Genomic DNA, 57671 nt, shown 5'->3' on the forward strand with positions numbered 1-57671 from the left:
GCAAGGAAGATGCCCATCGACGTCATGGCGAAGAGCTGCAAGGCGGTGCCGAGCAGGAAGAGCAAGAGCGAGCCTTCGATTGGAATGGCGAGCAGGCCCCTGACGACGACGAACAGGGAAAATGCCGAGGCCACCAGCACGACAAGGCCCATGGACCAGACCTTGCTGAGCATGATTTCCAGCGGCGTGACCGGCATGACCAGCAGATGCTCCACTGTGCCATGCTCGCGCTCGCGAATGAGCGCCGCCCCCGTCAGCACGATCGACAGCATGGTGATGGCGGTGATGATGTTGTTGATCGACCCGAACCACGACTTGTCCAGCTCCGGGTTGAAACGGGAGCGTAGCGTCAGGTCTACCGGCACCGAAGTCGCACCGCGATAACGGTTGATATATTCCTGAACTTCGCTCGTTACGATGCTCTGCACATAACCGCCGCCACTGAAAGCCTGGCTCATGCGGGTGGCGTCGATATTGAGCTGGATAGCGGGTTGCTGCCCGGCCATCAGCCGGCGCTGGAAATCCGGCGGGATATTGAGCGCGAAGGTATCGAGGCCCGCATCCATGCGCTTGTCCATTTCCGCAATGGAAATCTGCTTCGGCGGAGAGAAGTAAGGCGGATAAAAAGCCGTGCTGATGCGCCCGGAAAGCGGCGACTGATCCTCGTCGACAATGGCGATGGCGGCATTGTTCAGCGTCTCCGGCAGCGCGCTGGAGCCGGTGTAGATTTGCAGCGTGAAGGCGTAGACGATGAGCAGCAGCAACATGCCGTCACGCGCAAGGCCGCGCAGTTCCTTGATCCCGAGCTGGAAGATGTTGGACGAAAACAGCTTCATGACGCCTGTTTCCTCAAAAGTGCGGCGCCGGCAATGAGAAGCAGCGGAATGGCGATGAGAAGCGGCAGGAACGAGCCGGAGAGCCCGGCAAAATCCAGCCCCTTGGAGAAGGTGCCGCGCGAAATGGTCATGAAATAGGTGGCGGGATAGATGTTGCCGATAAAGGCGCCCGCCCCCTGCAGCGACGAAACGGGATCGATCATGCCCGAATATTGCGTTGCCGGAATGAGCGTCAGCAGGGCCGTGCCGAAGATCGCCGCGATCTGGCTCTTCATGAAGGACGACATGAGAAGGCCGATGGAGGTGGCGATGATGACATAGAGCAGCGCTCCCGTCGCATAGGCGAGATAACTTCCGGTGAAGGGCACCTGGAAGATGAAGATGGCGAAGGCCGTCAGAAGCAGGAAATTGAGCATGCCAAGAGCGACATAGGGAAGCTGCTTGCCGATCAGGAATTCCAGCCGCGTGGTCGGCGTCACGTAAAGATTGACGATGGAGCCGAGTTCCTTTTCCCTGACGACGCTGAGCGCCGCCAGCATGGCGGGAATAAGCATGAGCAGCAGCGGAATAACCGCCGGCACCATGGCGACGAGGCTCTTGACGTCCGGATTGTAACGATAGCGCGTCTCGATGCTGAAACTGCTTTGCGTGGCGGCGCTGCCGTAAATCTCGGCGGCCTTGCGCGCCAGCCATGTCTGGTGCATGCCCTGCACGTAACCGCGAACGGTCTCGGCCCGCTGCGGCATGGCGCCGTCGATCCAGGCGCCCACCTCCACCGTCTTGCCGCGCAACACGTCGCGGCCGAAACCGGGAGGAATTTCGATGGCGAGGCTGAGTTCCCCGTCACGCATCCGCCGGTCCATATCGGCATAATCGCGGATCGGTTCCTTCTCGATGAAATAACGGGAGCCGGCAATGTCGAGCACGTAATCGCGGCTGATGGTGGAATCGTCACGGTCCAGCACCGCGAAGGTCAGGTCCTCGACATCGAGATTGATACCGTAACCGATGACGAACATCAGGATGACGCTACCGAGCACCGCCAGCGTGCCGCGAATGGGGTCCCGCTGCAGTTCCAGCGCCTCGCGGCGCGTATAGCTGAACATGCGCCTGAAATCGAAAAATCTCTTACGATTGGGTGCAGCATGTTGCGTCGCCGGCACCTGCGCTGTCGCGACGGGTGCTGCCGCGGGCTCCGCCTTTTTCACGCCGGAAGCATCTTCGAGGTAGGCGACGAAAGCCTCTTCGAGAGTTGCCGCATTGCGGCTTTTGGTAATCGCATTGGGCGTATCGCTGATCAGCACCTTGCCGGCATGCATCAGCGAAATCCGGTCGCAGCGCTCCGCCTCGTTCATGAAATGGGTGGAGATGAAAATGGTGACATTGTCGTTGCGCGAGAGATCGGCGAGGATTTGCCAGAACCCGTCCCGCGCCACCGGGTCGACGCCGGAGGTCGGCTCGTCGAGGATGAGAATATCAGGCGAATGGATCATCGCCACCGCCAGCGACAGCCTCTGCCGGATGCCGAGCGGCAGGTCGTCCGGCAGCGTCTCCATGACAGCGCCGAGATCGAAACGCTCGGCCATTTCGGCGATGCGCGGCTGAATTTTCTCTTCCGGCAGCTTGAACAGGCGGGCGTGAAGATCGAGGTTCTGGCGCACCGTCAGCTCGGAATAGAGCGAGAAGGCCTGACTCATATAGCCGACGCGGTGGCGGATCGCCATGTCGCTGGCATCCACCTTGTGCCCGAAAAGCTTGGCCTCGCCTTCGCTGGCGGCCAGAAGCCCCGTCAACATCTTCATGGTGGTGGATTTTCCGCAGCCGTTCGAGCCGAGAAAGCCGAAAATTTCGCCGCGCGGAATCTTGAAGCTGACATTGTCGACGGCGGTAAAATCGCCGAAGCGCATGCTGAGATGCGACGCCTCGATGGCATAATCGCCCTCACCCGCCACCCTGCGCGGCGCGATATGCACCTCGTGGTAACCCTTGCGCTTTTCTTCGGGCAGGAGCGCGATAAAGGCGGCATCGAGATTGGGTGCGGAGGTGCGCTCGAGAAGTTCGGCAGGCGAGCCGGTAGCTAAAATCTTGCCGCCATCCATGGCGACCAGCCAGTCGAAACCGGCCGCCTCTTCCATATAGGCCGTGGCGACGATAACGCTCATGCCCGGACGCCCGGCCCGGATGGAATCGATCAGCTCCCAGAACTGCCGCCGCGACAGCGGATCGACGCCCGTGGTCGGCTCATCGAGAATGAGCAGGTCGGGATCGTGGATCAGCGCGCAGCAGAGCCCCAGCTTCTGCTTCATGCCCCCGGAAAGTTTCATCGCGGGGCGGTCGGCGAAGGGCTCGAGGCCGGTACTCTTCAGCAATTCGGCAATGCGCGCCTGCCGCTCCCTGCCGCCCTGCCCGAACAGCCTGCCGAAAAAATCGATATTTTCGAAGACGGACAGGGTGGGATAAAGGTTCTTGCCAAGACCCTGCGGCATATAGGCGATACGCGGGCAGGTATCCTCGCGGTGGCGCGGATCGGACATGTCCCCGCCCAGAACCTCCACCTTGCCTTTCTGGATGGCGCGCGCGCCGGAGACGAGCGACAACAGGCTCGATTTGCCGACACCGTCCGGCCCGATAAGCCCGATCATCCGCCCGGCGGGGATCTCGACCGAAATGTCGGCCAGCGCAATGGTGCTTCCGAAGGTCAACCGCACATCGGCCAATCGCGCGACCGGTGCATGCCTGTCATTCGTTGCGGGAGACGCGACCATGGTGGCCACCGTCACTTGACGAGATTGCGTTCGAGGTTTTCCGGCCAGGCGGCCTGCGGATCAAGCCGGACATAGGCCATGCCGGGCAGCCCGGTTTTGACATATTGGATATATTTCTGCAGCAGCTCCTGCGGGATTTGCGCCCTCACCCGGAATGTCAGCTTCTGGCGTTCCTCTTCGGTCTCGACCGTTTTCGGCGTGAACTGCGCGACATCGGCGACAAAGGAAACCTTGGCAGGGATGGTATATTGCGGGGCGGCATCCAGTATCAGGCGAACGTCCGAGCCCATGGACGTGCGACCGGCCTCGGCCGTCGGCAGGAAGAACGTCATATAGACATCGCCGAGATCGACGAGGTTCAGAACCCGTCCGCCGGCGGACAGCACCTCACCGGGCTGGGCGATCCGATATTGCACGCGGCCGTCGCGGGGCGATTTCAGCGTCGCATCGGCGATATCCGTCTCGATGCTTTCAATATCGGCCTGCGCGGCATCCACCGCCGCCTCGGCATCGACGATCTGCGCCTTGGCGGCGTTAATTGCGGCATCGGAGGCGGCAAGCGAGGCCTCAGCGGAAGCGAGCGTGGCGCGGGCGGACTGCTCGGCGGCTTCACTGTCATCGACGATCTGCTGCGAGACGGCGTTGCCGGTCAGCAGCTGTTTCGAGCGCGCATAGGTCTTGGAGGCGGAATCGAGCTGGGCCTTGCGCTGTTCCACCACCGCCAGCGCCGAGGTCTTCTCCGCCTCCCGTTGGGCGACGAGGCTGTGGGCCGTATCGATCGCTATTTTCGCCCGGCGAAACTGCGCTTCCGCCTGACGCCTCCTCGCCTCCAGTTGCGCCGTGTCCATCTGGGCAAGCACCTGCCCGGCCTTCACGAAATCGCCTTCACGCACCATGATGTCCTGAAGACGACCGGCGGTTTTCGTGGAAATGTCGATCTCGACGGCCTCGATCCGGCCGTTGCTGGCCACAAATCCGGCGGGAAGTCCCTCACCCTTCAGCTTTGACCAGGAGAAATAGGCGACACCGGCAATAACCAAAATCACCAGACCAACGAGCAAGCCTTTTTTAGACATCCGTCTTCCCCATGAACCCTTCGAATTTCAACCCTAATACGATGAAACCGAAGAAGCCAGCCACCATTGCGTTTAGTATTCGCACCCGACATTTCTCCTGTTGAGGGAGTGGGCCGGGGTATTGGCTGTTTAGGTGAGGGTCAGTTTTGCGGCTTTGACACAAGTCAAGTGCATGAGAGGTTTCGGGCAAAGGCTGGAAACGCCATGGGAACCATGCGCCGAAAGTGATGGGCAGCATGACATTCCCTCCGTCATGCTCGGGCCTGTCCCGAGCATCTGCTACCTATCAATTTTCGCTACGTGTTTGGATCCTCGGGACAGGCCCGAGGATGACGTCGAATATGGAGAGAGGCGCGTGTCGGTGAACTCGGCCGCAGACGAAACTCCCGCGACTTCCAATTACCGCACCCCCCGCATTCACACCGCCCGCGCCCGCTTCACCTCCACCTGCGTCCATTCCGGCAACCAGTCGCGATGGGCCAGCAGCAGATCGTCCACCAGCGACCAGATCTGGTCGAGATCCAGTTCCGCCGCCGTGTGCGGATCCATCATCGTCGCATGGAAGATATGCTCGCGGTTTTCGCTCATCAGCGCCCGCACCGTCAGTTCCTGCACATTGATGTTGGTGCGCATCAGGGCGGTGAGCTGCGGCGGCAAGTCGCCGATATAGGTGGGCTGCACGCCGTTATGATCGACAAGGCAGGGCACCTCCGCCGCACAATAGGCCGGCAGCGAGGTGATGCAGCCATTGTTGCGCTGGTTACCGTAAATCACCGAGGGTTCGCCGGTCCAGACCGAGTTGATGATGGAGGAGGCATATTCCTTTGACTGCTTGACCTCGATCTTCTCGGCCGAACGATAGGCTGCAGCCTGCCCCTTCCAGCGCTCGATCTGCTCGATGCAGCGCTTGGGATATTCATCGAGCGGGATGCCGAATTTCTCGATCAGGTCCTCGCGCCCTTCCTTGATGAAATAGGGCGTATATTCGGCGAAATGTTCGGAACTTTCGGTGACGAAATAACCGAGCCGCGTCAGCATCTCGTAACGCACCTTGTTGGGGCAGCGCGGGTTCCAGCCGGGCTTCGGAGCCCGGCCTTCGCGGTAGCCGCGGACGAGGTCGGGATAAAGGTTCTTGTAGCTGCCATCCGGCTGGCGGTGCTCGAACTCCAGGAAGAACGCCATATGGTTGATGCCGGCCGAACGGTAGCGGATTTCCTCATAGGGAATATCGAGATCGTGGGCGAGTTCCATGGCCGTGCCCTGCACGGAATGGCAAAGGCCGACCTGCCGGATCGTCGGATATTTCTCCGCAATCGCCCAGGTATTGATCGCCATGGGGTTCACATATTGCAGCATGATGGCGTTGGGGCAGACGGCCAGCATGTCCTCGCAGATCTTCCACAGATGCGGCACCGTGCGAAGACCGCGCATGATGCCACCGACGCCGAGCGTATCGGCAATAGTCTGGCGCAGGCCATATTTGCGCGGCACCTCGAAATCGGTGACCGTGCAGGGCTCATAGCCGCCGATCTGGAAGGCCACGACGACGAAATCAGCGCCGGCGAGCGCCTTTTTCTGGTCCGTATAGGTTTCGGCTTTCGCCTTTGCGCCAAGCGTCGAAATCAGCTTGTTGACGACGATGGCGCTTTCTTCCAGCCTCTCGCGATTGATATCCATCAGCGCGATGGTGACCCCCGAAAGGGCCGGACGCTGCAGCACGTCGCCGATGATGTTCTTCATGAACACCGTGGAGCCTGCGCCGATGAATGTGATCTTGGGATCTCTTGCCATATCTACCTCCAGCATTGGGAATTCAAGCGATTTCGAAGGCGGCCCGTACAAGCCGCTGGGTATATTCAGTTTTCGGATTGGTCAGCACATCCTCGACAGGCCCTTGCTCGACGATCTGCCCGCGCTGCATGACGATGACGCGGTGGCAGAGCGCGCGGACCACTTTCAGGTCGTGCGAGATGAACAGGTAGCTCAGGCCCCGCTCATCCTGCAGCTTGCGCAGGAGATCGATGATCTGCGCCTGCACGGAAAGATCGAGCGCCGAGGTCGGCTCATCGAGCAGGATGAATTCCGGCTCCAGCGCCACCGCACGGGCAATGGCGATGCGCTGCCGCTGGCCGCCGGAGAATTCATGCGGAAAACGTGAGAGGATGTTGCCGGGCATGCCCGCCGCCTCCAGCGCATCGCGCACCCGCTCCAGCCTTTCGGCCTTGGTTCTGCCCAGCCCATTGACGACAAGACCTTCCTCGATGATCTGGCCGATGGTCATGCGCGGATTGAGCGAGGCGAAAGGGTCCTGAAAGACGATCTGCATACGCGATCGCAAGGGCCGCATTTCGGCGCGGGAGCGGCCATCGACCCTCTCCCCGTCAAAGACCACCTCCCCGGCCACCGGCTCGTTCAGCCGCAGCAGGGATTGGCCGAAGGTCGTCTTGCCGGAACCGGATTCACCGACAAGACCCAGCGTCTCGTGCCGATTGAGGGTAAGCCCCAGACTGTCGACGGCGATCAGCTCCTTCAGCTCCGGTTTAAACAGGCCGCCGTAACGCATCATGAAAGAGACCCGCACGCCATTCGCCGTCAGCAGCACGCCGGAATTTTCCGGCAGCGGCTTTGCCGTGCCATGCGGTTCGGAAGCAAGCAGCTTTTTCGTATAGGGGTGCTGCGGCGCTTCGAAGAGCTTTTCCGTGGTGTTATGCTCGCGCATCTCGCCATGCTGCATGACATAGACGTAATCGGAAAACTGCTTCACGATCGTCAGGTCATGGGTGATGAGAACCACGGCCATGCCGCGCTTCTTTTGCAGATCGCGGATGAGATTGAGGATTTGCGCCTGCACCGTGACGTCGAGCGCGGTGGTAGGTTCGTCGGCAATCAGCACATCCGGATCGTTGGAGAGCGCCATGGCGATCATCACACGCTGCCGCTGGCCGCCGGAAAGCTGATGCGGATATTGCTTCAGTCGCGCTTCCGGTTCGGGTATCTGCACCTGTCGCAAAAGATCGAGCGCCCTCGCCTCGGCCTCTTTCCGGCTGAGCTTCGAATGAACACGGATTGCCTCGACGATCTGGCTGCCGACCGTATAGATCGGGTTCAGCGAACTCATCGGCTCCTGAAAGATCATCGAGATGCGGTTGCCGCGCAGCGCCCGCCGCTGGCGGGTGGAAAACTTCAGAATGTCGTCGCCGTTGAAACGCACGGTCGCGGATTTCGCAACGGACGCCCGCTTCGTCAACAGCCCCATGATCGTGCGGGCCGTGACGGATTTTCCCGAACCGGATTCGCCGACGATGGCAATCGTCTCGCCCCGGTAAAGCTGAAAAGAAATGTCCTTCACCGCCTCCACCGTGCCGTGCTCCACCCTGAAGGTCACGGCAATGTTGCGGGCATCGATGATGGCGTCGTCGTTTCGGTCATCGGCATCGAGGCGGATGGCGGGGGCGTAAGTGTTGTTCTGTGCAGCAGCAACCATATTACGCTCCTCTCAATAGGGATCGACGGCATCGCGCAGGCCATCGCCCAGCGCGTTGAAGGCGAAGACTGTGACCAGCACGAAACCGACCGGCGCGAGAATCCAGGGATAGGAACCGATGACGGAATAGGTCGCCGTATCCTGCAGCATCAGCCCCCAGGAGATGAGCGGCGGCTTGACTGCAAAGCCGAGGAAACCGAGGAAGGATTCGAGCAGCACGACGCTCGGAATATGCAGCGTCACGGCGACGATCACATGGCTCATCACATTCGGCAGGATGTGCTGGAAGATGATGCGCCGGTCGGTCGCCCCGACGGCAATCGCCGCCCGCACATAATCGATGCGCGCCAGCGCGAGCGTCTTGCCGCGCACCTCGCGCGACATCTGCGCCCAGCCGAGCGCCGACATGACACCGACAACGAAGACGAGGAACACGGTGGTCGGTGCGGTGACGGGAATGAGCGACGTCAGCGCGAGATAGAGCGGCAATTGCGGGAAGGCCAGCACCACCTCCACGAAACGCTGCACCCAGGCATCCAGCGGCCCGCCGAAATAGCCGGAAATCAGACCGACGCTGGTGCCGATGACGGTGACGATGGCGACGACGCTGAGCGCGATGGCAAGCGAGATGCGCGAGCCATAGATGGCGCGCGACAGCACGTCGCGTCCGAACTTGTCGGTGCCGAGAAAATGCACCGGCTGACCATCGGTCGAGCCGAAGAAGTGACGGCTCATCGGGATAAGGCCCAGCAGCCTGTATTCCGCACCTTTGACGAAGAAGCCGAGATAGACGGGATTGTCGTAATCCGGCCCGACGATGGGCTGGAAGGTGACAGGATCAAGCTCTTCCGTTTCGGCAATGGCATAGACGCGCGGTGCGAGGCTGAAATTGCCGTCCTTGTCGCTGAAGCGCACCACCTGCGGCGGCGAGAAGCTGCCATGGGTTTCGAGCGGATTCATCGGCGCGAAGAAATCCGCAAAGATGGCGATTAGGATTAGCAGCGCCACCAGCACCAGCCCGACCATGCCGGTGAAGGAGCGCCGGAGGCGACGCCAGACCAAGGCAAGATAGGTTTCGTTGCCATGGGCGGAGCGGTCGGGTTTTGCGGGGGCGGCGGTTTCGGTCTTCATCTCGTCAAACGCCATCATCTCAGGCCCTCCCGAATTCGCGGACGCGTGGGTCGAGCATGGCGAGCAGCATGTCGGCGATGATGTTGCCGACGATCAGCGTGGCGGCCAGCACCATCATGAAGGTTGCGGTGACATAGACATCGCCCACCGCCATGGAGCCGACAATGGCCGGGCCGACGGTCGGCAGCGCGAAGATGATCGCGGTTTCGATCTCGCCGCTCAGCATGTAAGGCAGCACCACGCCCTGATACATGACGAGCGGGTGCACGGCGTTCGGGACCGCATGGCGCATGATGACGGCGCCTTCCGAAAGACCCTTGGCGCGCGCCGTCTCGACATATTGCGCATTCAGCGTATCGAGCAGATTGCCGCGCATCACCCGCATATTATAGGCCAGCCCGCCGAAGACGGCGATGGCGACCACCGGCCAGACATGGCTGACAAGATCGACGAATTTGCCCCACGACCACGGTGCGCCGCCATATTGCGGCGAGAAGAAGCTGCCGATCTCAGACACGTCGAAATGAAACACCATGAGATAGACGAGGATCAACGCCATCAGGAAACGCGGGATCGTCATGCCGAGGAAGGCAACGGTCGACAGAAGATTGTCGACCCAGGAATATTGCCGTGTAGCCGCCCAGATGCCGAAGGCGATGCCGAGAACGGATGCAAAGATGTGGCAGACCAGCGCCAGCACAATGGTGCGCGGCAGGCGTTCGCCAACCACATCGGCGACCGGCTTGTTGTAATAGAAGCTGTAGCCGAAATCGCCGCGGGTGACGATGCCGCCGATCCAGTTGAAATATTGAATGACGAGCGGCTTATCGAGGCCGTGTTCGATGCGGTAGGCCTGCGCCTGCGCTTCCGCCTGTTCGAAGGACGCGCCGCCCTGGTTCATCAGCTGCGAGCGGATGTAATCGGCATAATCGCCGGGCGGCGCCTGAATGATGGCGAATGTCACCACGCTCAGGATCAACAGCACCGGAATGGCGGAGCCTATGCGTATCGTCAAGAATCTCAGCATCGAACGGTTTTCCTCCGTTTGGGCGGGCCGTGATGGATAACGGTCCGCCGGGTGCCTCCGGCCGCGCTTCACGCGCGACCGGTACCGGGTGTTCTCCGGGAGGAGTTCTTCAAGGTATTCGTATTTCCGGACGGAAAACCGGGGTCCGATTTTCCTTGAAATGCTTTAGTTGATCGGCCCGCCCTCACCCGGCTTGCCGGGCAGCTGCTGCGGGAAGAGTTCGTATTTGCCCTGCTTGTCGGCCGCGACCCAAAGGCGTTCGCGAATGATGGAATCTTCGGCCCAGTTGAACATGAAGATCGGCGTGCCCTGCGGCACATTCGAGAACCGCTTGTTGACGATCAGCGCGCCGGGATATTCGGTGAGACCGATCGTATAGAGGTTCTGCGTATAGACCTTCTGATATTGCTTCATCAGCTCCGCCCGCTCGGCATTATCCTGCGAGGAGATGAACTTGCGAACGATGTCGGCCATCTCCTTCTCGAACGGCATCAGATCCAGCTCCTTGCCTTCGGGCGAGCGGTGGTTCCAGCTGGTGCGTGGGCCGACAGGGGCAAGCTGCTCGGTGTTCTGCACCACGGATGAAAGCTCGGTGGAATTGCGGCGCACCAGCCAGTCGAACTGCCCGCCATAATGGGCGGCATCGCGCTGGTTGGAATCGAGGCTGTTGATGACGACGCGCAGGCCGAGTTTCGCCATCTGGCCAACCAGACCTTCCGCGAGGCTCTTGTCCGTCGCGTAACCGTTATTGACGAGAAGGGTAATTTCGACATTGCGACCGCCAAGTGTTTCCTTCGGGAAATTCAGGAAACCATCGCCATCCGTATCCTTCAGGCCGATCGAGGCGAGTGCGGCCTTGGCGGCCTCGAGGTTGAAGGGGTAATAGACCGTGGAGGCGCGATCATAAAAGCTGGTGCCAGACGAAATGCCGCCCGGATAGATCGCCGTGAACGGCCCCTTCACCAGCGAGTCGCCGACTGCCTTGCGGTCGATGGCCGATGTGACCGCCTGACGGAACACCTCGTTGCGATTCAGCTCGCGAATGGCCTGCCCGCGCTCATCCGGATTGCCCCAGCCATTGGCGGAGAAATTCATCTGCAGATTATAGCCGATGAGCCGCGGCCCGAAGGCAAGGCGGGCCGGTGCATTGGGATCGGCGGCGCGTTTCAGCGAGGCGACGAAATTCTCCGGCTGTTCAAGGTTGGAGAAATCGCCCGACCCAGCCACGGCCTGCACATCGCGGTCGGCCCAGGTGGAAAGCTTATAGTGGACCTCGTTGAGATAAGGCAGTTGCTGGCCCTTCTCATCGACCTTCCAGTAATAGGGATTGCGCCTCAGCACGATGATATCATCGGGCCGATAAGCGACCGGCACCCATGCCCCCATGACCGGCATGTTCATATATTCCGGCGGGAAAGCGTTCTTGAACTGATTGTAGGTGTTCTTGGAATATTTCGGATGTTGCGGCTTCAGGATATGCGACGGCCCGGGGCAGAAGCTCGGATAGGCCATGGTGTAGAGATATTGCTTGGGAAAGGCGCTCTTGAAGGTCCACTCCACCGTATAATCATCAACCTTCCTGAGCGTCGTTCCCTCACCGAAGGCCTCCGGCGATGCGCCGCCGCCAAGCGGTGAAACATTGGGGTCGACGACCGCATCTTCCCAGTAGAACATCACGTCATCGGCATTGAAGGGCTCGCCATCCGACCATTTCGCCCCCTTGACGAGATGCATCGTCAGCTTGTGGCCATCCTCGGACCATTCCCAGCTTTTGGCGAGATTGGGCAGCGGTTCGGTATCCTTGGCATCCACCTGGAAGAGCGGTGCGGTGCGCGTCAGGCATTCGGAAAGGGCGATATCGATGCCGCCCCAGCCCTGGCTCTGGCCGGCAATATAGTTCCAGCCCTCGGGCCTGCCGCCCACCACATGGCGCATCGTATCGCCGTAAACGCCCATGCCGTCGGGCATATTGCCGGTCTTGTAGACCAGCGGCTCTTCCGGCAGGCGCTCTTTCAAGGGCGGCAGCTTGCCGGTCTTTTCGAATTTCTCGCTGACCCAGTCGGGCTCACTGTAATCTGGCAGCGCCTTGAATTCGAGGATCGAGTCGCGCGCGACATAATTGATCTTGCCTTCGGCCGGAAATTGCGGCGGCTCCGGCGGCGTGGCGGTCTCGAAGGCATTTGCACTGAGTGCGATCATCGAAACACTGAGACCCAGTGCCGAGATGATACCGATCCTGCGTTGAAGTAACATCGTCATTCCTCCCAAATGGCAGCTCTTCGACCGCCCACCCTCTGTGATCGTTCTGGCCGTGGCGACGAACTCCCTTCCGCCGCCCGGCCTGTTCCCATGCCTTTTCCTTCAAACAGCCTTTTTCAGCGCCGATTTTTCGGCCCGCAGTTCTTCGATGGAGCGCACATTGCGGCGGGCGGCACCGGCCCAGTCGCGGGTCTTGACGCTGGATTTCGCAAGCCGCTCCTTCGCCGCCGGCACGGCATCCGCATATTGCGGCAGCCAGCGCGCCTGCGCGACGACCATCTCATCCACCATCTGCCAGACCTCCTCCGGCGTGGCGACGGCGCCGACCAGCGGATCATGCAGCACGGCAAGCTTCAAAAGATCGATATCGCCGCTCACCGCCGCATGCACAGACATGCGCTGCACATTGATGGACGCCATGCAGGTGGCCGCGCAGGCTTCCGGCAGGGTCACGCCCGAGACCATGTTGATGCCGAAACGGTCGACAAAACCGGGGGATTCGATGATGGCGTCCGATGGCAGATTGGTGATGACGCCATTGTTCTTGACGTTGAAATGGCCGCGATAGACACGCCCGGTTTCCAGCGCTTCCAGAATGTGGCTCGCATGTTCGTTGGAGCGCTTGGCCGGATCGATGGGCTTGGCGGCGGATGCCAGGAACTGTGGAAACTCGGTTTCGAACCAGTTACGCGTTTCGGTGGAGTGGCGGAGATAACCGCCGGTTTCACCGTGAATCCAGTCGGACATGTCGATCCAGCGGGCGATTTCCTCCGGCCGCTTGCGATACCACGGCAGATATTCGGAGAGATGCCCGTTGCTCTCGGTCGAATAGACGCCGAACCGCTTCAGCACGTCGATGCGCAGCTTCTCCTGCTGCGAGAAGACCGGATGCGCCTCGAAGGCGGCGACCAGCTCTTCCTTGCCGATCTTGCGACCGTTGAGCCTCAGATCGACGAACCATGTCTGGTGGTTGATGCCGGAGCAGATGTAATCCAGCTCGGACACGCTTTTCGCACCGAGGATTTCGGCGATCTGTTCCGCGCCGTGCTGCACGCCGTGGCAGAGACCGACCGTATCCACCTTGCCATATTCGATGGCGGCCCAGGTGTTCATGGCCATGGGATTGGCATAGTTCAGGAATTTCGCACCCGGTGCGGCGACTTCGCGGATATCCTTGCAGAAATCCAGAATGACCGGAATGTTGCGCTGACCGTAGAGAATGCCGCCGGCGCAGATCGTATCGCCCACGCACTGGTCGATGCCGTATTTCAGCGGAATGCGGATATCGTCCGCATAGGCTTCCAGCCCGCCGACCCGCACGCAGCTGATGATATATTTCGCGCCCTCCAGCGCCCGCCTGCGGTCGGTATCGGCCGTCACCTTGACGGGGAAACCATTGGCCTCGACGATCTTTTCGAGGATCGCCCTGATCATATCCAGATTGTGCTGGCTGATATCAGTCAGCGCGACTTCAATATCGCAAAACTCCGGCACACACAGGAGATCGGTGAACAGTTTTTTCGTGAAACCGACGCTGCCTGCGCCAATAATAGCGATTTTGAAACTCATAACGCCACCTCTGTTGCAAATCGAACGGGTGAAACGGGCCAAAGGATCGTAAAATGGCATTGCAGAAAAATACCCGTGAGAATCCCGGAAAACCGGCCTTCATCTCCAATTTTTCAGCAACAATATCCTGCTGGCTGTCTCCTCGGATCGGGATTATGCGTATAATATCGGTGAGGACCAGAGAAGGATTATGCTTTCATGGGTAATTTTGTGCTGCGAGATTTGATCGCTCAGGGACCCGGCATGAGAACAGTCTCGCTGCCGCGCGGCCGCCAGACGCTGCACACCATGCCGACCAGCAGCGGTTATGAAATCCGCAGCGGCGGCAATTACGACTGGGACGGGCGCAAACGCGGCCAGACGCCTTTTACCGTGCTGCAATATTGCATCGCCGGACAGGGCAACCTGCGTTACGAGAACCGCCATTATGTGGTGAGACCGGGCGAAACCCTGCTGCTGCTCATACCGCACAATCACCGCTACTGGCTGGAAGAAGGCAAAGAATGGGAGTTCTTCTGGATTTCCATGAATGGCGAGGAAGCCCTGCGCATTCACCGCAATATCCTCTCCGTCACCGGCCCGATCCTCAAGCTTCAGTCCGAAACCGTGGATCATCTTGCCGAATGCTGCTCGCGCCTCGTCAATGGCGCGGAAACGCCAGGCGCCGCCTCAGCCGTCGCTTATGAGGCGGCGATGACGCTTTATGACGATGTCTTCGGTTCTCATCCTTCTTTCGGCGGCGAATATCGCACCATGCAGCAGGTGCTGAGCTACATCGACAGCCATCTCGGCGAACGGCTTTCGGTCAGCGATCTTGCGGCAGTGGCAGGCCTCAGCCGCGCGCATTTTTCCCGCATCTTCGCCGCAAGCGAAGGCCTGTCGCCAGCGGAATTCGTGCTGCAGCGACGCCTGCGCCGGGCGGCGAAGCTTCTGACCTCGGCTGCCAACCTTCCCATCAAGGAGGTGTCGGTGCTGTGCGGTTTCGAGGATCCGAACTATTTCTCCAAGGTCTTTCGCAGGCTCTACGGCACCAATCCGAGTGAATTCCGCACCACCGGCATGTATGCGAGCGTGCGGCAGGGCTGAATGACAAAACGACTTCGTTTTGACATGTTTCAGGCGATTAAGGATGGGCGTTACGCCCTTTTTGGAGACCCGCCGAGGTGAAGAGCATAATCCGGACGATCCTCGTCTTTCCGCTTCGGGCGATCATCGTTTTCGCCCTGATCCTCGACGGCATTTTTCGCCCGCTCTACCGGCCCGTCGTCAGGGCCATATCCGGGCTGACATTCATCAAGCAACTGGAAAGCCGGATCGCGCGATTGCCGCGTCTTGCCATTCTCCTTTGCCTCGCGGTGCCCTTCGCCATCGCGGAACCGATGAAGATCATCGGCCTCGTCCTCATTGCCCATGGCGCCGTCAAGATGGGGCTGGCTCTGACGGTCTTCGCCCATCTCGCGACATTCCTGATCGTCGAGCGCATTTATCACGCCGGCCGGGAAAAGCTCCTCACCTATCCCTGGCTCGCATGGATCATGCGCTATGTGCGTTTCGCACGGTCGTTTTACGACCGCTTCAAACTTGCAGCACTGAACTGGGTCAGGCTTCGGCTTCTCGCGCAATAGAGGCAGAGCGCCCGTCACCGTTTGCGGCGCAGCTTCTTCAGGAAATATTCCGCAAGGGCAGTTGACTGCAAGGCAATGAGAATAATGACGATACCGACCACCACACGGGCCTCCGGCACCTCGTCAAACAGGAAATATCCAACAGCGGTCACGAACAGGATCGATAGATAGCCAACGGGTGCAAGGACACTGGCATCGGCAATGCGATAGGCCCGCAGGAAGCAATATTGCCCAAGTTGCGCCAGCAGGCCGATGGCGAGCAACGGCCCCCAGTCGAGCGGCGCGACCGGCTTCCATGTCCAGATCGCCGGAACGGCGGTGATGACGGCAAGGCCGACCGTATAGAACACCATCATCACCGTGGTGTTTTCCTGCCGCAGCGCCCGGGTCTGGATGACGGCAAGAGCGCCGAACACCACCGAGACGAGGACAACCAGCACCCCCGCATTGAATGCCGCGCCGCCCGGCCCGATGACGATCAGAACGCCGACAAAGGCCAGACACGCCCCCGCCCAGCGATATCGGCTCACTCTTTCCCCTAAAATGGCAACGGCCATCGCCATCGTCACCAACGGCCGCGAAAAACCGACAGCGTTGACGGTGGCAAGCGGCAGAAGGGTGATGGCGATAAAATTGCTGGTGAGCGCGATGGCGTTGCAGCAGATCCGGAAAATATTGCGCCAGGGATATCGGACGCGCATCATTTCCATTCGGTGTCGCCAAATGAGCGGCAGAATGAAGAGCAGACCGATCATCGCCCTTATGAAGACGAGCTGGAAAGCTGGATAGGTAACGCCCTGCGCCTTGACGAGCGCTGTCATTCCACCCGAGACGAGGGCCATATCCATAAGCAGCCAGCCAATGCCCGCGCGGGCATTGGCGTCGCGCGGATTTTCCAGACTTTCGCTCTTTCCGTCGCCATTCACGCCGGCTGCACAAGGTTGGCCATGAGGAGGAAGGCCCCCGGCACAAGCTTGTCCATCTGGTGATGCAGCACGAGGCTGGTATGGGTGTGACGGCCCTTGCCTATGATACCGGAGACCAGCGCGCCCTTGAGCGGCTGCTCATCGACATCATGCATCGCAAGCAACGGCTCGTAGACATCGTCCCAGCGCGAGGCGAAATAAAGCCCGCGTTCCTTGTCCCAACCCGCCCAGTCGGCGGCATCGATTCTGTTGGGGCCGACGAGCAATGGATGTTCGGGCGTCAGCACCGTCACCTCCGCCTGCGGGTCGGTCACCCGCCAGCGCAAGGAGGGCTTGCCGATCTCAAGCCGCCTCACAGGCGTCGTCTCCGGGTTCCATCCATCGGTCGGCCGATGATAGAGCGTGACGAGATGGCCGCCATCTTCAACGAAACGATGAAGCTTTTCCGTTGCCGCAGCCAGATCCCTGCGGATGCCGAAAGCAAAGATGCCGATAACGATCGTCGTGAAGGACGACAGGTCGCCGGCAAGCGCCGGAGCATCGAGTTCGGTGACATCGAGGCCCATGCGCGAAAGCCAGAGACCCACCCTGTCGGCGCCACCGCCGACATAACCGACGCGCGCGCCCTCGGGCAGTTTGAGGTCCAGCGACAGGATTTTCAAAACGGAAGGCGCCAGAAACCTTGCCCTGCCGATATGCGGATAAGCGATGGGCGTGATCTGGAAAGCGGGTTGCGAGCCGACAAGCGCTTCGATCTGGGCAAGGCCCGCCTTCGCATCCCCAGTGCGTTCGGCAATCCAGTCGCCGCCGCGCTTGCGCAGGTTCCAGCCGCCCGTATTCCTGAACGACAGTGGCACATCGGCACCCTTTATATGCGCCTGAAAGACATGGGCGTCCTGCTCCTGTCCAAGCGGCACCAGAAGGGCATCGGGCGCTATCATCAGCGACTGCGCGGGCGTCACGAAAAACGGCTCTTCCAGATCGAAGGCGGCCGAGACCTTTCTGCCTCCAACCGTTGCGGAAAGTAGCACAGAGGCATGGCCATTGCCGCCTAAGGCTTTCCAGTCGGGCTGGTAAAGCCCCGAAACAGCAGCATCCTGATCGGCGGCGAGCGAAAAAACCAGCGTCTCACCACGCGACTGAACGGACGACGAGACACCCGATGGAAGGACCGGCGTGACCTCGACATCAAATTCAGCCACCTTGTCTGAAAGCTCCACGGAAAGAAACGATGTCCCGCCCGGAACGATCTCCGCCGGCTCGGCATAGGCCCGCTCGAAAACATCGAGCGCCGTCAGGATAGCGGCGTCGACCTGCGCCCGCTTGCGTGCGATCCGATGCCCGTGCAGCTCCCTGAAATCCGTGGCTGCGGCTTCATCGACCGTCTGCAAAAGAGCCGCCGCCGCAAGAAGTGACGCCGTGATCCGCTGCCTGTCGGGAAATGCCGCGATTGCTTCGGTTATTGCCTGTTCGGCCTTGACCAGCGCCTTTGCCAGTCCGGCATCCAGCCCCGGAAAAGTCGCAAGGTCGGTGAGTGAAGACGGCAACCTTTCGAGGATCGAGCTTTCCTCGCCACCGACGGCATCCGAGAGCTCGAGATGCAGCGGCCAGACCTCCTGCGCCCGCTGCGGCCAATGCCCCATTCCCTGCGAGGCGTGATAATAACGCGACCATTCGCCGATGCGGTCATATTGCGCACCGGTGGCCTGCTCCCTGCCCGGAACATTGATCGTCAGCGTCGTTTCCGGCGGCGGCACTTCGTCATCATAGGTGTCCCCACCGCCCGACCAGGCGGGAAGATAGAACTTCGCCACCTTCCACGGTTTCAGCCCCTCGGCGAAATGCTCGGGATAGGCGACAGGATCGGCCGCGAGCGCGATGGCGCTCTTTGCCGCCCGCGTCATGGCGCGGTGGTGTCCGTGCTGTCCCGGCACATCGAGAAAGGTCGGAATGACGATATCTGGATGTTCCTTGCGGTAGGCGCGCACCAGCCGCTCGACGATGCGTTGCTGCCCCCAGCGGTTAAAGGTCTGGTCGCCATCCTTGGAAAAACCGAAGTCGTGGATGATATCCGCCGGGCCATGGCCGAGCCAGCTGATATCAGCATCGATGACGCGAGCGGCCTCCTCCAGCTCGCGCGACCGGATGACGCCAAGCGCGCCGAGCCGCTCCGGCCCCAGCGCATTCTGCCCGCCCTCGCCACGCGTCGAGCAGGCGATGATGATCCGCATACCAAGTTCCATGCGAAAATAGGCCAGAAGTCCGTTCTGCTCGTCGTCCGGGTGCGCGCCGGTATGCATGACCGTGACGGTGGATTTCAGCGCGCTCAGCTTGCGGTGCAGGCGGACGAGCCACGGATCGGCCATCTGCCGTTCGATGCGCTCCCGGGGGTTAAGCATGGGCGGTCTCCTCCAATATTCAGCCGGGTGCCTGCGCTGCGGCTCCCATGGATGTCTCGAGTTTTGGCGTGACGATGTCGAACAGCGGCAAGGCGGCGGCACCGAGTGCGGCGGTCAATTGGCCGGACTTGCCGTGGATGACACGCGGCAGTTCCCGCTGCCGCCGGCTTGCGACCGAGGTTGGCAAAGGCCCCATCCGCGCAATGATTTCGCTGATGACGATCTCAGGCAGCGCACCGCCGAGAATGACCGTCTGCGGATCGAGAATATTCTCGAGCATGGCAACCATGGGCGCCAGATGGGCGGCAGCATCCTCGATCCATTCCATCACCACCGGATTGCCCGCTTTGAACAGGGCTTCCAGATCGTCAAGCTCCGTATCCACGACACTGGCGCAGACAAGTTTTTCCTTCAGCACGTAAACCGAGGCATAGGCTTCGAGGCACCCTCTCTGCCCGCAGGAGGGGCAAGGCCTTCCCTTCGGCGAGACGGTCACATGGCCGATTTCGCCGGCATTTCCGAACGCGCCGCGATAGGGCGATCCGTCCTGAATGATGCCGAGACCGATACCGACGCCGAAATAGATCATGCAGAAATTCGGGATGGCCAGCCCTGCACCGAACAGCCGTTCTCCGACCGCAGCGGCCGTCGCGTCGTTTTCCACCACGACCTGCTGGCCGCAGGCTTCCCCCAGCATCTGCCGGGCATCGATGCCACCCCAGCCGGAAAGCGTCGTCGGCCCCACTGAAGTCATGCCATCGATCTCGAAGGGACCGGGCATGACAACCCCGGTGCCAAGCAGCCTACAGCCGAGATTTTTCGCAACAGCGGCATGTTCGGTGGCAAAGGTCTTGAATATGGCGTCCGGCGTCGTGTCCTTGAGGGGCGTAACACGGTGGGTACGCAACACGCCGGCAAGATCGAGGCCGACCGTGACCATATGGTCGGCGGCGATTTCCACACCGATGGTCGCCCCGCCATCCGGGTTGACGGCGAACTGGATCGGCGGCTGGCCCCTGCCGGTGCGGCGGCGGCCGAGTTCCTTCAGCAATTCCTCGCCCATCAACTCGTCGACGATATTGGCGACCGCCTGCGGTGTCAGATGTGTGATCTTGGCGATCTGGGCGCGGCCGAGCGATCCGTGCCGCCGGACGATGTCGAGCACGACTCGCCTGTTGTGTTCGCGGCTCCGCTCAGGATTTTTTCCGATTGCTACGGGATAAGCGTCCACCGTGTGCACCGTCATCTCTTCAACTTCCCGTCTCTTGGAAAATTCATAGCGTCGAATTGACGATAAGCGCAATATAATAATTCAAGTAAATTATCTTATTGACAAATGCATGCCTTCAGAGAACCGTAGAGGACGACCGGGGGTCAGGCTTGCATGGGGCGGAAGAGGAAACTCCGCTGCCGGCAAATCGATGAGCGCGCGCGAAAGCGCGGATAAAGGGAACGATCGCTCCGCATCCGGAAGACCGGACGGAGGAAATGGAGGCTTACATGCGCAGGGCAACTCTGTTCGCCGGCTTGGTCGCCGGTTTCAGCACATTCGCATTCAACGCCGCGCAAGCGGTTGAAATCGAATATTGGCAATATGTCTTCGATACACGCGTGAAGGCCATGGACGAGCTGATCGCGGAATTCCAGAAGGCCAATCCTGACATCACCGTCAAGCAGGTGACCTTCCCTTACGCCGATTACCAGACGCGCGTCATCGCCGCCAATCTTTCCGGCAAAGGCCCGGACGTGATGCAGCTCTTCTACGGCTGGCTGGATAAATTCGCAGCCGGCGGCATTTTGCAGCCGTTGCCGGCCGATGCTTTCCCGCATGACAAGATCGAAAGCGAATTTTTCCCCATCGTCAGCGCCATGAAGCGCGGCGACGATTATTACGGCCTGCCGACGGCGGTTCGCTCGCTGGCGCTCTTCTACAACAAGAAGCTCTTCACCGAAGCCGGCCTCGATCCCGCCAATCCACCGAAAACGCTGGATGAATTTGTTGCCGCAGCGGAAAAGATCGCCAAGCACGATGCCGCCGGAAACCTCACCGTTGCCGGCTCCACACTCGACATGGGCGGACAGGACCATCAATGGTGGCGTGAGGTTCTCATTCGCCAGTTCGGTGGCGAGCCCTACACCGACAACGACCAGAAGGTCGCCTATAACAGCGAAGCGGGCGTTCAGGCCCTGAAGTTCTATACGAGCCTGCAGCTTGAGAAGAAAATCGGCCAGGTGGGCTTCATGGATGAAGGCCAGGCCGCCTTCCGCGCCGGCAAGGCGGGCATGACCATCGACGGCACGTTCCGTCTGGGATCCTTCAGGACCATCAAGGATTTCGAGTGGGGCGTGACCGAGCTTCCCACCAATGACAAGAATATCCGCTCCAACTATGCCAGCTATTTCGCAAACGGCATCAGCGCCAAGACGAGCGGCGAGGAACTGGAAGCCTCCAAGAAATTCCTTGCTTACATCTCCTCACCGGAAGCCATGGCAATCTGGCTGAAGACTGTCGGCGAGCTGCCGGCGCGGCGCGCGGCGGCGCTGACCGAAGAGAACCTGAAGGACCCGGTCTACGCGCCGTTCCTGAAGGGCCTCGAATACGCCCATACGACCCTGTTCAAGGACGAAGCCGCCCAGCGGCAGAATGCCATCGACATGACGAACCGGATCTTGCTCGAGGGCCAATCCGTCGAGGATTCCGTCAAGCAGGCCGCCGAGGCCGAGCAGGAAATCATCGACGCGGCGAAACCTTAAAACCCGCAGGTCCGACATGACAGCGATCGATCAACAGGGGGCGGCATCCGGCCGCCCCGGCGGCTCCTTCGGAGATCGCCTTTCCATGCGCACGAAACGGCTTTTGTGGATCTGGAGCTTTCTGGCGATCCCGATCCTGTTTTACAGCGTCATTCGTTTTTACCCGACGCTGCAGGCCTTCTGGCTGTCCTTCACCAACTGGGATTTGCTGCGACCGGCGAAGTTCATCGGCATCGCCAATTATGTGAAGCTGTTCAAGGACCCGCAATTCTGGAAAGTCTTCAGGAACACCTTCACCTATCTCATCATCGGCACGCCGATCAGCCTCGTGCTGGCTTTCGTCATCGCCTTTTATCTCGACCGGGTACGCATCCTGCACGGCTTCATCCGCGCGCTCTATTTTCTGCCCTATCTGACAACGGCGGCCGCGATGGCCTGGGTCTGGCGCTGGTTTTATCAGCCGCCGCCCATCGGCATCATCAACGACGTGCTTGGGCTTCTCGGCATTCCGCAGCAGCCTTTCATCCGCTCCACCGATCAGGCGCTTTATTCGATCATGATAACCGCCATCTGGGCGGGCCTCGGTTTCCAGATCATCATCTTCATGGCCGGCCTGCGCGCCATTCCGACGACATTCTATGAGGCCGCGCGCATAGACGGCCTCGGCGAATGGGCGATCCTGCGCAAGATCACGCTGCCGCTTTTGAAACCAACCACCGTTTTCCTTGTCGTCTTTTCCTCCATCGGCTTCCTGCGCATTTTCGACCAGGTCTACAACATGACCACCAATGATCCGGGCGGACCGCTCGGCTCCACCAAGCCGCTGGTGCTGATGATCTACCAGACCGCGTTCAATTCCTATGCGATGGGTTATGCCGCCGCGCAGACGGTCGTTCTTTTCACCATTCTTCTCGTCGTATCGCTGATCCAGCTCTGGGTCCTGAGGGAAAAGAAATGAGCGAAGCGCCGCCACTCTCCCACAACCGCATCCGCCCCGGCCGCATCATCGCCTGGACAATATTGTTCATCGGCGGCCTGATCATGGTCTCGCCGCTGCTCTTCATGTTCTCGACATCGTTCAAGACGGCTGACCAGGTCTATGACCTCAGGCTCATTCCGGCTGCACCGACGCTCGCAAACTACATCACCGTCATGGCAGACGGCCGTTTCCTGCGCTGGTTCTTCAACTCGATGCTGGTTGCGGTCATCGTTACCGTGTCCAACTGCTTCTTTGACAGTCTGGTTGGTTATACGCTGGCGAAATTCGAGTTCCGCGGTCGATACTTCATCTTCCTCGCAATCCTCTCGACGCTGATGATACCGACAGAAATGCTGGTCATTCCCTGGTATCTGATGTCCAGCCAGCTGGGCTGGCTCGACAGCTACTGGGGCATCATGTTCCCCGGCATGATGACGGCTTTCGGCACTTTCCTGATGAAACAGTTCTTCGAGACGGTTCCGAACGACTTCATCGAGGCCGCGCGCGTCGACGGGCTCAACGAATTCCAGATCTGGTGGAAAGTCGCCCTGCCGCTCGTCACGCCGGCGCTTTCGGCGCTCGCGATCTTCACCTTCCTCGGCAACTGGACGGCCTTCTTCTGGCCGCTGATCGTCACGACAAGCAAGGAACTTTACACTCTGCCGGTCGGGCTCTCGAGCTTTGCGGTGGAGCAGCAGATCCAGTGGGAAATGATCATGACGGGCGCAGCCATTGCGACCATCCCTACCCTCATCGTCTTCATCGTCCTGCAACGCTACATCGTTCGCGGTGTGATGCTGGCGGGTCTGAAAGGATAATATCATGGCCGATATGAACCCGCGCCAGTCGGATACCAGCAAGTTTCCCGATCCGGTCTACAAGGAAACCGTTCTGCGCCCGCTTTTCGACGGCGCCAAGAACCACCATGTGGACGGTTTCCGCCGCATCGACCGCGCCCATCTGGTCATGCTTCGGGAAACCGGCATTCTCGATGCGGACACGGCGGCGAAGATCGCCGGCGCGCTGGAAGACATCGACAGAACCATCGAGCCATCGGAGCTGGTCTATACCGGCGAGGTCGAGGATTTCTTCTTCCTGATCGAAAAGGAACTGAAAGCCCGCATCGGCGTCGATGTCGCCGGCCGCCTGCACACGGCCCGTTCGCGTAACGATATCGACCACACGCTGTTCAAGATCGGCCTCAAGGACAAGATCGATACGCTCACCGCCAAGGCGCGCGTGCTGCTGAAAGCCCTGATCGATGCCGCCGAGCGTAATCAGTCCACGCTGATTGTGGCCTATACGCATGGACAGCCCGCCCAGCCCACCACCTTCGGCCATTATCTCTCTGCCGCCATTGAAGTGCTGATCCGGGATATTGACCGCTTCGCGGAGGCTCGCCGTATCGTCGATCTTTCGCCGATGGGGGCTGCCGCCATCACCACCTCGGGTTTCCCGATTGATCGCGCGCGTGTCGCCGAGCTTCTTGGTTTTGCCGCACCCTTGCGCAATTCCTATTCCTGCATCGCCGCGGTCGATTATACGACGGCAACCTATGGCGCGATCGAACTGATGTTCCTGCATCTCGGCCGGCTCATTCAGGATTTCCAGTTCTGGACGAGCTTCGAAGTCGGCCAGATCTACGTGCCGAATTCGCTGGTGCAGATTTCCTCCATCATGCCGCAAAAGCGAAATCCGGTCCCTATCGAACATCTGCGCCACCTCGCCAGCCAGACATTCGGCCGGGCGCGGATCGTGCTGGATGTGATGCACAACACGCCCTTCACCGACATGAACGACAGCGAGGGTGAAACTCAGGGCATTGGTTACGAGGCCTTCACATCCGCCGGCCGGGTGCTCGATCTCCTCGCCAGCCTCGTCGGCAAGATCAGCATCGATCCGGAAAGGGTCGAGCAGAATATTCGTCGTTCCTGCATCACCATCACGGAACTGGCGGATTCGCTCGTCCGTATCGAAGACCTGTCATTCCGGCAGGCGCATGAGATTGCGGCAACCGTCGCCAGAAGCGTCGTCGCGCTGAAGGGCGATCTGCCGAATGACGGTTACCAGCCTTTCCTCAAGGCGTTCGAGGAACTGGCGGGCCGCAAAACCGGCATCGATGAGGAGAAGTTCAGGCAGATCGTTTCGCCGGAGCACTTCGTCGCCGTTCGCAGCCGCTTTGGCGGCCCTGCCCCCGAACCGATGCGGGAGGCCATCGCAGCCTATCGCGGCAAGCTCGATGCGCTTGAGGCCGAAGCACAACGATCCGCCGATTACGAAGCGACGAAAGCTGCCGAGCTGGCAGAAAAATTTACCGCCCTGACGGGAGCGCGATAATGGCGACAATCGAACTCAATCAACTGGTAAAGCGCTACGGCAAGGTGGAGGCGGTCAAGGGCATCGACCTTGCCATTGAAGACGGCGAATTCGTGGTTTTCGTCGGCCCCTCCGGCTGCGGTAAATCCACCACGCTGCGCATGATCGCCGGGTTGGAGGAGATTTCCGACGGCACTCTGAAAATCGCCGGAAACGTCGTCAACGAGAAAGAACCGAAACAGCGCAACATCGCCATGGTCTTCCAGAACTATGCGATCTACCCGCATATGACGGTTCGCCAGAATATCGGCTTCGGGCTTTACACCGCAAAGCTCGACAAGGCGGAAAAGAACCGGCGCATCGAAGAGGCCGGGCGGGTGCTGGGGCTGGAGGCATTGCTCGACCGTCGGCCCGCGGCCCTGTCGGGCGGCCAGCGGCAGCGTGTCGCCATCGGCCGCGCCATGGTGCGCGATCCCGCAGCCTTTCTTTTCGACGAGCCGCTCTCCAATCTCGACGCGCAGCTGAGATCGCAGATGCGCATTGAAATCAAGCGCTTGCACCAGCGTCTTAAGACAACGACCGTATACGTGACCCACGATCAGGTGGAGGCCATGACCATGGCGGACCGTATCGTGGTGATGAAGGACGGCCATATCCTGCAGGTCGGCACGCCGACGGAACTTTATGAGACGCCGGTGGATGTCTTTACCGCGCGTTTCATCGGCAGCCCCTCAATGAACCTGTTGCGCGGCGCCAGAACGACGAACAGCGTCGCTCCGTCGACCACGGGCGAGCTGCTGATCGGCATTCGCCCCCATGATCTGCTTGTTGGAGAAGCCGATGCCACCCCGAGCGCCTTCTCGCTTGAGGGAACGGTAACGGCGGTGGAGCCGCTCGGCCCGGAAACGCTGGTGCATCTGGATACGGCGACCACCTCCGTAATCGCAACGGCAAGGGGTAAATCCATTCCCGCCGTCGGCAGCCAGCTGCAATGCCGGGCGGAAACGGGCGCGCTTTACCTTTTCGACGCCAAAACGGAAAAGCTTCTGGGCCGCGCATGATGACAACAGAAAAATCAGCCGTCATCAGCATCGGCCGGATCTATTGCGACCTTATTTTCACCGGGCTTGACGAATTGCCGGTGCTCGGCCGGGAGCTGTTTGCCAGCGACATGGAAATCGCCGCCGGTGGCGGAGCTTTCATTGCCGCCGCCCATTTCGCCCATATCGGCCGCCCGGCGGCGCTGCTGGCAAGGCTCGGCACCGACACCTTCTCATGCGCCATCGGCGAAAAAATGCAGCAGAGCGGTGTGGACCTGCAATTTCTGGAACATTCGGCGGATGCGGGGCCGCAGGTCACGGTTGCGACGGTGGTTGGTCATGACCGTGCATTCCTGACACGCCGCGCCGGCGCCGCCCGGCCATCGACCCTCGAGGTCGCTTTCGCCTGGGAAAAGGCCCGCCATCTGCACATCGCCGAATTCGCCACGCTGCACGAAATCCCCGATCTCATCTCCCGCGCCAAGGATAATGGACTGTCCGTCTCCCTCGATCCGAGCTGGGATGCCTCGCTGATCTACGACAAGGGCCTGCTCAGGGCCTGCGCCGGCGTCGACGTGTTTTTGCCCAACCTCGAAGAAGCCGAAGCGATCACGGGCCATGCGAACCCTGAAGCCGCTCTCACCGCTTTGTCCGGAGCCTTTCCCGTCGTGGCCCTGAAGGGCGGCGCGCAGGGCGCCTGGGTCTCCTCGCGAGCGGGTTTCCATCACGCGGCGGCGAAAAAAGTCCCGGTGGTCGATACGACCGGTGCGGGCGATGCCTTCAATGCCGGCTTCATCGATGCATGGCTGCGGCGAGAGGACGAGAAGCTCTGCCTTGAGGCCGGTGTTGCAGCGGGAAGCCTTGCCGTGCAGGCGGCAGGCGGTGCTCCCAAGGTGCGCACGCCCGCCTGATCCGCCCCACCCGCTTCACTCCCCGCGCGGATACCGCTGGTTTTCCTCCAGCACGTTGAGGTCCATGTGGTTGCGCATATAGCGCTCGGAGGCCTTCTGCAAAGGCTGGTAATCCCAAGGGTAATAGGCGCCGTTGCGCAACGCCTTGTAGACCACCCAGCGCCGTGCCTGGCTTTCCCGCACCGCCGCGTCGAAAACCGGGAGCTGCCAGCGCCGGTCGATTTCAGCAGAAAGCGATGAAAGAACGGCGCTGAAAGCAGGATCGCCGGCAAGGTTCATCCGCTCCTCAGGGTCCGCCTCGATATCATAGAGCAACGGCGGATCGGCCTCGCAGACCGACAGCTTGTAGCGGCCGTCGCGAAGGGCGACGAGCGGTGCTATCGAGCCTTCGGCGGCATATTCCATCGGCACCGGGCCGCGCCCGCCGGTCCCGTGAGCCAGCGCCGCCAGATCCTCGCCATCCGTCCAGCGTTTGAGCGAGGTGATATCGAGCCCTGCTAATCCGCACAGCGTCGGTGTGACATCCAGCGTCGAAACCGGCGTGTCGATCAAAGCCGGCTGCCAGCCCGGCGCGGTGATCATCAGCGGCACGCGGGCGGAACCCTCGAAGAAACACATCTTGAACCACAGGCCGCGCTCGCCCAGCATGTCGCCATGGTCGGACAGGAAGAGGATGACGGTGTCCTCCTCCATCCGCGTCGCCTTCAGCACGTCGAGGATTTCGCCGATCTTCTCGTCGATATAGGAGATATTGGCAAAATAACCGCGCCGTGCACGGCGTATCTGCTCGCTTGTTATCTCGAACGCCTCATGATCGCAGGCTTCCAGCAACCGTTTCGAATGCGGGTCCTGCTCTTCGAAGGCAATCGCCGGTGTCTGCGGATCGAGCGCCGGGCAATCCTCGTAGAGGTCCCAGAATTTGCGCCGCGCCACATAGGGGTCGTGCGGGTGGGTGAAGCTCACCGTCAGGCACCACGGGCGATCATCGAGCCGGCGCGACAGGTCGTAGAGCTTGCGGGTGGCGTGATAGGCCACCTCGTCGTCATATTCCATCTGGTTGGTGATTTCCGCGACACCTGCGCCAGTCACCGAACCGAGATTGTGATACCACCAGTCGATGCGCTCACCCGGCTTGGTATAATCAGGCGTCCAGCCGAAATCCGCCGGATAGATATCCGTCGTCAGGCGCTCCTCGAAGCCATGCAGCTGGTCCGGGCCGACGAAATGCATCTTTCCTGAAAGGCCGGTGTAATAACCCGCCGCCCGCAGGTGGTGCGCATAGGTCGGGATATCGGAAGCAAATTCGGCGGCATTGTCGTAAACCCGCGTGCGGCTCGGCAATTGCCCGGACATGAAGGAGGCGCGGGCCGGTGCGCAGAGCGGGCTTGCCGTATAGGTGTTGGCGAAGCGGACAGACCGCTCCGCCAAGGCTTTCAGATGGGGTGCGTGGAAGAAATCGGCCGGGCCATCGGGAAAAAACGTCCCGTTAAACTGGTCGGCCATCAGGATCAGAATATTGGGACGCGGCATTTCCACTTTCCGGTTTAGAGACCAAGCTTGCCTTTGACGGCGTCCTCACCCGACTTGCCGTCCAGCGTGGTAACGCCCTGCAGCCAGCCATCCAGCGCCTGCGGATTGGCCTTCAGCCATGCCGCTGCCGCCGCCCTGGAATCCTCGCCACCAAGAATGGAGCCCATCAGGGTATTTTCCATGCCGATATCGAATTTCAGATTCTTGAACAGCGTCGCCGCATTCGGGCATTGCTGCGGCCAGCCGGTACGGGCGAGCGTGTAGACTTCCGCGCCGCCGAAATTCGGGCCGAAATAGGCGTCGCCGCCGGAGAGATAGGCGATATCGATCTTCTCGTTCATCGGATGCGGCGCCCAGGCGAGGAAGACCACGGCCTTCTTGTCCCTGCCCGCCCGTTCCACCTGCGCCAGCATGGCCTGCTCACCGGATTCGACGAGCTGCCAGCCTTTCAGGCCGAAATCATCGGCGTCGATGATCTTCTGGATATTCTGGTTGGCCGGTGCGCCCGGCTCGATACCGTAAATCTTGCTTTCGAACTCATCGGCATGTTTGGCCAGATCGGCAAAATCCTTGACGCCCTTTTCCGCCATATAGGCCGGCACTGCCAGCGTGAACTTTGCACCCTCGAGGTTCTTCGTCATCACCTCGGCCGCCTTGGCGGCATTCAGATCGTCCACGAAGGATTTTTGCGCCGGCATCCAGTTGCCGAGGAAAACGTCGATTTCGCCATTCTTCATCGCCTGATAGCCAATCGGCACCGACAGCGTCTTGACGTCAGCCTCATAACCCAAGGCATCGAGCAGCACGGAGGCAACGCCGTTGGTCGCGGTGATGTCGGTCCAGCCCGGATCGCTGAGGCGGATGGTCTTGCAGGCCGCGTCATCGGCCGCCTGAAGCGGGGTGGAGAAGGCCGCCACGGACAGAATGAGACCGGCGGCGATGCGATGCAGATGAGAAATGGTTTTCATTGCGGCTCCCCTTTTATCAATCCAGTTTATTGAACACCACGTTGCTTTTGCCTGTGAAGCGGGTATTTTTCGATAGTTGATATAAGGAATTTTAATGTCAGACCGGCCGCTCGATCTGGGATGGATGCGCATTTTCACCGAGGTTGCCCGCCGCGGCAGCCTGACGGCGGCGGCGGCATCCCTGCGTCTGACCCAGCCGGCCGTCAGCTATCAAATCCGCAGGCTGGAGGACGAACTGGGCGTAATCCTCATCCGGCGCAAACATCGCGGCATCGAACTCACGGCCGAAGGCCAACGGCTATTCGAGATCGTCTCGCGCAATGTCGATGCCATCGATCTTTTGGCGCAGCAGCTTCGCCGGACGGAGGAACGACAGACCATCCGTCTGCACACGGACTATGCCTTCTCCTCCTTGTGGCTCATCCCGCGCATGCATGGTTTTCGCGCGCTCAATCCGGATATCAATATTCAGATCGTCGCCACGCAGGACCCGCTCGGCCAGGGCAAACACGATAGCGACGTGATGATCATTTTCGGCACGCGGCAGGAAGCGGGCGAAGGGGCCGTGCTGCTGCTTTCGGAAAAGGTCACGCCGGTCTGCTCGCCTGCCCTGCTGGCCGAGACACCGGCACCCGCAACCGTTGCGGATTTTTCACGGCGGAAGCTCATCCACCTCGAAAACACGTCACAGGCGCACTGGTTCGACTGGCCTTCTTATTTCAAGCATTTCGGCGTGCAGAGAACGGCCGACCATGATGGCGGCGACATCAGCTTCAACAATTACACCATGGTGGTGCAGGCAACCATCGGCGAGCAGGGTTTCGCGCTCGGCTGGGCCGGGCTGGTCGATCCGTTGCTGGACGCCGGCGTGCTGGTAACGGCCGGCCCAAGCCTCGATGCGCCGGGACGCGGCTACTGGCTGATGCGGCCGAAAAGCAGCGACAGTGCGGTGAGAAAACTCACCGGCTGGCTGATCGACGAGCGGCGATAACGCCGCCCGCCAGCCTGTACCGTTTGCGGTTCAGATGGGGTAATGCAGCGGTCCATCCTGCAGCGTGACCCAGCGCAGCTCGGTGAATTCCGCAATGCCCGCCGTACCGCCGAAGCGGCCGTAACCGGAGGCCTTTACCCCACCGAAGGGCATCTGCGCTTCATCGTGAACGGTTGGGCCGTTGATGTGGCATATGCCGCTTTCAATGCGCGCCGCAATCGAAAGCGCCCTTGCCTGATCCCTGCCGAAAATCGCGGCGGAGAGGCCGAACTCGGTTTCGTTTGCGATGCTCACCGCCTCATCAATGCTGCCGGCCCTGATGATGGAGACGACCGGACCGAAACTTTCCTCCGCATAGAGCCGCATGGCGGGGGTGACGCCATCGACGGCGATCGCATCGAGCATCGTGCCATTGCCGCCGCCACCGGCGACTTGCCGTGCGCCCTTGGAGACGGCGTCATCCACCAGCGCCCGAATGCGCGATGTCGCTTCGGCGCTGACCAGCGAGCCGAGCGGTGTTTTGCCCTCACGCGGATCGCCGGCCGTGAGGCTCGAAGCTTTTTTGGCGAAGGCCTCCACAAATGCATCCGCGACGCTGTCGAGCACGATGATGCGCTCCGTCGACATGCAGATCTGGCCCTGATTCATATAGGCGCCGAAAGCAGCAGCCGCGACAGCCGCATCGATATCGGCATCGTCGAGCACGATGAAAGGCGCCTTGCCGCCAAGCTCCAGCAGAGCGGGTTTCAGGTAACGGCCGGCCGTTTCGGCAATCACGCGGCCAACGCGGGTCGAGCCGGTGAAATTCACGCGTCTGACGGCGGGGTGTGCGATCAGCGTATCGACGATCTTTGCCGCATCTTCCGGCGCATTGGAGACGGCGTTGAGCACGCCCTTCGGCAGACCGGCGGAGACAACGGCTTCGATGATCAGCGCATGGGTGCGCGGGCAAAGTTCCGAGGTCTTCATCACCACCGTATTGCCGCAGGCGAGCGGCGTGGCGATGGAGCGCACGCCGAGAATGACCGGCGCATTCCACGGCGCGATGGACAGGACGACGCCCGCCGGCTGGCGCAATGCCATCGCCATGGTTCCCGGACGGTTGGAGGGGATGATCTCGCCCTTGATCTGGGTGGTCAGGCTTGCCGCCTCCACCAGCATGTCGCTCGCCAGTTTGACGTTGAACCCGGCCCAGGCATCGGTTGCGCCAATTTCTTCCTTCATCGCCTGGGTAATGTCAGGCCCGGCGGCGAGAAGCGCCTGCGCGGCAGCCAGGAGCAGGCGACGGCGTTCACCGGGCGGCGTTGCCGACCAGACCGGGAAAGCGGCGGCCGCGGCATCGGCCGCACGGGTGGCGTCCTCCACCGTTGCCGCCGCAGCACTCGTCGCCACGTCGCCGGTGATGGGGTTGCTGCGCTCGAAGCGCTTGCCGCTTGCGGCCGGGCAATGATCGCCGCCGATGAAAAGATTGACTGTCTGCATGGTCTTCCTCCTGAATTCAGACAATGGCGGCGGTGGTGCCGCCAAGAAACGCCCGTTGCACGGCGGGATCGGCGGACAGGGCCTCAGCCGTGCCTGCCCCGACAATCCGTCCTGCTTCCAGCAAATAACCGCGATCGGCAAGCGCAAGGCTTTCGCGCACATTCTGCTCCACGAGCAGAATGGAAAGGCCGCTCTTTTTGATCTCCGCCAGGGCGGCAAAAAGTTCCTGCGTAACGATCGGCGCAAGGCCAAGGCTCGGCTCGTCCAGCAGCAGATAATCCGGTGCCGACATCAAAGCCCGCCCGATGGCGACCATCTGCTGTTCGCCGCCGGACATGGTGCCGGCAAGCTGCTGCCGCCGCTCCGCAAGGCGCGGAAACAGCGAGAAAATATGCTCTCTTGTCACCTTTTCCGCTGAACGGGCATGGCGGGGATTGGCCCCGAGACGGAGATTGTCCTCCACCGTCAGCGCCGCGAAAATTCCGCGCCCTTCCGGCACCAGCGCGACGCCCCGCTCCACGATCTGATGGGCGGGGACAGCGGCAAGCGACGAACCGTTGACGCGCACGTCTCCGGAGGCCGGAGCCACCATGCCGCCGACCGCTTTCAGCAGTGATGACTTGCCAGCGCCATTGGCACCGAGCAGCACCACCGTTTCGCCCTTGGCGACATTGAGCGATATGCCGTCAACCGCGAGATGTTTGCCGTAGCGGATTGTCAGTGCGTCTATTTCAAGCATGTGCCGCTCCCAGATAGGCGGAAATGACCTGCGGATCGTCAAGCACCACGGCCGTCGGCCCATCGGCGATCTTGCGACCAGCCGCCATGACCACGGAGCGCGGGCAGAGCGCCCGCACAGCGGCCATGATATGTTCCACCAGCAGGATCGTCGTACCCTCGGAAGCCAGCCGCCGGATCAACGCTATTCCTTCCTGCAGCTCCGTCGGGTTGAGGCCTGCAAGCCATTCGTCGAGAAGCAGAAGCTTCGGTTCGCCCGCCAGCGCACGCGCCAGTTCAAGCCGTTTCTGGTCGATATAGGTGAGATCGCCGGCCGGCATGGTTTCCCGCCCGGCAAGGCCTATTCTTTCGAGGCAGGCCCGCGCGACCTTCTCCGCCTCGAGACGGGACAGGCGTTGCGGCCCGAACATGGCCGATACGGCAACGTTTTCAAGCAGGGAAAGCGACGGCAGAAGCCGCACGAGCTGGAAGGTGCGCGCCACGCCGGCGCGCGCAATCATATCCGGCCGCCGGCCGGCAATCTCCTGCCCTTTGAGCCGGATCGACCCTTCGGTGGGCTTCAGCGCCCCGGAGATCAGGTTCATCAGCGTCGTCTTGCCGGAACCGTTCGGTCCGAGCAGCCCGACAACCTCGCCGGCCTCGATTGTGAGGCCAAGACCATCCACCGCTTTCAGCCCGCCAAAGGTCTTGCGGATATTGGTGATTTCGAGAACGGCGCTCATGCGGCTTTTTCCTTTTTGCGCAGCTTCTCAAGCGCCGCCAGCACGCCATCCGGCAGCACGAAGACGATGAGGATGAAGAGAGCACCAAGAATGATGGAAAAATGGTTGGGGAAGTTGGCACCCAGCCATTCGAACAGCAGGAACAGCGGCACCGCACCGAGAATGGGTCCCCAGCGGCGTGTGGCTCCGCCAAGCAGGGCCATGATGACGGTGAGGAACGAGACCTGCGGATTAAAGACGATGGCCGGCTCGATATAGACCCAGCGCGGGGCCTGAATGGCGCCGACAAGCGTGATGAGCGTGGCCGACAGCACGAAGAGCGTCAGCTTGGTGCGGGCGAGATTAATGCCCGCATGGGCAGCTACCACCTCGTCGTCGCCGATTGCCTTTAGCGCCAGTCCGAACTTGCTGCGGTCGATCAGGATCGCCAGCAGAAGGGTGATGACAGCCAGCGCCAGCAATTGCCAAAGCACATGCTGCGGCTCCAGCGGCAGGAAGATATAACGCCCGAGCGTGCCGGTCACATTCACCTCATACCAGGTGATGAGCTGGCGGATGAGTTCGGCAAGACCGAAGGAAAAGATCACGAAATAAATGCCCGCGACGCGCAGCGTGGAAAGCCCGACGACCAGCGCCAGCGCCGCGCCGACAAGGGCCGCGCACAGGAGCACCAGCGGCCATGGCAAAACTTCGCTCAGCACCGCGACCGTATAGGCCCCGACACCGAAGAAGGCGACGGTGGCGAGCGAAATGTAACGCGTCGGGCCGGAGAACATCGCCCAGGCAGAGGCGAGCGTCGCATAACCCAGCAGGCCGATGATGACGCCGACGCCATAGGCATCGAAGAAGAAAGGGGAAAGCGCCAGCAGCGCGGCTGCGGCAAGGCCGATGAGAAGCGGGATCATTTGCCCCTCCTTGCGAAGATGCCTTCCGGACGCCAGAGCAGCACCACGAGGAACAGCAGATATGTGGCGGCAAGCGTGAGGCCGGGATCGACATAAACAAGCACGAAGGTTTCCACGAGGCCGAGCAGCAGGCCGGCCACCAGCGCGCCGAGCAGATTGCCGACACCGCCCATGATGACGACGACAAGCGCCTTCATGGTGAAGACCACGCCATAGGAGGCGGAAAAGGTCTGGTACATCGAGATCATCACCCCGCCGGCCACGGCGAGTGCGCCGCCGAGAGCAAAGCCAATCGAGGCCACGCGGTTCACATCGATGCCGACCAGCGGCGCGGATTTGGGCGCAAGCGCCACCGCCCGCAGGTTGAGACCCCAGCGGCTGTGGGTGAGCGCGAGATAGAGCCCGCCGCCGATCGCAACCGACAGGATGAACGACAAAAGCCGGTTCAGCGCTACCGTCGTGCCGAAGATGTCGACGCCATCGGAGAGATAGGAATAGGAATGGTAGTTGCCGCCGAATGCCACGAGCATGATGCCCTGGATAACGAAGAGCAGCCCGAAGGTCGCCAGAATGGAATCGACTTCCAGACGGCCGGAGCCGCCCGAACGGCGCACCAGCGGCCGCATCATGACCCGGTAGATCACGAAAGACAGGGCGTAACCGAGCGGCACGATGATGAACAGCGACAGGAGCGGCGAAAGGCCATAGGCGGAAAACAGCACGAAAGTGATGAAGGCAGCCGCAATCAGCACTTCGCCATAGGCAAGGTTCATGATGCGGGCGATGCCATATTGCAGCGAAAGTCCAAGCGCGATCAGCGCATAGGTCCCTCCCAGCATCAAGCCGAAGATGAGGGTGGATAAAAACAAGGGAATGTCTCCAGTATGGAACATGGCCGAAGCCTTCCGGCCGGGGTTTACTGCCCCGGCCGGCAAAGGTTCACCATTGCGGCTTCGGAACGACCGGCTTGGCCGCACCTGCACGGTCCGCGGGCGCAATCGCCACAAAACGGTCACCCTGCCATTGCCCGGCCCACCAGAGTTGGCGAAGCTGGTTGTCTTCAAGCTTGACCGGGCCGATGACGGTCTCGAAGCTTCCCGTAGAAAGTTCACTTGCCACTGCCGCCTTGTCGAGGCCGACGCGCTGGATGGACTGGGCCAGCATTTCGAGGCTCGCATAGGTGATGGCGCTTGCCCAGCTGTCCGGTTTGGTGCCGATGAAGGCTTCGTGGCGCTTGAAATAATCCTCGATCTTGTCGCTGCTGCCATCGACACCGCCGATGCTGATCACGCCTTCCTGCTTGCCATCGGAGACCTTGGGGAAGATAGGGAAGGCACCGCCGACGCCGACATAAAGCACCTTCGGGTTGAACTTCGCCGTCTGCGCCTGTTTCGTCACCGCAAAACTGTCGGGCGGATAGGAAAAGGCGATGAAGCTGTCCGCACCGCTCGCCGCCGCCTCGTTGACCAGCGCGGCGAAATCGGAAGTGCCGACCGGATAGGTCTTGTCGTAGGCAAGTGTGAAACCCGCTTCCTCCAACGCCGGCCGCGCGGCCTTGATGAGATCGATGCCGAAACCGTCAGCCACGGAAATCACCGCGACCTTGTCGTTGATCTGGCCGGCGTCGCGTGCAGCCTTCAAAACGTCGGCGAGCGCATTGGCATAGTCATGGCCACCGCCGAGCATCCAGAAACTCTTTTTCCAGCGCGCCGCGAAATCGGGTGCCTTGTCGGTCACACCGGTCACCGCAAGCTGCGGATAACCGAAACGGTCGTAAAGCGGCGCAACGGCCAGATTGAAGCCTGTGCCCCAGGGCGGCAGAATGAAATCGACCTTGTCCTGGCTCGCCAGACGCTCGGTGAACCGCACCGCATCCTCGGCCGAGGAGCGGTCGTCATACTCGACCACTTCCACCGGCAGGCGCTTGCCATCCGGCAGGGTCAGGCCACCGGCGTCGTTGACCTCTTTCACCCATAATTTGTAGTTCGGAATGGTGGTGATGCCAGCACCCGTGGCATTGGCGCCGCTTTTTGAAACGGCATAACCGATCTTCACCGAGGTACGGTCCTGCGCATTGGCGTGACCGAAAGATACCGCCGACAAGGCAGCACCGGAGAGCAGGCAGAACAGCGTTCTGCGCTTCAGACTATTCATGATGTTCCTCCCAAAGCGCCTTATCGGGGTTGCCGTTCTCCTCAAGGCTTCCCCTGCGCTGATCAAAGTTTAGCAATGACAGCCGCATATAAAATGCACTAGTGTAGCGCATTATTGTACTTTCGGAGGACGAATGCCGCTGCATAGCCAGATTGCCGGCAATCGCGTGGAGATCACGGCGCGCACTCTCGCCTCGACGCTGCGCATCTCCGAATTCCGGCTGGAATCGGACAGCGCCCATCTGCTTCTCCTGTCCGCCGGGGAAGCGGAAATCATACAGGGTGAAAAGACGCTGCCCATCCCGGCACCGGGGCTCGTCTGGTTGCCCATCGGCCCTGCCGGTCGCCTGCGGCTGAATGCCGGAAGCCGTGGATCGCTGCTGAGGACGAGCGAAATCGGGCTTGCCCATGCGATGCCCACCGGCACGAGCGCAAGCGCCGTGCGCAATATATTACAGCGAGTTCTGACGCAGGCGCCGGCAGAGAAGGACCGGCAGGAGCTGGCGGGTTATCTGGAGACCATCGCCAGCGAAAATGTCCGCGCGACAACCGGTTCGGACACGATCATCGCCAGCCTGCTCTCCGTCACCCTCATTCGCATCTGCCAGCACGCCATCGCCGATATTGCCGCAGCCGTCTCCACCCCCGGCAGCCTCACCGAGCGCTTTGTGCTGCTGGTCAGCCAGCACAAACGCGATCAATGGGGCGTGGAAGACTATGCGAGGCAACTCGGCGTCAACCGCGAACGCCTTGGATTTGCGGTGCGCAAGGCGACGGGGCTTTCACCGCAGGCCTATATTCACCGGGAACTGCTGTCCGAAGCGCGCGACCTTCTTCTGAACTCATCGCTGCAAGTTGCTGAAATCGCGTTTCGATTGGGGTTTCAGGACCCCGGCTATTTCAATCGCTTCTTCACCCGCAACGAGGGCACGTCTCCCGGCCGTTTCAGGAGAACGGCAACGCGAATGCAGAACGTGCCGCCGCCGTCTTATGCGGCCTGGCCGTGACCTGACAGGCGGCTGAGAATTAGGCCGCTTCCAGTTCCTTGATATTGGCAAGGTCTGCTTCCAGCCTCGCAGCAGCCGCCTTAATGTCAAAGGCATTCTGCAAGTTCAGCCAATATTCCGGTGTGGTCTTGAAAAACTTTGCAAGGCGCAAGGCGGTGTCGGCGGTGATACCGAGTTTCTCTCCCGCAATCCGTTCTATGCGGGTGCGCGGAATATTGAGGTGCCTTGCAAGAGCGTAAGCCGACATCCCCAGCGGCTCCAGATAGAGTTCCCGCAGGATTTCGCCCGGATGGATCGGAGGCGATTTACTGATTGTCATGCTCGCTGGCCCTCCTTGGCCGATTTTTCATGAGCCTCTCCACGAGAATGCCAGACTAGTGATAGTCGGTTATTTCCACGCTTTCCGGCCCTGCTTCCGTCCAGACGAAGCAGATGCGCCATTGCTTGTTGATCCGGATCGAATATTGGCCCTCACGGTCGCCGGACAGCTTTTCCAAACGGTTGCCGGGCGGTGACCGAAGGTCTTCTACCGTGGTCGCCGCATCCAGGATCGTGAGCAGCTGCTGGGCGCGGCGTACCAGATCGGCGGGAAAGCCCTTCTTCACAGATCCGTCGTCAATCGATGCGGTCAGCTTGTTTTTGAAAGAACGGATCATTGCTGGCCTCGTGATGCTGGTATCATAAACAGATACGCACAGAAGTCAACAGAACCGTATCTTAAAGAGATACGCCTACTACCACCCCCGCCACCGTCCGGTGCCGCCCTATCGGCAGCATCATCGGCTTGCCAGAGGTCGGATCTTCGATAACCCGGCTTTCGATGCCGAAGACGTGGCGGACATTCTCCTCCGTCAATACGTCCTCCGGCGTGCCGAAGACATGCAGCTTCCCGTCCCTCATGGCCACGAGATGATCGGCATAACGGGCTGCGAGATTAAGATCGTGCAGCACCATGACGATGGTGGTCTCACGGGCATGGTTGAGGTCGGTCAGAAGATCCAGCACCTCGACCTGGTGGCTGATATCGAGGAAGGTGGTCGGTTCATCCAGCAGCAATATGTCTGTCTGCTGGGCGAGCGCCATGGCGATCCAGACGCGTTGCCGCTGACCGCCGGAAAGCTCGTCCACCGGCCGTTCGGCCAGTTCCACAGTGTCGGTGGCGACAAGGGCCGCAGCGACGGCCTCGTCGTCCTGCCGCGACCAGCGGGCGAACAGGCCGTGATGCGGGTGGCGGCCACGGCTGATCAGATCGGCAACCACGATGCCCTCCGGCGCTATCGGCGATTGCGGCAAAAGGCCCATGCGCCGCGCGAGGTCGCGTGAAGGAAGACGATGGATCGATTTTCCATCGAGCAGAACCTGACCGGCGCGCGGCGCAATGAGCCGCGACATGCAGCGCAGCAGGGTGGACTTGCCGCAGGCATTGGCGCCGACGATGACGGTGATCTTCCCGCGCGGAACGGTGAGATCCAGCCCGTCGATGATGAGGTTTTCGCCGTAGCCGGCCGACAGGCCGTTCACGGAAAGGGAGTGACCGGTCATAACGAGCCTCCGCTGCGGTTGACCCGCACGATAAGGTAAATCAGATAGGGCGCACCGAGCGCGCCGGTAACGACGCCGACCGGGTAACGGCCCGGCAACAGGAACTGACCGCAATAATCCCCCACCAGCACCAGCGCCGCGCCAACCAGCGCCGCAGGAAGGAGCAGCGAGCCGTTGCTGCCGACAATGCGCGCCGCAATCGGCCCGGAGAGGAAAGCGACAAACGCGATGGGACCCGAGACCGCCGTTGCAAAGGCGATCATGCCGACGGCAGCGATGATGACGATGATCCGGGTTCGCCCCACCCGCACGCCAAGCGCTGCGGCAGCGTCGTCACCCAGTCTCAGCGCTTCCAGATCACGCGCACGGCTGAGGAGCAGGCCGCCGAAAAGGATGAGGGCAATGAGGAGCGGCAGCAGTTGCGCGATTTTCGCGCCGTTGACGCTGCCGGTCAGCCAGCGCATCGCCTCCTGCAGCGTCCATGTCGGCGCGACGGAGAGGATATAGGCGATGAAGCTTTCCAGCATGGCTGAAACGCCAATGCCGACGAGGATCAGCCGCGTTCCGGCCACGCCGTTGCGGAAGGACAGGAGATAGACGAGAAGCGCGACGCCAAGACCGGCCACGACGGCGAAGACCGAAACCAGCGGCCCGTTCATCTGCAGGACGACGATGGCAAAAACGGCTGCCGCACTCGCCCCGGAACTGATGCCGATAATGTCAGGGCTGGCGAGCGGGTTGCGCAGCATGATCTGGAAGGCGACGCCGCCAAGCCCGAAGCTCAGGCCTGCCAGAATCGACAGCAGCGCGCGCGGCAGGCGCAACTGCCCGACGGTGAAGGTTACGCCGGCAATGTCCTCCCCCAGCAGAACGCGAATGACATCGCCGGGCGGCGTGAAAGATTGCCCGAGCATCAGCGTTGTCGTGAAGGCGGCAATCAGAAGCGCCGACAGGGCGGCGATGACAAGGCGACGCCGGCGCTGGCGGGCATGGCGATTGAAGACGAGATTTTCGATGATGGGAGCGTATATGGTCACAATTCGCGCACCCTCTGGCGTCTGACAATCCAGATGAAGAAAGGCGCGCCGACAAGGGCGGTGACGATGCCGACATCGAGTTCCGACGGCCGCGCCACGATGCGCCCGACAATATCGGCGGCAAGCAGCAGACACGCCCCGCCAAGCGCCGAGAACGGCAGCAGCCAGCGATTGTCCACACCGACGAGCAGACGGCAGAGATGCGGCACCACCAGCCCGACAAAACCGATCGGCCCGCAAATGGCGGTGGCTGCGCCGCAGAGCAAAATGGCGCCGAAGGAGGATACGGCTCGGGCGACGGCAACATTCTCGCCAAGCCCGGCGGCGAGTTCGTCTCCGAGCGCCAGAGAATTCAGCTTGCGCGCCGAAAGCAGGCTGACGATGAAACCGGCGGCCAGAAAGGGCAGCACGGTCTCGATGCGCTCGAAAGTCGCCCCGCCGACGCCGCCGATCTGCCAAGAGCGGATACCGCCGGCAATATCGCTGCGTGGCAGAACGACGGCGATGACGAGCGAGGAAAAGGCGACGGAGGTGGCGGCACCCGCAAGTGCGAGTTTGAGCGGTGTCGCCCCGCCTCGCCCGAGCGAGCCGACAACATAAACGAAAACCGCAGACGCCCCCGCCCCGGCAATTGCGACCATGATGAAGGCATGAGCCGAGGCGATGCCGAACCAGACGATGCCGATGACGACGGCGAGCGACGCCCCCATGTTCACACCGAGAATGCCGGGATCTGCAAGCGGATTGCGGGTGACACCCTGCATGATGGCACCGGCCAGCCCGAGTGCCGCCCCGGAAAGCAGGGCAAGCAGCGTGCGCGGCAAGCGTACGGCAACCGCCGCCTCTGCAACCGTCTCGACGCGGCCGCTGAGCCCGCCAACAATATCCGCAAAAGAGACGTCACGCGTGCCGATGGCGACGGACAGCGCACAAAGCAGCGAGAGAAGCGCCAGCACCGCACCGAGCCAAGCCGTTCGCACGCGGTTGGAGCGGCCGGCGAGCAGCACGGCCGTCGCTTTGCCGGGTCCAGACATTGTCACTGCGATTTCCCGGAGGATTTGTCGGCAGCCTTTGCCAGAAGATCGGCATAGTCCTTCAGCACCCACGAAATCGACAGCGGCGTGGGATTGGAGGCGGTGCCGAGCGGGTCGCGGCCCAGCATGACGATGGCATCGTTGGCAACGGCCGGCATGCGGGCGAGAAGCGGGTCGGCCCGCATGGCGTTCAGCAGCGGCTCACTGCCATAGGTCACGACGATATCGACATCGTCGAAGGCATCCACACGCTCGGCGCTGACGCCGGCGGCGAATTGCCTCGGCTTCGTGGCTTCCACGACGCTTTTTGGCGAGGCAAGTCCAAGATCGGCGAAGAACTTCACCCTGGTGTCATTGGCCGTATAGAAATTGACGACGCTGAGATTGGTGGCGTCGAGATGGGTGACGAACATGGCCGACTTGCCCTTCAGCTGCGGATGGCCGGCAACGACCTGCGCGATCTCGCCCTCGATGCGTTTGATGAGCGCCTCACCTTCCGCAACCATGCCAAGGCCGGCGCTGTTCAGCCGGATCATCTCGCGCCAGTCCGTCGCCCAGGGAGAAACGGGATAGGCGACGACAGGGGCGATCTGGCTCAGCGTATCGTAGTCGGACTGGCTGAGGCCTGAATAGGCGGCAAGGATGACATCCGGCTGCGTCGCCGCCACGGCCTCGAAATCGATGCCGTCACCCTCGTCGAACAGCACCGGCTTTGCCGCGTTGAGTTCGGTGAGCCGTTTTACCACCCATGGCAGCAGGCCATCGCCGTCATCATCGCCGAAATTGGCCGCGGCAAAACCGACAGGCACGATGCCGAGCGCCAGCGGCACCTCATGGTTGGCCCAGGCGACAGTCGCGACCCGCTGCGGTTTCTTCGCAATCGTGGTCGTGCCGAAAGCATGTTTGATGACGATGGGATAGCTGGTCGTCTCCTCCGCCGAGGCCATATTCGGCGCGATCATCGACAGGAAAAGCACAAATATCGGCATGAGGCAGCGGAACGGGCGAAGCATTGGCGAGCTCTCAAAAGTTCAAAAGTGGACTTGAACTCTCAGCTTCAATTGCCTCCGTCAAGCCCAGGCAAGAAATGCCGTCACAACAGCGGTGAAATTTCCGGGGTTTTGTACAAAACCGCAGAAAGTTACAATACCGGACAAACTTTCTCAAGTTATTGGGCGCTTCGAGAGTGGGCCGTGGAAGCGGCGATCGGGGCATCAACTTCTGGAACATACCAATGAATATCGAAACCGAAGGCAGACACCGCAAAACCGCGCGACGTCGTTACCAGGATGCGGTGCTGCTTGCCTGCACGGCGCTTGTCGCCACCCTGCCCGGCGCCTTGCTGGCGCAGGAGGCTGCCAACACGAACAGCAGCACGGTTCTGGAACGGATCACCATCGAAAGCGGTGACAATGACCAGAAGTCCATCGTCGCCACCCGCACGACGAGCGGCAGCAAGATGGCGACCGATATTCTCGACACACCTGCCTCCGTTTCCGTCATCACCGCCAAGGAAATGCAGCAGCGCGGCGTGCAGAGCGTGGAAGAAGCCCTGCAATATACCGCCGGTGTGACCACGGATTTTTACGGCTCCGACGACCGGTTCGACTATTTCAAGATTCGCGGTTTCGACGCCTATACCTATCGCGACGGGTTGACGCTCGGCCGTCCCTTCGGCGCGCTGCGGGAGGAAACCTATGCCTATGAGCGCGTGGAAGTGCTGAAGGGCGGCAATTCCACCACGTTCGGCGTCTCAGATCCCGGCGGCTCGGTGAATTATTCCACAAAGGTGCCGAAACGCACCCGTTTCGGTGAAGCCTATGTCACCGGCGGCTCCTATGGCCGCGCCGAAACCGGCTTCGACTTTGGCGACAACATCACCAGCAACGACACGCTGTCCTATCGCCTGACCGGCAAGCTCAGAAATGCCGATGCGGAATATGACTATTCCCGCGATGACGAGAAATTCTTCATGGGCGGCCTGACATGGCGTCCCACGGATGTCACCAGCCTTACCGTGGTTTACGACCACCTCAACAAGGATGGCGTTCCGGGCGGCGGCGGCCATCCGGTCGGCTCGCATTTCGACCGGAGCCGTTTCTTCGGCGAACCGGACTACAATTATCGCGGCACAAACCGCAATTCGCTGAGCGTGATGTTCGACCACGATTTCGGCTCCGGCCTGACGCTGAGTTCCAACGCCCGCTACAGCAAGGCGAATACGGACTTCGGTTACGCCTATATCTCGTCCACGCCGACCAACGGTTCGACAATCGCCGACCGGTCCTATTTCGGCAACGACACCGAAACCGAAAACTTCCTGATCGACACGCGCCTGCAATACGATACGCGGTTTGAAAATGTCGAAAGCCGCAGCCTCGTCGGCGTCTTTTACAATGACTACACCTCCGGCAGCAAAAGCTACTTCGGCGCAGCGCCGAGCATCAACTGGATGAACCCGGTCTATACCGGCGCACCCGCTTCAGTGCCGCTCTATGCCGACTCCCTGACGGACCAGAAGACCAAGGCGATCTATCTCCAGCAGGATTTCACCTTCTTCGACCGGCTGATCGTCAGCGCCGGCCTGCGCAACGACTGGATCGACACAGAGCAGACCAACCGCCTGCGCGGCACCTCGGCCAGCGGCGACATCAGCGAACTGACCAAGCGTATCGGCGTGTCCTACAAGGTCACCAATGAGATCGCGCCCTATATCAGCTATGCCGAATCGGTGGTGCCGGCATCCGGTCTGACGGTGGAGCCCGAACGCGGCGAGCAGATCGAACTCGGCGTGAAATACCGGCCTGACGCTTTCCCGGCCCTGTTCACCGCCTCGATCTACGATCTGAAGAAGAACAACATCACCGTCACCAGCCCGATCACCAGCCTGCCCACGACCATCGGCGAGGTGCGCGTGCGCGGTCTCGATCTCGAAGCCAAGGCGGAAGTGACCGACAATCTCAGCCTGACGGCGGCCTATTCCTATCTCGACGCGGAAATCACTGAAAACGGCACCGGCGGCAATGTCGGCAACCGGCCGCAATTCGTGCCCGAGCATCAGGCTTCGCTGTGGGTCAACTACACGCTTGCGGGCAACGACCATTTCGGCGACATGACCTTCGGTCTCGGCGGCCGTTATACCGGCGCTTATTATTTCGACAACGCCAACAAGGTCGAAACCGGAAGCAGTGTGACCGTGGATGCGGCATTCAGCTACAAGATTCAGGAAACCGCCTCGCTGGACGTCAATGTTTCCAACATCTTCAACGAAAAACACGTCTCTTATGGCGGTTTCGGCGCTGACTTTTACAATCCCGGCCGGGCGTTTTCCGTGACCTTGCGAAAGACATGGTGATGGGATATATTAGCAATATTTTTCAATATATTGTACTGTTTTCCTAACACACAACGTCATCCTCGGGCTTGTCCCGAGGATCTAACCACGTCTCATCTCGTCTGAAGTTGGCAGATCCTCGGGACGAGCCCGAGGATGACGTGGAGAGAGGCTCGAGGAATGCGCCAAACCGCTGAACATGGGCGGCGCAGGGTCGACCCGCTATCAAAGCAGCCGGTGCAGCCGTCGCCAGGCGGCCGGCGTGTTGCCCACGGACTGGCGGAAAGCCTTGGTCAGATGGGCCTGATCGGAAAAGCCAAGCTGGGCGGCGATATCGGCCACCGTCAGATCGCCTTCCAGCAGAAGTTTCTGGGCGGCATTGATGCGCCGCTCCAATTGCCATTGCAGCGGCGTCTTGCCGGTGGTCTGGCGAAATACGGTGGCGAACCAGCTTTCCGAAAGCCCGACAATATCGGCCATCTCGGCAACCGTCATACGGTCGTCGCCACGCTTTTCGACCTGGGCAAGAAGCTTGTTCAACTGCGCCTGCGTCAGCCTGCCATTGGCCTGCTCCGGCGAAGGGCCGGGAATATCCAGCAGGCCGGCAACGATGCTGCCCACGAGGCTTTCCGCATAGACCGCATGTTTCGAGGGTTCAGCCAGCTCATCGACAAGCAGGCCGGCAAGGGTTTCCACCGAGCCGATATCCTGTATCTCGACCGGACGGCGCAGCGCCGTCATCGCCGCCGAACTGCCGACTGAGGGCGACAGGAAACGCAACAGGCGATCCTTGTGAATATGCAGGTTGAGATGCGAGAACCGATGGGTGGCGCTGCTGCTCGTCCACATCGGTACGCCAGCCGGCACATAAACCGCCCGTGTCATCGGCCGCGAATGGTTGGTGAATTCGCCATTGCGGTTGGACATGCTGATGCGCGAAGAGACATCGTTGAAAAAGATCATGATGCGCGGATCGGCGGCCAGATAATAACCCTTGGCTCCCATCTGGCTTTCCGCTTCCCAGAAAGCACTGACCAGCCCGTCGAACTGGCGCCATTTCACCGGCGCAGTGACGCTGATCCCTTCCGTGTGCCAGGTCATGGAATGCCAGAAACTCACTGCGGGTACCGTCCGGTTGTCGGGTCTGGGTCGGGTGAAATCAAAAGACGGGCGCACCGCGCCAGTCATCGCGTTTCGCCCCAATAACATGACTTATCAATTCATGTTAATAGCAAAGATCGTTATAAAATGAAACATTCGCTGCGGCGACCGCGCTGGAACCTCTGCTCATGACGGCCGTTGAACTCCTGACAGAAGTGCAACAACGGAGATTACCATGGACAGCAAGAAGGAACCGGGCGACTTCGCAGACAAGAAGCGCGAGGAGCACGGCCGTGGCGTGATTGTGGCTGGGCCGGACGCGCATGAAAACGAGAAGGACGGCAAAGCCCCGTCGCCAGACGCCGGAAAAACCCCGGTCGGCAAACCGGTTCCGTCCTCGGACCGGCGATAGGGAAACCGTCCTGCGCAAACAAGATAATGAGGGCCTATAAGGCGTCCAGCAATCTTTCGCCGTCACGGCAACCGTTGCGCCTTGGCGGTCGATAGAACGCAAAACACCTCCCCGATTTCTCGGGGAGGTGTTTATTCTTAAACAGCCGGATTTTTCTTACAGAAGGTCGAAACGGTCGGCGTTCATGACTTTCGCCCAGGCGGCAACGAAATCCCGCACGAATTTCTCCCTGCTGTCATCCTGCGCATAAACTTCCGCATACGCACGCAGAATGGAGTTCGATCCGACGACGAGGTCCACACGGGTCGCGGTATACTTCGTCACACCCGTTCTGCGGTCGCGAACCTCATAGAGATTGTTACCGGTCGGAACCCAGGAATAGGCCATGTCGGTCAGCGTGGTGAAGAAGTCCGTCGTCAGAGCGCCGGGCTTGTCAGTGAACACGCCATGCGCCGCACCGGCGTAGTTGGTACCGATGACGCGCAGGCCGCCGATGAGCACCGTCAGTTCCGGCGCGGTCAGGCCAAGAAGCTGGGCGCGGTCCAGCAGGAGCTCTTCCGGGCTGACGACATAGTCCTTCTTGATCCAGTTACGGAAACCATCCGCCAGCGGCTCCAATGGCGCGAAGCTGTCGGCATCCGTCTGTTCGGCGGAAGCGTCGCCACGGCCGGGCGCGAAAGGCACGGCGATATCGAAACCAGCCGCTTTCGCCGCCTGTTCCACACCGTAATTGCCGGCAAGGACGATCACATCCGCGATGCTCGCGCCGCTTTCACCGGCGATCTGTTCCAGAACAGACAGCACACGGGAAAGACGGGCAGGCTCATTGCCTTCCCAGTCCTTCTGCGGTGCAAGGCGGATACGTGCGCCATTGGCGCCGCCGCGCTTGTCCGAGCCGCGGAAGGTACGGGCGCTGTCCCAGGCGGTCGAAACCAGATCGGCAATCGGCAGGCCGGAAGCAGCGATCTTCGCCTTGACGGCAGCGACATTGTAGCTCGTGGAGCCTGCCGGAACCGGGTCTTGCCAGATCAGGTCTTCAGCCGGAACATCCGGGCCGAAGTAACGGGACTTCGGTCCCATGTCACGGTGGGTCAGCTTGAACCAGGCGCGGGCGAAGACGTCAGAGAAGTGGTCCTGATCGTCCTTGAACTTCAGCGAAATCTCGCGGTAGATCGGGTCGACCTTCAGGGCCATGTCGGCATCGGTCATCATCGGGATGGTGCGGATCGAGGCGTCCTCGACATCGACAGGCTTGTCTTCTTCAGCAATGGTGATCGGCGCCCATTGCGATGCACCGGCGGGGCTGTGCGTCAAAGTCCACTCATGCTTGAACAGCATGTCGAAGAAGCCGTTGTCCCACTTCGTCGGCTCGCTGGTCCACGCGCCTTCGATGCCCGATACCACGGTGTCACGGCCAATGCCGCGGCCCTTGGTATTGATCCAGCCAAGACCCTGATATTCCGGGCCTGCGGCTTCCGGATCGGGGCTGAGGTTGGCGGCGCTGCCATTGCCATGCGACTTGCCGATGGTGTGGCCGCCGGCGGTCAGCGCCACGGTCTCCTCGTCGTCCATGCCCATGCGGGCAAAGGTCTCGCGCATCTGCGCCGCTGTCGCCAGCGGATCGGACTTGCCGTTCACGCCTTCCGGGTTGACGTAGATGAGGCCCATCTGCACGGCGGCAAGCGGGTTTTCCAGCGTCTCTGGCTTGCTCACGTCGCCGTAACGGCCGTCGCTTGGCGCCAGCCACTCTTTCTCGTCACCCCAATAGGTGTCCTTTTCCGGCGCCCAGATATCTTCGCGGCCGAAAGCGAAACCGAAGGTCTTCAGACCGGCGACGTCATAGGCAATGGTGCCGGCGAGCGCGATAAGGTCGGCCCAGGAAATCTTGTTGCCGTATTTCTTCTTGATCGGCCACAGCAGGCGGCGGCCCTTGTCGGTGTTCACGTTGTCCGGCCAGGAGTTGAGCGGAGCAAAACGCTGGTTGCCGGTGTTGGCGCCGCCGCGGCCGTCAGTCACACGGTAAGAACCCGCCGCATGCCAGGTAACGCGGGCCATCATGCCCACATAGCTGCCCCAGTCGGCCGGCCACCAGTCCTGGCTGTCGGTCATAAGCGCACGCAGATCGGCCTTCAACGCTTCGACATCGAGCGTCTTCAGGGCTTCGCGATAGTTGAAGGAGGTGCCGAGCGGATTGGTCTTGGTGTCGTGCTGATGCAGAATGTCGAGGTTCAGCGCATTCGGCCACCATTCGGTCACCGATTTACCCGAGGCCGTGTTGCCTCCATGCATGACAGGACACTTGCCAGCCGGTTTTGAAGTTGCGTCCATTTCGCCCTCCGATGGGTTTAACAATTAAACGAAATAATCAATTCGACATGTGCAGCGTGGGAGCCAGAGCCAGCGGCAGGTCATGGGAAAACCGTGCAGCGACGCTGGTAACCTCTCACAGCTACAGCTTCTTTCTGTCATGAAGATGACTAACAGCCGAGTTCCATAATTTCCAATTGTATATTCTAAAGGCTGCGATATGCTGAGCTTATGATTGCGCTCTCCATGAAACATCTTCGTTATTTCGACGCTCTGGCCAAGATCGGCCATTTCGGCCGGGCGGCGGAGGCATGCGCCATTTCCCAGCCGGCCTTGTCGCTGCAGATCCGGGAGCTGGAGGAACTGATCGGCGCGCCGCTCGTCGAACGGAGCAGCCGCCAGATCCGGCTGACCGCGCTTGGCGAGGAATTCGCCGAACGCACCCGGGCCATCCTGCGTTCGGTGGACGAGTTGCAGGATCTGGCGCGTGCGGGGCACGGCCCTCTCAGCGGCCGGCTGCGCATCGGCGTCATTCCCACCGTCGCGCCCTATCTTTTGCCGCAGGTGATCAAGACGCTCACGCGGCATTATCCCGGACTGGAAGCACGCCCGCGCGAGGCGGTGACACAGAAGCTCATCGAAGACCTTCTCGAAGCCCGGCTCGACATGGCAATCGTCGCCCTGCCCGTCTCGGAGCCGGCGCTGGAAGAGGTTCCGCTGTTTTCGGAGGAATTCATTCTGGTGCGGCCGATGGAGGATGCGGGCATGCCGGTGCCGAGCGCCGACAAGCTGGGCGAAATGCGCCTGCTGCTGCTCGAAGAAGGCCATTGTTTCCGCAATCAGGCGCTTTCCTTCTGCAGCACGACCAATGCGCCGCCGCGCGTGCTGATGGAGGGTTCCTCCCTCTCCACCCTCGTGCAGATGGTCGGCGCCGGCATCGGCGTCACCCTCATTCCGCAGATGGCCGTCGATATGGAGACACGGCAATCCACGGTCTCGGTGTTCCGGCTCGCGGAACCGCGCCCGTCGCGCACCATCGGCATGGTGTGGCGCAAGAGCAATCCGCTCGCGGCGCAGTTCAGCCATATCGCCGAAATCGTCCGCGAATGCGGTCTTCAGAAACTTGGCATCGCGTCATAGGAACTTAGGTCGGATGATCGCGCGCGCCACAACGCGCGCGATCCACAAATCTTGCGGCTGCCCCTATCGCGACGCGGCCTTTGCGGATCTGTCGGTCCATTCGGGTGGCGCACCGAACTTGTCGGCCACCATGCCCTGCAGGCCGCGCGACCGGCCATAGGCATCGCATTCGACATATTTCGGTTTTCCGCCCAGAGCGGACCGGATTCGATGGCCGGAGGGAATAGAGAGGTTCAGCCCGTCGGAGACCTTGCCTGTCACCAGAATACGCGAGAAGTAGTTCGAGAAATCGGCGGCAAGCTCGTAGGCATCTCCGATTTCCGAGACGCGGGCGTTGCCCGTGATGGAATTCGCGCCCTTGGACCAGACGGCTGCGGCGCGCTGGACGCCGGTGCTGTCCACCGCCTCCGCCTCGACAGCGAGGCCGCCAAGCCCGAATGGAAGACGCGGCACGCTGACCGGCAGGACGAAGCCGCTGCCGAGCGTCACGGCCGTCGATACCCCGGCCATGGTCTTGTCGGTCGGCACCAGATCGGTGATGACCGTGCGCACCGTCATGTCCGCCGGCTGGCCCAGCGCGGCAATCCGGTATTTATCGCTGAGCGCCACGCAGATGGCCCGATCCAGCGCATTCGAAACAAGGACACGGTCCTTTTCGGATGTGACCCGCGACGAGGCCGCGAAGGAGAAAGTGGTCGGCACGATGGCGACGGTCTTGACCCCAGCCAGTCCGTTGGCGTCCACGAAGGTGCGCGATTTGGTGAACTTGCCCTTGACCGGGCTGAGTTGCGCATAAGAGGTCAGCGTACCGCCTTCCTTGAGCGGCACGGAAGTGCAGCCGGACATGATGATGGCAAAGGGCAAGGTGGCGAAGGCGACGCCGCGACTGCGGGAGGCCCTGTCGCCGGAAGCCCGGGCAAACAGACTGCACTGTTGTTTCACTGCACGTACTCCAGTTGGCATGGTTGATCCTGTGCCCCACACGGTACGACAGCGAAAATTGCGGCAACATTACAATTGCCCGCCCCTGAAATCGCGCGCAACGCAGGATCAGAAACGTAACCGGAAGGTGCTTCCGAAGGCGCTGCTGTCCAGAAAGATTCGCCCGTTATGGTTGGCGACGATCTGCTTGACGAGGCTGAGGCCGAGGCCCGCCCCGGTGCTGCGCGGTGTAACGCGATAAAAAGGCTCGAAAATCCGCTCCCGCTGGTCTTCGGCGATCCCCTGTCCCTCATCGGAAACCGCGATCTCGCCACTGGCGAGAATCGAGACGTGGATCATCCCCCTGTTCCCGCCATGGTCGATGGCGTTGCGCACGATGTTGCTGATGGCGCGCGGCAGGGTGAACGGGTTGCCCAGTATTTCATATCGCGCGATCTGCGCTTCGAAGGAGATATCGTAGCCCGCCGAAAGCGCGAGCGGGGCGAGATCGGCAACGACGGTGCGCGCCGTCTCGACGAGGTCCAGCGTTTCGCGCCGGTCGTTTACCTGATCGTTTCTTTCGAAGGCGAGAAGCTGTTCGGTGGTCTCCCCAAGCCGCGCGACATCCTCCATCAGGCGTTGCTGCTCCGGCCCCGGCAAGCCCTCTATCCTGGTCTGCATGATCGCAATCGGCGTTCTCAGCTCATGCGCCGCATCGATGAGAAAACGCTGCCGCGCCCGAAACTGCTCTTCAAGCCGTTCGAGGATGCCGTTGAAGGCAAGGATCAGGGGCACCACCTCCCGCGGCACATCCTCGACCGGAAGCTTCGAGCCCGGCCGGCGCGGATCGATCTCGGGAGCCTTTTTGACGACGGAACTGAGGCCTGCAAGCGCCTCGCGCACGATGCGTGGAACCGAGAAGAACACGGCGGGCAAGATGACAGCCAGGAGGGGAACGTAAATCTTGTAGGTTCCGGCAAGGAGCGTCAGAAACTGCCCCCTCATATGCGTGGTTCCGCCGAACATGACCCTTACGGAACCCCACTTCGTCTCCATGCTTTCAACCAGGGCGACCTCGGAGATGCCCTTTCCTCCGCGAATATCGGCATCCGTCAGCAAATGCAGATACGGCGACAATTCCTCATAAACGGCGGGCACGGCGCCATAGCTCGCCACCCGCCCGTCCAGCGTGGAAGCCACGAACCAGAGCGTTGAGTTCTCCGCCTTCAGGGCCTGCAATGCCGGGCCATCGGTAACGACCAATCCTTTTTGCGGATCGAGCGAAAGCGACTCATCAAGTGTTGCCGACAGGTCGTCCCAGAGCGCAATATTGGGCGAAAGCATCGTCATGCCGTAAAAGCAAAGGCCGATGATGACCACGGCAATCATGGCGGAGACGACGACGCTGAGCTGCCAGCTCAATTTCCACCACAAGGACGAGTTGGAGATGCCCTGCGCTTTCATGCCTCTTCCTTCAACAGATAACCGATGCCGCGAATATTGTGGACGCCAACGCCTGCGGAGGCATCGAGCAGGCGTTTGCGCAGCCGCGATATATGCGCATCGAGCGCATTGGACTGGATCTCTTCCTCGTAATTGTAGACGGCAGCCTCAAGTGTGGAACGCAGCACGGATTTGCCCTTGCGCTTTGCCAGCGCAACGAGAACCGCAAGCTCGCGCCTTGGCAGATCGAAGGGAACGGAGTTGATCGTGACGCTGAGATGGAGCGGATCGATAACGATGCGGCCGGCTGTGATTTCGGCCGGCGCAAGGTTTGCCGGCCTTCTCAGAACCGCACGCACCCGCGCCAGCAGCTCACCGACGAGAAACGGCTTGCCGAGATAGTCGTCGGCGCCGCCATCCAGTCCGGCGATGCGGTCTTCCGGTTCGTTCAATGCTGTCAACAGAATGATCGGCGTGTCGATGCCAGCGTGGCGCAGCTGCGGAATGAAGGCAAGTCCCTCCCCGTCCGGCAGGCGGCGATCAAGCAGGATGGCGTCATAGACGTGCTGGCGCGTCAACTCCATCGCATCGCCGAGCCACATCGTATGGTCGATGACGATGCCCTGCCTGCCGAGCGTCGCCGTCAGCGCATCCGCCATTGCCTTTTCGTCTTCGATCAACAGAAGTCTCATGCGTCACCGTCCCTTCGCATTCCCTTGTCTGCCAGAAAGGTTGCGGCAGTATTGCGGCAAAGAAGACGCCACAGCATTTCCAACCTGCCGCATAACGGTTTCCCCTCCGAAAAAGGCATGAAATCAGGGCGATGAAACATAAGACCCTGCTGTTTAAGCAGCTGCGTTCGCAAGGGTAATGCTGCTGCAATTATGGACGCCTATCCAGATGCCATGCGCTTCAAGAGAGGCAATGCGACCGCCCGAGTTGCGGTCCCGGTATGGAAAGGATTTCAGCATGTGGGTGAAGAGAACCATCAAGGCGGGGATAGCGCTTGCAGGTTGCGTTCTCGTTGTCACCGCTCTCGATCCGGCGCGAGGCAGCGTCGATGCGAATGAGCGTGTCAAAGGCATCGTGAACGGGCTCGTCGAGACTGCCGCGATGAGCCCGGCAGGCACTCCGTTCGAACTGACGGCAGCCGAGACGGCGAAGATCGGCACGCGCCCGATGGCGGAGCGGCTTGGCATCAGCGGCGAGCTTCAGCCCATCACCCGCGTGGTGATCCGCGCCCGTGAAGCCGGCAAGATAGTCGAGATGAATGCCCGCGACGGAGACTCGGTGCAGGCGGGCAAGCTGCTCGTGCGTTTCGAAACCGACGAGCTGCAATCGACGCTTTTGCTGCGGCAGAGCGACCGGGATGCGGCCGAGGCCGAGCTGATGCTGGCAATGCAGGCCCTGACGAGAACCGAACAGCTTGCCCTGAAAAACATCGCTTCGGCGGAACAGCTCGACAAGGCGAAGAGCGATGTTGCGGTAAAGACGGCAAGGCTCCAGAGCCTTTCGGCGCAGGCGGATATTGCCCGCCTCGCCCTTCGCAATGCCGAAATCCGCGCGCCCTTCGGCGGCACCGTCACCCGGCGGCTGGCCGAGGCGGGATCGCGTGTCGGCGCGGATGGCGAGCTTCTCACGCTGGTCGATACCAGCGTGCTGGAGGCGAAGGTTCTTGTCGCCACGCGCGATGTTCCGCGCGTCGCCCTCGGCCAGACGGCGGAACTGGAGATTGACGGCCTTGGCGGTCAGATCGTCAAAGGCACGGTCGACCGCATCAGCCCGGTCGCCGAAGACGGCACCCGCTTCGTCGCGGTCTATCTGCGGCTTGCCAATCGTGACGGCCGGCTGTGGGGCGGAATGTTCGCCAGCGGATCGATCCTGCTGCGCGAGAAAAACGATGCGCTCGTCGTTCCCGCCATCGCCCTGCGCAAGGATGAAACCGGTTACCATGTGCTCAAGGTGCAGGACGGCCATCTTCGTCGCCAGACGGTCACGGTGGGAGCGCGCTGGAACGGCGGCAACCTGATCGAGATTGCCGCCGGGTTGAAGGATGGCGAGACCATCCTGACCGCGCCGCTTCCGCAATTGCGGCCCGATATGGCCGTCACCGTCGATAAGGCAGGCTGACATGTTCTTGACCCGCATATCCGTTACCCACCCCGTTTTCGCCACCATGATGATGGTTGCGCTTCTGGTCATGGGCGCTTTCTCGCTGCAACGGCTTGGCCTCGACCAATATCCCAATGTCGACGTTCCCGTGGTGGTGGTCGTCACCTCTTATCCGGGCGCGACACCGGAGACGGTGGAAACCGAGGTGACACGCCCGGTCGAGGACGCGCTGAACGCCATTGGCGGTCTCGATGAGGTCACCTCTACCTCCTATGAGGGGCGCTCCGTCGTCGTCGCGAAATTCAAGCTTGAGGTGCGCAGTTCGGCCGCCGCGCAGGAGGTGCGCGACAAGATCGCTGCCATCGAGGCGAATTTTCCGGAAGACGCCAAAAAGCCCGTCATATCGAGGTTCGACCCCGCCGCCGAGCCGGTTCTATCGGTTGCGATCAGTTCGACATCGCTCGGTGTGCCCGCTCTCACCAGCCTTGCCGACCAGAAGGTGGTGCGGCAGCTGACGACCGTTGCCGGCGTCGGGCAGGCAACGCTGGTCGGCGCCCGCAAACGACAGGTCGATGTGACAATCGACGAGACGCGCCTGCGCGCCCTCGGGATCGGCATCAACGAGGTGGTTAATGCGCTGCGCACCGGCAACAGCAACAGCCCGGCCGGAAGCGTCGTCGATCCCGTCTCTGAACGCACGATCCAGGTGCAGGGGCGTATCGAGGAGCCGCAGGCGCTGCTGGATATGGTCGTGGCAAGGCGCGGCGGCGCGGCCATTGCGCTTCGCGATGTCGCAACGCTCTCCGAAGGAGCAGCCGATGCCGAAAACCGCGCCCTTTATAATGGCCAGACGGCGCTGGCGATCGACATCGTCAAGGTTCAGGACGCCAATACGGTTCAGGTCGCGACCGATGTGAGGAAGCGCCTCGATGCGCTCAACGCCGAGCTTGCCCCGCAGAACGTGCAATTGCGCATCGTCACGGATGCGTCGATACCCATCCGCGAATCCGTCAGTCAGGTACAGACGACGCTGATCGAAGGTGCGGCGCTCGCCGTCGCCATCGTCTTCCTGTTTCTAAATTCCTGGCGCAGCACGGTGATTAGCGGGCTGACATTGCCGATAGCAATCATCGGCACGCTCGCGGTGATCCATTTCCTCGGCTTCACGCTCAATACGCTCAGCCTGCTGGCGCTGACGCTTTCCATCGGCATTCTGGTGGATGACGCCATCGTGGTGCGCGAAAACATCACCCGCCATCTTCACATGGGCAAATCCCACCTGCGTGCGGCCCTCGACGGCACCAATGAAATCGGACTTGCAGTAATCGCAACAACGGCGACAATCGTGGCAGTCTTCCTGCCGGTCGCCTTCATGGACGGCATTGTCGGTCGGTTTTTCTACGAATTCGGCGTCACCGTTTCCGCCGCCGTCCTGATCTCGCTCTTCGTCGCCTTCACGCTCGACCCGATGCTGTCCAGCGTCTGGTACGATCCGGACGCCCATCCCGATGCGAAGCGCGGGCCGGTGGGCCGCCTGATCGCCCGTTTCGACCGCGGCTTCGAATGGATGGCCGGGCAATATCGCCGGGCCATCGGCTGGACCCTGCGGCATCGGCTCGTCACCCTGCTAGTCACGTCGGGCATCTTTATCGGCAGCCTGTTCATGGTGTCGCTGGTCGGCACGGAATTCGTTCCGAATGCCGATGAGGGCCGCTTTCAGGTCAATATTACCGCGCCGGTCGGCTCCTCGCTGGACTATACGACAACGAAGGTGCGGCAGGTCGAAAAGGCGCTGAAGGAATTTCCGGAAGTCGAGACGCTTTATTCCACCGTCAATACCGGCGGCGCCGCCGGCAAGCATCGGGCCGCCATATTGGTGGGGCTGGTGCCGCTCGACATGCGGAGCCGAACTCCGCTCTCCCTTGCCGAACCGGTTCGCAAACGCCTGTCAGCCATACCCGGCATAGAGGTCACGATCCTGCAGAATGGCCTTGGCGGCGGCGAAAGCCCGGTGCAGCTCAGCACCCTCGGCGACGACCGGACGGTCCTCGAAAAAATCGCCACCGGTCTGGTCGAAGACATGAAGAAAATCCCCGGCCTCGTGGATGTGACCTCCAGCGCCAGGGATGTGACCTCCATTCTTTCGGTCCGCCTGAAGCCTGCGGCGGCGAGCGATCTCGGCATTGCCCGCTCCGATCTTGCCGCAGCGCTTTCCCCCCTCATCGGCGGCGAGGATGTGTCGAAATGGACGGATGCGGACGGCAACAGCTACGATATCGTCATCCGCCTGCCCGTCGAGCGGCGGTCTGACGCGGCAGGTCTCGGTGAATTGATGATCGCAACCGGCCGCACAGCCGCGAACGGCGCGCCGCTGATGGTGCGTCTCGATCAGGTTGCCGATATCGGCATCATGCCGGCTCCCGCCGAAATCCGCCGTATCGACAATCGCCGCGAGATACTGGTTTCGGCCAATATCGCCGGCCGCACGCTTGGCGAGGTGACGGAGACGTTGCAGGGCCTGACCGCCAGTCTTGACCTGCCGAACGGTTATCGCATCCGCTTCGGCGGTGACGCCGAAACCATGCAGGAGACCATCGGCCACATGGTCACGGCGCTTACCATGGCCGTCATCTTCATCTACATCGTGCTCGCCTCGCAATTCGGCAGTTTCATGCAACCGCTCGCCATCATGGCGTCCCTGCCGCTTTCGCTTGTCGGCGTCCTCATCGGGCTGATGGTGGCCGGCAGCACGATCAACATGTTCTCGCTGATCGGCTTCATCATGCTGATGGGCCTCGTGACCAAAAACGGCATCCTGCTGGTCGATTTCGCCAATCGCGAGCGGCGGCGTGGGCTTTCGCTGAACGAGGCGCTGGAAAATGCCGGCGTCATCCGCTTCCGCCCGATCATCATGACGACGCTTGCGATGATCTTCGGCATGATCCCGCTCGGTCTCGCCGTCGGCGGCGGTGGCGCGCAGCGTGCGCCGATGGCCCATGCGGTGGTTGGCGGTCTCATCAGTTCCACGCTGCTGACCCTGATCGTGGTGCCGACCATCCTGTCCTATGTGGACAGCATCGTCAGGCGTTTTGCCCGCCTGTTACCGAAAGCGCCCGATGAAACGGGGCATTCGAACCATCAGGCGGAACCTTCCCAAAAGCAGCCGGCCTGAAAAGGCCGGTTTTGCATCTATGGGGCTGCCGTCACCTCAGCAGGAGAATGGCGGCTGGCCCCGCCAGAAGCACGGCAAGGACGATGATGGGATGGAGATAACGCAATAAAAAGCGGAGAGCGGAACGACATGGTTTCATGCAACGGCACCTGACGACAATCATCAGGCAAGGTTGGAGATCGCCCATTGCGGCGGCATTACAGTCTTGGCCACAGGAGCCGATGCCGGACGCGTGCGGTTACGGTCTCTCGCTGCCCTGACGCTTCTTTTTGCCCTTCGGGCGAAAATCGACAAGAAGCGACTTCAGTTCGATATCGCGAACGCGCCTTGCCGCCTCATCCGGGCGCACCCATTCCAGCAGGCGTTCACCGCGTTCCTTGAAACTGGTTTCCGCCTCCGTCACCTCTATCTGGAACACATCGACCATGCAGGGAACGACATCGCCATTGTCGAGCATCTTGAGATAGGTATAGCGGCCAACCGCATTCTTTTTCACCCGGCCGCGCACGCCCGCCTCCTCCCA

At 61.1% G+C, this 57671-nt stretch carries 47 protein-coding genes (2 of these 47 only partly in view); 15 read left to right on the forward strand and 32 right to left on the reverse strand.

The genetic code is table 11. The features are described from left to right. From ACQZ5N_RS11355 to melA (ACQZ5N_RS11395), 9 genes are all read right to left on the reverse strand, one after another. A protein-coding gene (locus ACQZ5N_RS11355; protein WP_059756311.1) for an ABC transporter permease crosses the window boundary here: on the reverse strand, window positions 1–836 show its 5' portion. Its footprint begins 283 nt before the window's first position; the window shows 836 of its 1119 coding nt (coding positions 1–836); its start codon is at window positions 834–836; the stop codon falls past the left edge of the window. Beyond that, a complete protein-coding gene (gene rbbA, locus ACQZ5N_RS11360; protein ID WP_448732927.1) occupies window positions 833–3601 on the reverse strand; it encodes a ribosome-associated ATPase/putative transporter RbbA in 2769 nt (922 codons plus the stop codon). Before rbbA ends, ACQZ5N_RS11355 begins: the two co-directional genes overlap by 4 nt. Before the next feature lie 11 nt (window positions 3602–3612). Beyond that, window positions 3613–4677 carry an HlyD family secretion protein gene (locus ACQZ5N_RS11365; protein WP_448732928.1) on the reverse strand — a complete coding sequence of 355 codons (1065 nt, stop codon included), beginning with the start codon at window positions 4675–4677 and terminating at the stop codon, window positions 3613–3615. Between the two features lie 417 nt (window positions 4678–5094). Next, window positions 5095–6468 carry an alpha-glucosidase/alpha-galactosidase gene (gene melA, locus ACQZ5N_RS11370; protein ID WP_448732929.1) on the reverse strand — a complete coding sequence of 458 codons (1374 nt, stop codon included), beginning with the start codon at window positions 6466–6468 and terminating at the stop codon, window positions 5095–5097. 22 nt (window positions 6469–6490) lie between these two features. Then, entirely contained in the window at window positions 6491–8161 is a 1671-nt protein-coding gene (locus ACQZ5N_RS11375; protein WP_448732930.1) for an ABC transporter ATP-binding protein, read from the reverse strand. Window positions 8162–8173: 12 nt separating this feature from the next. Continuing rightward, entirely contained in the window at window positions 8174–9310 is a 1137-nt protein-coding gene (locus ACQZ5N_RS11380) for an ABC transporter permease (RefSeq protein WP_448732931.1), read from the reverse strand. A gap of 1 nt (window position 9311) precedes the next feature. Beyond that, on the reverse strand, window positions 9312–10319 hold the full coding sequence (locus ACQZ5N_RS11385; RefSeq protein WP_448732932.1) for an ABC transporter permease: 1008 nt from the start codon (window positions 10317–10319) through the stop codon (window positions 9312–9314). Window positions 10320–10484: 165 nt separating this feature from the next. Continuing rightward, window positions 10485–12572 (reverse strand): ABC transporter substrate-binding protein, encoded by a 2088-nt coding sequence (locus tag ACQZ5N_RS11390; RefSeq protein ID WP_448732933.1) that lies wholly within the window; start codon window positions 12570–12572, stop codon window positions 10485–10487. A 108-nt stretch (window positions 12573–12680) separates the two neighbouring features. Further along, on the reverse strand, window positions 12681–14147 hold the full coding sequence (gene melA, locus ACQZ5N_RS11395; protein WP_448732934.1) for an alpha-glucosidase/alpha-galactosidase: 1467 nt from the start codon (window positions 14145–14147) through the stop codon (window positions 12681–12683). A gap of 198 nt (window positions 14148–14345) precedes the next feature. Between melA (ACQZ5N_RS11395) and ACQZ5N_RS11400 the strand changes: the two genes are divergently transcribed. Further along, the gene (locus ACQZ5N_RS11400) at window positions 14346–15233 is read left to right on the forward strand and encodes an AraC family transcriptional regulator (RefSeq protein ID WP_059756288.1); all 888 of its coding nucleotides are present in this window, start codon (window positions 14346–14348) and stop codon (window positions 15231–15233) included. Window positions 15234–15310: 77 nt separating this feature from the next. After that, window positions 15311–15772, forward strand: coding sequence for a hypothetical protein (locus ACQZ5N_RS11405; protein WP_425644675.1), 462 nt, complete (start codon window positions 15311–15313; stop codon window positions 15770–15772). Window positions 15773–15786: 14 nt separating this feature from the next. Here ACQZ5N_RS11405 and ACQZ5N_RS11410 read toward each other — a convergent pair whose 3' ends face one another. From ACQZ5N_RS11410 to ACQZ5N_RS11420, 3 genes are read right to left on the reverse strand one after another with little or no spacing between them, the layout of a single operon-like run. After that, window positions 15787–16698: a DMT family transporter gene (locus ACQZ5N_RS11410; protein WP_448732935.1), complete on the reverse strand. Its 912-nt coding sequence runs from the start codon at window positions 16696–16698 to the stop codon at window positions 15787–15789. After that, the gene (locus ACQZ5N_RS11415; RefSeq protein ID WP_448732936.1) at window positions 16695–19097 is read right to left on the reverse strand and encodes a PIG-L family deacetylase; all 2403 of its coding nucleotides are present in this window, start codon (window positions 19095–19097) and stop codon (window positions 16695–16697) included. Before ACQZ5N_RS11415 ends, ACQZ5N_RS11410 begins: the two co-directional genes overlap by 4 nt. A 19-nt stretch (window positions 19098–19116) precedes the next feature. Continuing rightward, window positions 19117–20343 (reverse strand): ROK family transcriptional regulator, encoded by a 1227-nt coding sequence (locus ACQZ5N_RS11420; protein WP_448732937.1) that lies wholly within the window; start codon window positions 20341–20343, stop codon window positions 19117–19119. 242 nt (window positions 20344–20585) lie between these two features. On the opposite strand from ACQZ5N_RS11420, the gene ACQZ5N_RS11425 reads away from it, so the two are divergent. From ACQZ5N_RS11425 to ACQZ5N_RS11450, 6 genes are read left to right on the forward strand one after another with little or no spacing between them, the layout of a single operon-like run. After that, entirely contained in the window at window positions 20586–21851 is a 1266-nt protein-coding gene (locus tag ACQZ5N_RS11425) for an extracellular solute-binding protein (protein WP_059756274.1), read from the forward strand. Window positions 21852–21867: 16 nt separating this feature from the next. Beyond that, window positions 21868–22809 carry a carbohydrate ABC transporter permease gene (locus ACQZ5N_RS11430; RefSeq protein WP_003521738.1) on the forward strand — a complete coding sequence of 314 codons (942 nt, stop codon included), beginning with the start codon at window positions 21868–21870 and terminating at the stop codon, window positions 22807–22809. After that, window positions 22806–23648 carry a carbohydrate ABC transporter permease gene (locus tag ACQZ5N_RS11435; protein WP_425644681.1) on the forward strand — a complete coding sequence of 281 codons (843 nt, stop codon included), beginning with the start codon at window positions 22806–22808 and terminating at the stop codon, window positions 23646–23648. Before ACQZ5N_RS11430 ends, ACQZ5N_RS11435 begins: the two co-directional genes overlap by 4 nt. 4 nt (window positions 23649–23652) lie before the next feature. Next, window positions 23653–25167: an argininosuccinate lyase gene (gene argH, locus ACQZ5N_RS11440; protein WP_425644683.1), complete on the forward strand. Its 1515-nt coding sequence runs from the start codon at window positions 23653–23655 to the stop codon at window positions 25165–25167. Next, complete coding sequence (locus tag ACQZ5N_RS11445; RefSeq protein WP_448732938.1) at window positions 25167–26207, forward strand: ABC transporter ATP-binding protein; 1041 nt, start codon at window positions 25167–25169, stop codon at window positions 26205–26207. The genes argH and ACQZ5N_RS11445 overlap by 1 nt, the downstream gene beginning before the upstream one ends. Next, entirely contained in the window at window positions 26204–27097 is an 894-nt protein-coding gene (locus tag ACQZ5N_RS11450; RefSeq protein ID WP_448732939.1) for a carbohydrate kinase family protein, read from the forward strand. The genes ACQZ5N_RS11445 and ACQZ5N_RS11450 overlap by 4 nt, the downstream gene beginning before the upstream one ends. A gap of 15 nt (window positions 27098–27112) precedes the next feature. Here the strand turns inward: ACQZ5N_RS11450 and betC are convergent, their stop codons facing one another. Together betC and choX are read right to left on the reverse strand one after the other, a co-directional pair. Beyond that, on the reverse strand, window positions 27113–28627 hold the full coding sequence (gene betC / locus ACQZ5N_RS11455) for a choline-sulfatase (protein ID WP_448732940.1): 1515 nt from the start codon (window positions 28625–28627) through the stop codon (window positions 27113–27115). A 14-nt stretch (window positions 28628–28641) separates the two neighbouring features. Then, window positions 28642–29595, reverse strand: coding sequence for a choline ABC transporter substrate-binding protein (choX, locus tag ACQZ5N_RS11460; RefSeq protein ID WP_448732941.1), 954 nt, complete (start codon window positions 29593–29595; stop codon window positions 28642–28644). A gap of 94 nt (window positions 29596–29689) precedes the next feature. On the opposite strand from choX, the gene ACQZ5N_RS11465 reads away from it, so the two are divergent. After that, a complete protein-coding gene (locus ACQZ5N_RS11465) occupies window positions 29690–30586 on the forward strand; it encodes a choline sulfate utilization transcriptional regulator (protein WP_448732942.1) in 897 nt (298 codons plus the stop codon). 30 nt (window positions 30587–30616) lie between these two features. Here the strand turns inward: ACQZ5N_RS11465 and ACQZ5N_RS11470 are convergent, their stop codons facing one another. From ACQZ5N_RS11470 to ACQZ5N_RS11495, 6 genes are all read right to left on the reverse strand, one after another. Further along, complete coding sequence (locus ACQZ5N_RS11470; protein ID WP_448732943.1) at window positions 30617–32068, reverse strand: aldehyde dehydrogenase; 1452 nt, start codon at window positions 32066–32068, stop codon at window positions 30617–30619. 16 nt (window positions 32069–32084) lie between these two features. Then, on the reverse strand, window positions 32085–32807 hold the full coding sequence (locus tag ACQZ5N_RS11475; protein ID WP_448732944.1) for an ABC transporter ATP-binding protein: 723 nt from the start codon (window positions 32805–32807) through the stop codon (window positions 32085–32087). Next, complete coding sequence (locus ACQZ5N_RS11480) at window positions 32800–33528, reverse strand: ABC transporter ATP-binding protein (RefSeq protein WP_448732945.1); 729 nt, start codon at window positions 33526–33528, stop codon at window positions 32800–32802. Before ACQZ5N_RS11480 ends, ACQZ5N_RS11475 begins: the two co-directional genes overlap by 8 nt. Further along, window positions 33525–34433, reverse strand: coding sequence for a branched-chain amino acid ABC transporter permease (locus tag ACQZ5N_RS11485; RefSeq protein WP_448732946.1), 909 nt, complete (start codon window positions 34431–34433; stop codon window positions 33525–33527). The genes ACQZ5N_RS11480 and ACQZ5N_RS11485 overlap by 4 nt, the downstream gene beginning before the upstream one ends. Next, on the reverse strand, window positions 34430–35302 hold the full coding sequence (locus ACQZ5N_RS11490) for a branched-chain amino acid ABC transporter permease (RefSeq protein WP_448732947.1): 873 nt from the start codon (window positions 35300–35302) through the stop codon (window positions 34430–34432). Before ACQZ5N_RS11490 ends, ACQZ5N_RS11485 begins: the two co-directional genes overlap by 4 nt. 70 nt (window positions 35303–35372) lie before the next feature. Then, window positions 35373–36587 carry an amino acid ABC transporter substrate-binding protein gene (locus ACQZ5N_RS11495; RefSeq protein ID WP_448732948.1) on the reverse strand — a complete coding sequence of 405 codons (1215 nt, stop codon included), beginning with the start codon at window positions 36585–36587 and terminating at the stop codon, window positions 35373–35375. 133 nt (window positions 36588–36720) lie between these two features. On the opposite strand from ACQZ5N_RS11495, the gene ACQZ5N_RS11500 reads away from it, so the two are divergent. Next, the gene (locus tag ACQZ5N_RS11500) at window positions 36721–37593 is read left to right on the forward strand and encodes a helix-turn-helix transcriptional regulator (RefSeq protein WP_448732949.1); all 873 of its coding nucleotides are present in this window, start codon (window positions 36721–36723) and stop codon (window positions 37591–37593) included. Between the two features lie 19 nt (window positions 37594–37612). On the opposite strand, the gene ACQZ5N_RS11505 is transcribed toward ACQZ5N_RS11500, so the two are convergent. The 6 genes from ACQZ5N_RS11505 to ACQZ5N_RS11530 form a co-directional block, all read right to left on the reverse strand. Beyond that, on the reverse strand, window positions 37613–37912 hold the full coding sequence (locus tag ACQZ5N_RS11505) for a HigA family addiction module antitoxin (protein ID WP_035264270.1): 300 nt from the start codon (window positions 37910–37912) through the stop codon (window positions 37613–37615). 55 nt (window positions 37913–37967) lie between these two features. Beyond that, window positions 37968–38249 (reverse strand): type II toxin-antitoxin system RelE/ParE family toxin, encoded by a 282-nt coding sequence (locus tag ACQZ5N_RS11510; RefSeq protein ID WP_020009805.1) that lies wholly within the window; start codon window positions 38247–38249, stop codon window positions 37968–37970. A 61-nt stretch (window positions 38250–38310) separates the two neighbouring features. Continuing rightward, entirely contained in the window at window positions 38311–39135 is an 825-nt protein-coding gene (locus tag ACQZ5N_RS11515) for an ABC transporter ATP-binding protein (protein ID WP_448732950.1), read from the reverse strand. Continuing rightward, a complete protein-coding gene (locus ACQZ5N_RS11520) occupies window positions 39132–40172 on the reverse strand; it encodes a FecCD family ABC transporter permease (RefSeq protein WP_448732951.1) in 1041 nt (346 codons plus the stop codon). The genes ACQZ5N_RS11515 and ACQZ5N_RS11520 overlap by 4 nt, the downstream gene beginning before the upstream one ends. Then, complete coding sequence (locus ACQZ5N_RS11525; protein WP_448732952.1) at window positions 40169–41212, reverse strand: FecCD family ABC transporter permease; 1044 nt, start codon at window positions 41210–41212, stop codon at window positions 40169–40171. The genes ACQZ5N_RS11520 and ACQZ5N_RS11525 overlap by 4 nt, the downstream gene beginning before the upstream one ends. Next, entirely contained in the window at window positions 41209–42219 is a 1011-nt protein-coding gene (locus ACQZ5N_RS11530) for an iron-siderophore ABC transporter substrate-binding protein (RefSeq protein ID WP_448732953.1), read from the reverse strand. The genes ACQZ5N_RS11525 and ACQZ5N_RS11530 overlap by 4 nt, the downstream gene beginning before the upstream one ends. A 221-nt stretch (window positions 42220–42440) precedes the next feature. Between ACQZ5N_RS11530 and ACQZ5N_RS11535 the strand changes: the two genes are divergently transcribed. Then, complete coding sequence (locus ACQZ5N_RS11535; protein WP_448732954.1) at window positions 42441–44561, forward strand: TonB-dependent siderophore receptor; 2121 nt, start codon at window positions 42441–42443, stop codon at window positions 44559–44561. A 204-nt stretch (window positions 44562–44765) separates the two neighbouring features. Here ACQZ5N_RS11535 and ACQZ5N_RS11540 read toward each other — a convergent pair whose 3' ends face one another. Beyond that, on the reverse strand, window positions 44766–45659 hold the full coding sequence (locus tag ACQZ5N_RS11540; RefSeq protein WP_003521761.1) for a helix-turn-helix domain-containing protein: 894 nt from the start codon (window positions 45657–45659) through the stop codon (window positions 44766–44768). A 217-nt stretch (window positions 45660–45876) separates the two neighbouring features. On the opposite strand from ACQZ5N_RS11540, the gene ACQZ5N_RS11545 reads away from it, so the two are divergent. Then, window positions 45877–46053, forward strand: a complete 177-nt coding sequence (locus ACQZ5N_RS11545) for a hypothetical protein (RefSeq protein ID WP_164865447.1) — start codon at window positions 45877–45879, stop codon at window positions 46051–46053. Between the two features lie 156 nt (window positions 46054–46209). Here ACQZ5N_RS11545 and katG read toward each other — a convergent pair whose 3' ends face one another. Further along, complete coding sequence (gene katG / locus ACQZ5N_RS11550; protein ID WP_127757158.1) at window positions 46210–48381, reverse strand: catalase/peroxidase HPI; 2172 nt, start codon at window positions 48379–48381, stop codon at window positions 46210–46212. Window positions 48382–48591: 210 nt separating this feature from the next. On the opposite strand from katG, the gene ACQZ5N_RS11555 reads away from it, so the two are divergent. Further along, on the forward strand, window positions 48592–49500 hold the full coding sequence (locus ACQZ5N_RS11555; RefSeq protein WP_127757159.1) for a hydrogen peroxide-inducible genes activator: 909 nt from the start codon (window positions 48592–48594) through the stop codon (window positions 49498–49500). A 63-nt stretch (window positions 49501–49563) separates the two neighbouring features. On the opposite strand, the gene ACQZ5N_RS11560 is transcribed toward ACQZ5N_RS11555, so the two are convergent. From ACQZ5N_RS11560 to ACQZ5N_RS11570, 3 genes are all read right to left on the reverse strand, one after another. Further along, window positions 49564–50442, reverse strand: a complete 879-nt coding sequence (locus ACQZ5N_RS11560; RefSeq protein ID WP_078053540.1) for a DUF3313 domain-containing protein — start codon at window positions 50440–50442, stop codon at window positions 49564–49566. Between the two features lie 108 nt (window positions 50443–50550). Further along, a complete protein-coding gene (locus tag ACQZ5N_RS11565; protein ID WP_448732955.1) occupies window positions 50551–51885 on the reverse strand; it encodes a sensor histidine kinase in 1335 nt (444 codons plus the stop codon). Beyond that, the gene (locus ACQZ5N_RS11570; protein ID WP_059756216.1) at window positions 51882–52556 is read right to left on the reverse strand and encodes a response regulator transcription factor; all 675 of its coding nucleotides are present in this window, start codon (window positions 52554–52556) and stop codon (window positions 51882–51884) included. Before ACQZ5N_RS11570 ends, ACQZ5N_RS11565 begins: the two co-directional genes overlap by 4 nt. Before the next feature lie 277 nt (window positions 52557–52833). Here ACQZ5N_RS11570 and ACQZ5N_RS11575 point away from each other — a divergent pair, with 277 nt between their 5' ends. Together ACQZ5N_RS11575 and ACQZ5N_RS11580 are read left to right on the forward strand one after the other, a co-directional pair. Further along, on the forward strand, window positions 52834–53994 hold the full coding sequence (locus ACQZ5N_RS11575) for an efflux RND transporter periplasmic adaptor subunit (RefSeq protein WP_448732956.1): 1161 nt from the start codon (window positions 52834–52836) through the stop codon (window positions 53992–53994). Between the two features lies 1 nt (window position 53995). Further along, the gene (locus ACQZ5N_RS11580; protein ID WP_448732957.1) at window positions 53996–57148 is read left to right on the forward strand and encodes an efflux RND transporter permease subunit; all 3153 of its coding nucleotides are present in this window, start codon (window positions 53996–53998) and stop codon (window positions 57146–57148) included. Window positions 57149–57386: 238 nt separating this feature from the next. Here the strand turns inward: ACQZ5N_RS11580 and ACQZ5N_RS11585 are convergent, their stop codons facing one another. Further along, window positions 57387–57671: the 3' portion of an NUDIX hydrolase gene (locus ACQZ5N_RS11585; protein ID WP_080818981.1), read on the reverse strand. It continues 258 nt past the right edge of the window; only the last 285 of its 543 coding nucleotides appear in the window; its start codon lies off the right edge, out of view; its stop codon occupies window positions 57387–57389.

The sequence above is a fragment of the Agrobacterium sp. 22-221-1 genome (genome assembly GCF_053522445.1).

Excerpts from the sequence above, each read along its gene's own strand:
- rbbA (WP_448732927.1), bottom strand. The coding sequence starts at position 3,601 with ATGGTCGCGTCTCCCGCAACGAATGACAGGCATGCACCGGTCGCGCGA.
- ACQZ5N_RS11365 (WP_448732928.1), bottom strand. The coding sequence starts at position 4,677 with ATGTCTAAAAAAGGCTTGCTCGTTGGTCTGGTGATTTTGGTTATTGCC.
- melA (WP_448732929.1), bottom strand. The coding sequence starts at position 6,468 with ATGGCAAGAGATCCCAAGATCACATTCATCGGCGCAGGCTCCACGGTG.
- ACQZ5N_RS11375 (WP_448732930.1), bottom strand. The coding sequence starts at position 8,161 with ATGGTTGCTGCTGCACAGAACAACACTTACGCCCCCGCCATCCGCCTC.
- ACQZ5N_RS11380 (WP_448732931.1), bottom strand. The coding sequence starts at position 9,310 with ATGATGGCGTTTGACGAGATGAAGACCGAAACCGCCGCCCCCGCAAAA.
- ACQZ5N_RS11385 (WP_448732932.1), bottom strand. The coding sequence starts at position 10,319 with ATGCTGAGATTCTTGACGATACGCATAGGCTCCGCCATTCCGGTGCTG.
- ACQZ5N_RS11390 (WP_448732933.1), bottom strand. The coding sequence starts at position 12,572 with ATGTTACTTCAACGCAGGATCGGTATCATCTCGGCACTGGGTCTCAGT.
- melA (WP_448732934.1), bottom strand. The coding sequence starts at position 14,147 with ATGAGTTTCAAAATCGCTATTATTGGCGCAGGCAGCGTCGGTTTCACG.
- ACQZ5N_RS11400 (WP_059756288.1), top strand. The coding sequence starts at position 14,346 with ATGGGTAATTTTGTGCTGCGAGATTTGATCGCTCAGGGACCCGGCATG.
- ACQZ5N_RS11415 (WP_448732936.1), bottom strand. The coding sequence starts at position 19,097 with ATGCTTAACCCCCGGGAGCGCATCGAACGGCAGATGGCCGATCCGTGG.
- ACQZ5N_RS11420 (WP_448732937.1), bottom strand. The coding sequence starts at position 20,343 with ATGACGGTGCACACGGTGGACGCTTATCCCGTAGCAATCGGAAAAAAT.
- ACQZ5N_RS11425 (WP_059756274.1), top strand. The coding sequence starts at position 20,586 with ATGGAGGCTTACATGCGCAGGGCAACTCTGTTCGCCGGCTTGGTCGCC.
- ACQZ5N_RS11430 (WP_003521738.1), top strand. The coding sequence starts at position 21,868 with ATGACAGCGATCGATCAACAGGGGGCGGCATCCGGCCGCCCCGGCGGC.
- ACQZ5N_RS11435 (WP_425644681.1), top strand. The coding sequence starts at position 22,806 with ATGAGCGAAGCGCCGCCACTCTCCCACAACCGCATCCGCCCCGGCCGC.
- argH (WP_425644683.1), top strand. The coding sequence starts at position 23,653 with ATGGCCGATATGAACCCGCGCCAGTCGGATACCAGCAAGTTTCCCGAT.
- ACQZ5N_RS11445 (WP_448732938.1), top strand. The coding sequence starts at position 25,167 with ATGGCGACAATCGAACTCAATCAACTGGTAAAGCGCTACGGCAAGGTG.
- ACQZ5N_RS11450 (WP_448732939.1), top strand. The coding sequence starts at position 26,204 with ATGATGACAACAGAAAAATCAGCCGTCATCAGCATCGGCCGGATCTAT.
- betC (WP_448732940.1), bottom strand. The coding sequence starts at position 28,627 with ATGCCGCGTCCCAATATTCTGATCCTGATGGCCGACCAGTTTAACGGG.
- choX (WP_448732941.1), bottom strand. The coding sequence starts at position 29,595 with ATGAAAACCATTTCTCATCTGCATCGCATCGCCGCCGGTCTCATTCTG.
- ACQZ5N_RS11465 (WP_448732942.1), top strand. The coding sequence starts at position 29,690 with ATGTCAGACCGGCCGCTCGATCTGGGATGGATGCGCATTTTCACCGAG.
- ACQZ5N_RS11470 (WP_448732943.1), bottom strand. The coding sequence starts at position 32,068 with ATGCAGACAGTCAATCTTTTCATCGGCGGCGATCATTGCCCGGCCGCA.
- ACQZ5N_RS11475 (WP_448732944.1), bottom strand. The coding sequence starts at position 32,807 with ATGCTTGAAATAGACGCACTGACAATCCGCTACGGCAAACATCTCGCG.
- ACQZ5N_RS11480 (WP_448732945.1), bottom strand. The coding sequence starts at position 33,528 with ATGAGCGCCGTTCTCGAAATCACCAATATCCGCAAGACCTTTGGCGGG.
- ACQZ5N_RS11485 (WP_448732946.1), bottom strand. The coding sequence starts at position 34,433 with ATGATCCCGCTTCTCATCGGCCTTGCCGCAGCCGCGCTGCTGGCGCTT.
- ACQZ5N_RS11495 (WP_448732948.1), bottom strand. The coding sequence starts at position 36,587 with ATGAATAGTCTGAAGCGCAGAACGCTGTTCTGCCTGCTCTCCGGTGCT.
- ACQZ5N_RS11500 (WP_448732949.1), top strand. The coding sequence starts at position 36,721 with ATGCCGCTGCATAGCCAGATTGCCGGCAATCGCGTGGAGATCACGGCG.
- ACQZ5N_RS11505 (WP_035264270.1), bottom strand. The coding sequence starts at position 37,912 with ATGACAATCAGTAAATCGCCTCCGATCCATCCGGGCGAAATCCTGCGG.
- ACQZ5N_RS11510 (WP_020009805.1), bottom strand. The coding sequence starts at position 38,249 with ATGATCCGTTCTTTCAAAAACAAGCTGACCGCATCGATTGACGACGGA.
- ACQZ5N_RS11515 (WP_448732950.1), bottom strand. The coding sequence starts at position 39,135 with ATGACCGGTCACTCCCTTTCCGTGAACGGCCTGTCGGCCGGCTACGGC.
- ACQZ5N_RS11530 (WP_448732953.1), bottom strand. The coding sequence starts at position 42,219 with ATGCTTCGCCCGTTCCGCTGCCTCATGCCGATATTTGTGCTTTTCCTG.
- ACQZ5N_RS11535 (WP_448732954.1), top strand. The coding sequence starts at position 42,441 with ATGAATATCGAAACCGAAGGCAGACACCGCAAAACCGCGCGACGTCGT.
- ACQZ5N_RS11545 (WP_164865447.1), top strand. The coding sequence starts at position 45,877 with ATGGACAGCAAGAAGGAACCGGGCGACTTCGCAGACAAGAAGCGCGAG.
- katG (WP_127757158.1), bottom strand. The coding sequence starts at position 48,381 with ATGGACGCAACTTCAAAACCGGCTGGCAAGTGTCCTGTCATGCATGGA.
- ACQZ5N_RS11555 (WP_127757159.1), top strand. The coding sequence starts at position 48,592 with ATGATTGCGCTCTCCATGAAACATCTTCGTTATTTCGACGCTCTGGCC.
- ACQZ5N_RS11565 (WP_448732955.1), bottom strand. The coding sequence starts at position 51,885 with ATGAAAGCGCAGGGCATCTCCAACTCGTCCTTGTGGTGGAAATTGAGC.
- ACQZ5N_RS11570 (WP_059756216.1), bottom strand. The coding sequence starts at position 52,556 with ATGAGACTTCTGTTGATCGAAGACGAAAAGGCAATGGCGGATGCGCTG.
- ACQZ5N_RS11575 (WP_448732956.1), top strand. The coding sequence starts at position 52,834 with ATGTGGGTGAAGAGAACCATCAAGGCGGGGATAGCGCTTGCAGGTTGC.
- ACQZ5N_RS11580 (WP_448732957.1), top strand. The coding sequence starts at position 53,996 with ATGTTCTTGACCCGCATATCCGTTACCCACCCCGTTTTCGCCACCATG.